The sequence below is a fragment of the Coprococcus sp. AM100_B19A genome, from assembly GCF_027662015.1.
GTDB lineage: Bacteria > Bacillota > Clostridia > Lachnospirales > Lachnospiraceae > Allocoprococcus > Allocoprococcus comes.
On sequence record NZ_JAQDKN010000021.1, the window covers coordinates 1 to 49,421 of the forward strand.

General features: G+C 42.2%; 40 protein-coding genes and 3 pseudogenes. 9 read left to right on the forward strand and 34 right to left on the reverse strand.

Translation table 11 applies throughout. The annotated features are described in order from the left end of the window. Positions 1-148: 148 nt before the first annotated feature. Entirely contained in the window at positions 149-832 is a 684-nt protein-coding gene (locus PGQ33_RS15235; protein ID WP_044924472.1) for a Crp/Fnr family transcriptional regulator, read from the forward strand. A 118-nt stretch (positions 833-950) separates the two neighbouring features. Here the strand turns inward: PGQ33_RS15235 and PGQ33_RS15240 are convergent, their stop codons facing one another. The 7 genes from PGQ33_RS15240 to dinB all read right to left on the reverse strand — a co-directional run bounded on the left by PGQ33_RS15240 (position 951) and on the right by dinB (position 6,605). Then, complete coding sequence (locus tag PGQ33_RS15240; RefSeq protein WP_073106970.1) at positions 951-2,642, reverse strand: FAD-dependent oxidoreductase; 1,692 nt, start codon at positions 2,640-2,642, stop codon at positions 951-953. Between the two features lies 1 nt (position 2,643). Further along, on the reverse strand, positions 2,644-2,964 hold the full coding sequence (locus PGQ33_RS15245; RefSeq protein ID WP_161234128.1) for a rhodanese-like domain-containing protein: 321 nt from the start codon (positions 2,962-2,964) through the stop codon (positions 2,644-2,646). A 12-nt stretch (positions 2,965-2,976) separates the two neighbouring features. Then, on the reverse strand, positions 2,977-3,282 hold the full coding sequence (trxA, locus tag PGQ33_RS15250; RefSeq protein WP_028086464.1) for a thioredoxin: 306 nt from the start codon (positions 3,280-3,282) through the stop codon (positions 2,977-2,979). Between the two features lie 105 nt (positions 3,283-3,387). After that, positions 3,388-3,948 carry a sigma factor-like helix-turn-helix DNA-binding protein gene (locus tag PGQ33_RS15255; protein WP_026650124.1) on the reverse strand — a complete coding sequence of 187 codons (561 nt, stop codon included), beginning with the start codon at positions 3,946-3,948 and terminating at the stop codon, positions 3,388-3,390. A gap of 331 nt (positions 3,949-4,279) precedes the next feature. Continuing rightward, entirely contained in the window at positions 4,280-4,825 is a 546-nt protein-coding gene (locus PGQ33_RS15260; protein ID WP_026650125.1) for a hypothetical protein, read from the reverse strand. 275 nt (positions 4,826-5,100) lie between these two features. Next, on the reverse strand, positions 5,101-5,340 hold the full coding sequence (locus PGQ33_RS15265) for a hypothetical protein (RefSeq protein WP_026650126.1): 240 nt from the start codon (positions 5,338-5,340) through the stop codon (positions 5,101-5,103). A gap of 20 nt (positions 5,341-5,360) precedes the next feature. Then, entirely contained in the window at positions 5,361-6,605 is a 1,245-nt protein-coding gene (gene dinB / locus PGQ33_RS15270) for a DNA polymerase IV (protein WP_044924451.1), read from the reverse strand. Positions 6,606-6,799: 194 nt separating this feature from the next. Here dinB and PGQ33_RS15275 point away from each other — a divergent pair, with 194 nt between their 5' ends. From PGQ33_RS15275 to PGQ33_RS15285, 3 genes are all read left to right on the forward strand, one after another. Next, on the forward strand, positions 6,800-7,252 hold the full coding sequence (locus PGQ33_RS15275) for a helix-turn-helix domain-containing protein (protein ID WP_026650128.1): 453 nt from the start codon (positions 6,800-6,802) through the stop codon (positions 7,250-7,252). A 77-nt stretch (positions 7,253-7,329) separates the two neighbouring features. Further along, positions 7,330-7,884, forward strand: a complete 555-nt coding sequence (locus tag PGQ33_RS15280) for an ImmA/IrrE family metallo-endopeptidase (protein WP_026650129.1) — start codon at positions 7,330-7,332, stop codon at positions 7,882-7,884. 33 nt (positions 7,885-7,917) lie between these two features. Continuing rightward, positions 7,918-8,211: a hypothetical protein gene (locus tag PGQ33_RS15285; RefSeq protein WP_026650130.1), complete on the forward strand. Its 294-nt coding sequence runs from the start codon at positions 7,918-7,920 to the stop codon at positions 8,209-8,211. 72 nt (positions 8,212-8,283) lie between these two features. Here the strand turns inward: PGQ33_RS15285 and PGQ33_RS15290 are convergent, their stop codons facing one another. Then, on the reverse strand, positions 8,284-9,039 hold the full coding sequence (locus tag PGQ33_RS15290; protein ID WP_049946956.1) for an 8-oxo-dGTP diphosphatase: 756 nt from the start codon (positions 9,037-9,039) through the stop codon (positions 8,284-8,286). 282 nt (positions 9,040-9,321) lie between these two features. Here PGQ33_RS15290 and PGQ33_RS15295 point away from each other — a divergent pair, with 282 nt between their 5' ends. Together PGQ33_RS15295 and PGQ33_RS15300 are read left to right on the forward strand one after the other, a co-directional pair. Next, a complete protein-coding gene (locus PGQ33_RS15295; protein WP_026650133.1) occupies positions 9,322-9,645 on the forward strand; it encodes a MobC family plasmid mobilization relaxosome protein in 324 nt (107 codons plus the stop codon). Beyond that, positions 9,612-10,970, forward strand: coding sequence for a relaxase/mobilization nuclease domain-containing protein (locus PGQ33_RS15300; RefSeq protein ID WP_026650134.1), 1,359 nt, complete (start codon positions 9,612-9,614; stop codon positions 10,968-10,970). Before PGQ33_RS15295 ends, PGQ33_RS15300 begins: the two co-directional genes overlap by 34 nt. A gap of 66 nt (positions 10,971-11,036) precedes the next feature. Here PGQ33_RS15300 and PGQ33_RS15305 read toward each other — a convergent pair whose 3' ends face one another. From PGQ33_RS15305 to PGQ33_RS15325, 5 genes and pseudogenes are all read right to left on the reverse strand, one after another. Then, positions 11,037-11,723 (reverse strand): SIMPL domain-containing protein, encoded by a 687-nt coding sequence (locus tag PGQ33_RS15305; RefSeq protein WP_243246738.1) that lies wholly within the window; start codon positions 11,721-11,723, stop codon positions 11,037-11,039. After that, entirely contained in the window at positions 11,689-11,961 is a 273-nt protein-coding gene (locus tag PGQ33_RS15310; RefSeq protein WP_195518783.1) for an SseB family protein, read from the reverse strand. The genes PGQ33_RS15305 and PGQ33_RS15310 overlap by 35 nt, the downstream gene beginning before the upstream one ends. 11 nt (positions 11,962-11,972) lie before the next feature. Then, a pseudogene (locus tag PGQ33_RS15315) lies at positions 11,973-12,959 on the reverse strand (relaxase/mobilization nuclease domain-containing protein); the annotation flags it as partial. After that, complete coding sequence (locus tag PGQ33_RS15320) at positions 12,920-13,249, reverse strand: plasmid mobilization protein (protein WP_002584958.1); 330 nt, start codon at positions 13,247-13,249, stop codon at positions 12,920-12,922. The pseudogene PGQ33_RS15315 and the gene PGQ33_RS15320, both read right to left, overlap by 40 nt. A 201-nt stretch (positions 13,250-13,450) precedes the next feature. Then, positions 13,451-13,807 carry a helix-turn-helix transcriptional regulator gene (locus tag PGQ33_RS15325; RefSeq protein ID WP_002584957.1) on the reverse strand — a complete coding sequence of 119 codons (357 nt, stop codon included), beginning with the start codon at positions 13,805-13,807 and terminating at the stop codon, positions 13,451-13,453. A 398-nt stretch (positions 13,808-14,205) separates the two neighbouring features. Between PGQ33_RS15325 and PGQ33_RS15330 the strand changes: the two genes are divergently transcribed. The 3 genes from PGQ33_RS15330 (at position 14,206) to PGQ33_RS15340 (ending at position 16,200) form a co-directional block, all read left to right on the forward strand. Beyond that, on the forward strand, positions 14,206-14,391 hold the full coding sequence (locus PGQ33_RS15330; RefSeq protein WP_003431289.1) for a cysteine-rich KTR domain-containing protein: 186 nt from the start codon (positions 14,206-14,208) through the stop codon (positions 14,389-14,391). A 16-nt stretch (positions 14,392-14,407) separates the two neighbouring features. After that, positions 14,408-15,391 (forward strand): 23S rRNA (adenine(2503)-C(2))-methyltransferase RlmN, encoded by a 984-nt coding sequence (rlmN, locus tag PGQ33_RS15335; RefSeq protein WP_002584956.1) that lies wholly within the window; start codon positions 14,408-14,410, stop codon positions 15,389-15,391. Between the two features lie 473 nt (positions 15,392-15,864). After that, positions 15,865-16,200 carry a sigma-70 family RNA polymerase sigma factor gene (locus PGQ33_RS15340; RefSeq protein WP_442872458.1) on the forward strand — a complete coding sequence of 112 codons (336 nt, stop codon included), beginning with the start codon at positions 15,865-15,867 and terminating at the stop codon, positions 16,198-16,200. On the opposite strand, the gene PGQ33_RS15345 is transcribed toward PGQ33_RS15340, so the two are convergent. The 21 genes and pseudogenes from PGQ33_RS15345 to PGQ33_RS15445 form a co-directional block, all read right to left on the reverse strand. Continuing rightward, on the reverse strand, positions 16,151-17,002 hold the full coding sequence (locus PGQ33_RS15345; protein WP_195518778.1) for a ParB/RepB/Spo0J family partition protein: 852 nt from the start codon (positions 17,000-17,002) through the stop codon (positions 16,151-16,153). The two genes, PGQ33_RS15340 and PGQ33_RS15345, sit on opposite strands and share 50 nt — an antisense overlap. Before the next feature lie 8 nt (positions 17,003-17,010). Next, positions 17,011-17,976 carry a MobV family relaxase gene (gene mobV, locus PGQ33_RS15350; RefSeq protein WP_001820668.1) on the reverse strand — a complete coding sequence of 322 codons (966 nt, stop codon included), beginning with the start codon at positions 17,974-17,976 and terminating at the stop codon, positions 17,011-17,013. 517 nt (positions 17,977-18,493) lie between these two features. After that, positions 18,494-19,521, reverse strand: a pseudogene (locus PGQ33_RS15355) (AAA family ATPase). Between the two features lie 154 nt (positions 19,522-19,675). Next, positions 19,676-20,150 (reverse strand): annotated as a pseudogene (locus PGQ33_RS15360) (RNA polymerase sigma factor). 83 nt (positions 20,151-20,233) lie between these two features. Continuing rightward, positions 20,234-20,659: a sigma-70 family RNA polymerase sigma factor gene (locus tag PGQ33_RS15365; RefSeq protein ID WP_000323895.1), complete on the reverse strand. Its 426-nt coding sequence runs from the start codon at positions 20,657-20,659 to the stop codon at positions 20,234-20,236. A 94-nt stretch (positions 20,660-20,753) separates the two neighbouring features. Beyond that, positions 20,754-21,263 carry a sigma-70 family RNA polymerase sigma factor gene (locus PGQ33_RS15370; protein ID WP_105116765.1) on the reverse strand — a complete coding sequence of 170 codons (510 nt, stop codon included), beginning with the start codon at positions 21,261-21,263 and terminating at the stop codon, positions 20,754-20,756. A gap of 490 nt (positions 21,264-21,753) precedes the next feature. Further along, on the reverse strand, positions 21,754-21,927 hold the full coding sequence (locus tag PGQ33_RS15375; protein WP_002779755.1) for a cysteine-rich KTR domain-containing protein: 174 nt from the start codon (positions 21,925-21,927) through the stop codon (positions 21,754-21,756). Positions 21,928-21,978: 51 nt separating this feature from the next. Continuing rightward, positions 21,979-23,898 carry a tetracycline resistance ribosomal protection protein Tet(O) gene (gene tet(O), locus PGQ33_RS15380; protein WP_055182589.1) on the reverse strand — a complete coding sequence of 640 codons (1,920 nt, stop codon included), beginning with the start codon at positions 23,896-23,898 and terminating at the stop codon, positions 21,979-21,981. 366 nt (positions 23,899-24,264) lie between these two features. Continuing rightward, the gene (locus PGQ33_RS15385; protein WP_001129922.1) at positions 24,265-24,639 is read right to left on the reverse strand and encodes a TnpV protein; all 375 of its coding nucleotides are present in this window, start codon (positions 24,637-24,639) and stop codon (positions 24,265-24,267) included. Beyond that, positions 24,620-26,935: a hypothetical protein gene (locus PGQ33_RS15390; RefSeq protein WP_270206011.1), complete on the reverse strand. Its 2,316-nt coding sequence runs from the start codon at positions 26,933-26,935 to the stop codon at positions 24,620-24,622. Before PGQ33_RS15390 ends, PGQ33_RS15385 begins: the two co-directional genes overlap by 20 nt. Then, positions 26,932-28,248, reverse strand: a complete 1,317-nt coding sequence (locus PGQ33_RS15395; protein WP_270206012.1) for an HsdM family class I SAM-dependent methyltransferase — start codon at positions 28,246-28,248, stop codon at positions 26,932-26,934. The genes PGQ33_RS15390 and PGQ33_RS15395 overlap by 4 nt, the downstream gene beginning before the upstream one ends. Before the next feature lie 127 nt (positions 28,249-28,375). Further along, positions 28,376-29,113, reverse strand: a complete 738-nt coding sequence (locus PGQ33_RS15400) for an ATP-binding protein (protein WP_270206013.1) — start codon at positions 29,111-29,113, stop codon at positions 28,376-28,378. Continuing rightward, complete coding sequence (locus tag PGQ33_RS15405) at positions 29,100-30,716, reverse strand: Mu transposase domain-containing protein (RefSeq protein ID WP_270206014.1); 1,617 nt, start codon at positions 30,714-30,716, stop codon at positions 29,100-29,102. The genes PGQ33_RS15400 and PGQ33_RS15405 overlap by 14 nt, the downstream gene beginning before the upstream one ends. Positions 30,717-30,817: 101 nt before the next feature. After that, the gene (locus PGQ33_RS15410) at positions 30,818-31,312 is read right to left on the reverse strand and encodes a type I restriction-modification system subunit M N-terminal domain-containing protein (protein ID WP_270206015.1); all 495 of its coding nucleotides are present in this window, start codon (positions 31,310-31,312) and stop codon (positions 30,818-30,820) included. Between the two features lie 24 nt (positions 31,313-31,336). Then, positions 31,337-31,552, reverse strand: a complete 216-nt coding sequence (locus tag PGQ33_RS15415) for a helix-turn-helix domain-containing protein (protein ID WP_028086451.1) — start codon at positions 31,550-31,552, stop codon at positions 31,337-31,339. Positions 31,553-31,852: 300 nt separating this feature from the next. After that, positions 31,853-34,603, reverse strand: a complete 2,751-nt coding sequence (locus tag PGQ33_RS15420) for a YodL domain-containing protein (RefSeq protein WP_114002931.1) — start codon at positions 34,601-34,603, stop codon at positions 31,853-31,855. Positions 34,604-34,684: 81 nt separating this feature from the next. Next, positions 34,685-42,016 carry a DEAD/DEAH box helicase family protein gene (locus PGQ33_RS15425; protein ID WP_118440695.1) on the reverse strand — a complete coding sequence of 2,444 codons (7,332 nt, stop codon included), beginning with the start codon at positions 42,014-42,016 and terminating at the stop codon, positions 34,685-34,687. A 3-nt stretch (positions 42,017-42,019) separates the two neighbouring features. Further along, positions 42,020-42,328, reverse strand: coding sequence for a hypothetical protein (locus tag PGQ33_RS15430; protein ID WP_026648905.1), 309 nt, complete (start codon positions 42,326-42,328; stop codon positions 42,020-42,022). A 73-nt stretch (positions 42,329-42,401) separates the two neighbouring features. After that, positions 42,402-43,502 carry a DUF5688 family protein gene (locus tag PGQ33_RS15435; RefSeq protein ID WP_026648906.1) on the reverse strand — a complete coding sequence of 367 codons (1,101 nt, stop codon included), beginning with the start codon at positions 43,500-43,502 and terminating at the stop codon, positions 42,402-42,404. Positions 43,503-43,508: 6 nt separating this feature from the next. After that, positions 43,509-43,649: a hypothetical protein gene (locus PGQ33_RS15440; protein ID WP_164651566.1), complete on the reverse strand. Its 141-nt coding sequence runs from the start codon at positions 43,647-43,649 to the stop codon at positions 43,509-43,511. 72 nt (positions 43,650-43,721) lie between these two features. Then, positions 43,722-49,421 (reverse strand): SpaA isopeptide-forming pilin-related protein (locus PGQ33_RS15445; protein ID WP_270206016.1); only part of this gene is annotated, 5,700 nt, incomplete at its 5' end.

A 49,421-nucleotide genomic window follows, 5' to 3' on the forward strand; every position in this document is an offset into this window, starting at 1 on the left:
ATTCGGTCCAAAAATGTAAAACTGACATCTCCCTGCATTATTTATCCCTCCCTCATATTCACAACAGTCATGTACTATAGTCAGTATATTTTTATTTATGGCATATGTCAATTATATAATTGACGCATCTAAAAAAAGTAAGTATACTATGTTCGTAAAGGAGATAACTGTTATGAGCTTCGAAAATTATTTTCCACTATGGAATGACTTAAATACAGCACAGAAAAAAGTAATTTCAGACAATTTGATTACACGGGATGTAAAAAAAGGAACGATCATTCACAACGGAAACCTGGATTGTACTGGATTATTACTGGTTAAATCCGGGCAGCTTCGAACTTACATACTTTCAGATGAAGGACGAGAAATTACACTTTACCGCCTGTTCGATATGGATATGTGTCTTTTATCCGCCTCATGTATCATGCAGTCCATTCAATTTGAAGTAACCATTGAAGCAGAAAAAGATACTGATCTTTGGATCATCCCTGCTGAAATCTATAAGGACATCATGAAGGAATCGGCTCCCGTCGCAAACTATACCAATGAATTAATGGCTAGCCGTTTTTCTGATGTCATGTGGCTGATTGAACAGATCATGTGGAAGAGTTTGGATAAGCGTGTTGCTTCATTTCTTTTAGAAGAGACCTCTATCGAAGGAACAAATGAACTGAAAATCACTCACGAAACTATCGCAAACCATCTTGGTTCCCACAGGGAAGTGATCACTCGAATGCTTCGATACTTTCAGGGCGATGGTCTCGTCAAACTCTCACGCGGCAAAATCACCATCCTTGATTCGAAAAGACTGGAAACACTACAAAGATCATAAAACTGTTTTTCTATGACATCTAAAGAATCCTCCATTTATCAGAATTGTGAAAGTCATTCTAATAAATGGGGGATCTTTTTACGCTACAAGTAAATTATAAAATTATTGTGATTATTTTTTAATAATCCATACCACATGCATATGCCCTTTCAATCAACGCACGGTCATTAACCACTGCATCATAGAAGCGGAATCCACCGGAGAAGTTGTATGTTTCATAACCGTTTCCTTCCAGAATACGGCTGGCAATGTAGCTGCGCAGACCACTTTGGCATATCAAGTAAACAGGCTTTCCCTTCTCAATTTCATTGATACGTTCCCTTAGTTCATCTACAGGAATATTTCTGAATCCATCCATATGCCCCCTGTTAAACTCACCTACAGTTCTCACATCCAGCAATACAACACTTTTATCTTTAGAAATCTTATCCATATCTTCCAGATGCCATTGTTTTAAGGTACCTTTTGCTATATTGTCTATCATGAATCCTGCCATATTTACAGGATCCTTGGCAGAGGAATACGGCGGTGCATATGCAAGATCCAGATCTTTCAGCTGGGTTGCCTTCAGCCCTGCATGAATTGCTGTTGCCAGCACATCAATACGTTTATCAACTCCTTCATATCCAATAATCTGAGCACCAAGCAAACGATAAGTCTCTTTTTCAAAAACCACCTTCATGGTCATCACTTTTCCACCAGGATAGTAACCGGCATGACTCATAGGAGAAAGAATTACTGTATCTACATCTAATCCTGACTTTTTGGCATTGGTTTCATTGATACCTGTAGTGGCTGCTGTCATATCAAATACTTTGATAACGGAGCTTCCCTGACTGCCCAGGTAACGGCTGTCACCACCACAAATATTATCAGCGATGATCCTGCCCTGCTTGTTGGCTGGTCCGGCCAAAGAGATCAGCGCATCATCACCCGTAACATAATGTTTTACCTGAACTGCATCACCTGCTGCATAAATATCCGGTACAGAAGTTTCCATTCTGTCATTCACTACGATACTTCCCTTGATGCCAAGTTCCAGACCAGCTTCTTTTGCTAATGCTGTGTCTGGTGTAACTCCGATTGCCAGCACCACCATATCAGCCTGAAGGGATGGATTATCTTTTAATAGAACCTCTACTCCATTGTCCTTTTCTTTAAATCCTTCTACTGTATAGCCCAGTACCAGTTTTATCCCATGCTTTCTCATTTCATTATGGATCATGGATGCCATATCCGGGTCAAATGGGTTCATCAGCTGCTTAGGCCGCTGGACAATTGTAACATCCATGCCAAGCTCCCTCAAATTTTCTGCCAGTTCCAGACCAATAAAACCGCCACCTGCCAATACAGCCGATTTTGGATGATTCTTATTTATATATTCCTTTATCCGAAAAGTGTCTTCTACAGTACGAAGTGTAAAAAGTTTATCCATACCTACTCCGGGAAGTCTCGGCTGTGTTGGCTTTGCACCTGGAGAGAGGATCAGCTTATCATAGTTTTCTTCAAATATCTCACCATTCTCTAAATTTTTCACTGAAACCGTTTTTCGTTCCGGATGTATGGAGATAACTTCATGATGAATTTTCATGTTAATACGGAATCGTTTAAAAAAACTCTCTGGTGTCTGTAGTGTAAGTTCTTCCGGGTCTGTGATCACGTCTCCGATATAATATGGAAGCCCACAATTCGCATAGGATATGTATCCGGATCTTTCAAACACAGTAATTTCTGCATGTTCATCCAATCTTCGTATTCTTGCTGCAGCTGTAGCTCCTCCGGCTACACCGCCTACGATTATTACCTTCATCTTATTTTTCCACCTTTCCTGAATAAGCAGCAATGCCACCAATATTATTTACTTTAGAATATCCCATTCGTTGCAACATCCCAGTTGCTTGACGACTTCGGGCTCCGGAATAACAGTATACAAACAGCGGTATTTCTGTATTCTTCACTACCGAAACAACATTGTTAAGTTGTTGCAATGGCACATTTTTACTTTCTGGTATATGCCCTTCCTGATATTCCTGCGGCGTACGAACATCCAGCAGAGCTGCACCAGCAGTCTTTTTATATTCCTCTATCCCTTGATTAATATTCGCCTGTTTTAAAAAATCAAAAAATCCCATTAACGCACCTCCTTAAAGCATCTCTAAGATTGCCTTCTTAGGTCTTGCCCCTGAAACTTTTGTTACAATCTTCCCATTCTTCATAACCACCAAAGTTGGAATACTCATAATACCAAATTTACTTGCCAGTTCTGGCTGCTCATCCACATTGATCTTTCCAACTTTGATATCAGGGCGTTCACTTGCTATCTCCTCTATGATAGGAGCCACCATACGACAAGGAGCACACCAAGGAGCCCAAAAGTCTAAAAGAACGGTTTTCTCGGAATCCATTATTTCATTCTGAAAATTATTTTTATTGATATTAATAGCAGACATTTTACAGTCCTCCTTGTTTTTTCTTTTGTGGCTTTATTATAATCTGAAATTCATTTGTTTTCTGTGATATCATCACATTATTATCATGATTAATTTTTAACTAATTTATTTTTTCATCTTATGATCTGATGGCAGTCTCACTTCTCCGGTCCTTTTCTTCATAATCGAGTTCTGTGTCTCCATCTGTGTTGGAATATAATCGCTTTCCTGCAGAAATGCACCTGCCGCCTCAGCATATGATTCATATCCAGCTGCTTTCATCCTCTTCAACATTTTTGCCAAAGCACTGTTCTTGTCTCTACTCACCTGACGTGTGCTGATGCCCAGTTCCTCTGCTGTTTCTTTAACCTGTTTTCCCATGATAAAATAATCGCTCACGATTTTCTTTTCTTTCTCTGTCAGATCGCTGAAGAGTTCTTTAAAGAAGATCTCAGTTGTAATATCCGATGCAATGTCACGTCCACTATCTGCGATAAAGTCTGTCGCACAACCGTTTTCTGATTCTAATCCACAAAATAATACTGTATTATTTCTCTGATGCTGCTGATCAAACATATAATGTTCCTTATTATAAAAAATATTAAGAACTTCCAGCTCTTCTGCTGTAATATTAGCGTATTTCACCTTCTGATATCTGTCGTAAAATGTGTATTTTCTTTCTTCCATGATTGTTTCTCCGATTTGTCGTTTTTGTTGATTTGATTTGTGACAAATCGAAAATCATGGATATCTGGCATAATGCCTGCCTCTTCCCTGCATCTTGATATGCTCTTCCTTTCCGGCATCTACCTGTTAAAAAGGAAGCTTTTTCAAATCTGCAACCTGTTTTTGGGTATAAAAAAAGGCCATGCCCTTCCGGGCACAGCCTGACGCCTTAAAATTTGAGAAAAGAAAAACCTCCGCAAACATTACGTCTGCGAAGGTCTATTTCTCTCAGCATATCAATTCTAACATGCACGTATTTTCATTGTAATACCATTCACATGCCAGTTTACTGTCAGTTCACTGCCACTTTACTTCCACTTTTCTTCCAGTTTATTTCCTCCATCTTATTCTGTATCTTTTCCGGACGTGTAAATGCCCAGAGCATTGTTGCATACAAACGGATTGCTTTCTTACGGTTTCGATAATAAGTAGTGCTTGGCATATCATCCAGCATCAGCATCACATCTTCATTGGTATTTCCTGCTTCAAAATATCTATATTTCAAAAGCCGATAATACAGCTGTCCATTTTTTGGATAATCCCTCAAAGCTATCAGGGAATCTCTCATGATTTCCAGCAAACAGAGATTCATATCATTATTCAGAAGCTTTTCCTGGATTCTGCGTTTCTCTGCAGTCGCATCGAAATCTACCAGATCATATAACATTTCCTTCAGATGCTTCCCTTCCTCTGCATACATTTCATAATCTATATCCACAAGGTTCTTCTCAATACGGAACATTACTTTAGTATACTGACTCAGCAATAATTCCGTATTCTTATAAGCATCCTCTGCCACTTCTTCCATATTGATAAACATATCCTGTATTCTCTGCATAATTGTCCTCCTTCCCGACCGCTTCCGCAGCCAGACCAATCATTGTATTGTTTGTTCCATTCACAGTCTGTCACTGTCCTAACATCTCTTCATGCAGATTCCGCAGAAATATCCGCTGTGGGATAGCTTCTATTTCTGGCTGATCGGCAACTGTATGATCTATTGAAAGCAATCGGTTCTCACGGGAAAGGATGTATCCCCGACTGCTGATGTTCTCATCGAATATCTATCTCTCCAAAGGGGGCCCTGATTCAGGGCTCCCTTTTAGGACGCCGTTATTTACGTTCCATAAACCATTTATAATTTTCTTCATAAGTCAGATGACAGATTTTTCCACCCACCTGACAGGTATAACGATATCCGGTTCCGCCAGCTTTTCGGCTGGCACAACGCTCCGGTTTTGAAACCTTATCAATCGCATACTTACGTCCATCTTCCCAGACAAACGCTGTAGGGATCAATTCTCCTTCCCGGCTGAATACTGCCAGGACATCTACATACACTTTAGCTGTCATTACAAAACACCTGCTCTCTCCTATCCATGAAAATATGCCTGTGGATGAACCGTATGTTCCTTAGCATTCAGCTGTGCCAGTATCTTATCCTGATACATAAATGCTCTCTGAATACTCTGATAGCCAAACCTTCCACGGATCTCATCTACCACCTGGTCCATCTTTTTGATTTTTTCTCTCTTCGTTTCATCCATAAATAAATCAAGCTGATACGGCATCTCTTCTGATACCAGATCACATCCTCGAACACCAAGACTACGAATTGGATGTTCCCAATTATAGTTTTTCTGGAATAACTCAAATGCAGTTCTGGCAATTTCTTCTGTAAGATTACTTGCCCTGTCCAACTTGCACTGTCTCGTGAAATGATACAATCCATTATCCCGAATCGAGATTTCTACTGTCCTGCATTGAAAACCATTTTCACGAAGCCTGGCTCCTACACTTTCTGAAAGAGCCATCAAAATAATCTTCACGTCCAATTCACTAACAAGATCTCTTGGCGTTGTTGTACTGTTCCCGATAGACTTGATCGGTACTTTATATCCTTCTACCAAAACTGGAGTTTCATCCCATCCATTTGCAAAGGTATGAAGTACCAATCCCATCTTTCCAAGATATGTTTCTAATATAGAAGGTTCTGCTCCTGCCAGATCTCCGATTGTACAAATGCCAAGTTTCTTCATCGTCCGTTCAGTGCTTCTTCCGACCATGAGTAAATCACCTACTGGAAGTTTCCATGCAATATCCTTGTAATTGTCTTTGGAAAACTCTGTAATGGCATCCGGCTTTTTATAATCAGAACCGAGCTTTGCAAATATCTTATTCCAGGAAACACCAATACTTACGGTAACCCCCAGTTCATATTTAATCCGACTGCTGATCTCTTTTGCAATCTTCATTCCGTCTCCCTTGATAGAAGTACTGGCGGTCACATCCAGCCAGCTTTCATCAATCCCAAATGGTTCTCTCTGATCTGTGTATTCACTGTAAATCTCCTGTGCCATTCTGGAAAACCTCAAATAAAGATCCATGCGAGGCGGTACAAAGATTATTTCTGGGCAAACCTGTCTTGCCTGCCACAATGCCATGCCTGTTTTTACTCCGGCTCGCTTCGCAATATAGTTTGCAGTCAGCACAATTCCATGTCTTGCTTCCGGATCACCACCGACTGCCATCGGCTTCCCGGCAAGTTCTGGATGATGCAGCATCTCAACACTTGCGTAAAAGCAATTCATATCTGAATGAAGAATTGTCCTGCTCATAACATTCACCTACCAGTCTTAAAAATCATAATAAAAGTTCTTTGCTTCATATTGACTTTGTGAAGTTTATAGATTATAATTTCTACTAACTTCACGAACATTTGTTTGTATTTTATACGTGATAATGAACTCTGTCAATAGTTTTTATAAAGTTGATGAAGTTACGATTTCAAAAACTTGGAAAGGATCCCACTATGAATTTTTCAGACAAGATTAAATATCAACGAGAACAAAATCATCTGACACAAAAAGAACTTGCAGAACTGGTCGGCGTATCCCAGCGTGCGATCGCAGCTTATGAAAGTTCCGGCACCATCGCACGAATCTCTACTATGAGAAAGCTCGCTCATGCATTGAATGTCTCTTACGATTATTTGAAACATGATGAGATCACAGATCCTTCTTACGGAATTGAAAAAATGGATTATATTGATGAAGTCAATGGACAGCTTGGTGAAAAAGGAGCCAGGGACATCAATGAGATTCTCGAAGCCAACCGTGCTCTTTTTGCTGGTGGCGAACTCGACGAAGAAGCAAAAGATGCTTTCTATCAGGCTGTAACCAAAGCATATCTTTCCTGTAAGATGGAAGCCAAAAAGACATTTGGACGGAAAAAGAAAAACACTGAAATGGAAAGTGATTCATAGGTGTCCGTATTTTCGTACAGCACTTTTGCTACTCTATACTTGCAGCAAACTATCTTATGAAATATCGAGGTGTTTTTATGAGTTCAAAATGTATAAGAGACACTGTTAATAAAGTAAAAGCAAAATATCAGGAAAGTGATCCGTACCGCCTTGCAGCCGCTATGCATATTATTGTTAAAAAGCTTCCGCTTGGAACTGATCCAAACTGTTGCAAAGGCTTCTGTATGCGGGAATGTCGAAAGACCTGCATCGTCATTAACTGCGACCTACCGGAAATCATACAGCAGATTATCCTGATCCACGAGATCGGTCACGCACTCCTTCATCAGAAACCCCTTCAGATCAAGTGTTTTCATGATTTTGAATTATTCGATGGAGTGTCACAATGTGAATATGAAGCGAATTGCTTTGCCGCTGATTATCTTCTGGAAGATGAAGATGTCCTGGAGATGCTTAACGCTGATATGTCCTTTTTCCAGGCTGCCGCAGAACTGAAAGTTCCACCGGAACTTCTTGATTTCAAATTCCGAATGATGAAACGAAGCGGCGTTCAGATTGTAGATTCTCCGATTACTTCCAACAGTGACTTTTTAAAAGATATCCCTACTTCGGGAATAATAGAAAATTACTAAATATGCTATTTTTGAAAAAGGAGATTTTTGAAAATGATCAACTTAAATAAACATAGAATAGACTTTGGAAAAGGGGATGTAGGCATTGGTGTCATCGGTAACACTACAGATTCCGCACAACTGGCATTTTATAATCAGAGTGCACGTCCCATCCATATACTCAAGAATCCAGATCAGAATCCTGGGTTCGAACCCATGGAATTTAAAGAAGAACCTTTTATCATGAGCTTCTCCAATCCTGAAAGCATTGATGCAGTTATTTCAATTTTACAACGTGCCAAATATATTAATTTCACTTCCAAAAACGAACCGCAAAAAACAGAATAGATGAATGATGTATCTTATAAAGAATGGCTGTCTTTTCTCCAATGAGCAGGCAGCCATTTCTCATGTAATTCTTTAATACAAGTCTCCCACATATCCATCTGCTTCCAGATGCATATAGCACTCGTCCACCTTCTCTGATTCCAGAATCCGCAAAACGTGTTCCATACCTGTAGCAAGTTCTTTTGTTTTTAACTCTTCCAGCGGAATCCAATAAACTCTTCCTTCCTCAGAACTCTTTAATTCTCCGGTAAACTTATCCGCTTTATACAAGGTAATAACATAGTGCACTCCGCTCTTATGCCAATGATATAATCCTCCAAGCTTCGGTGCTTCAACCGTAAGTCCTGTTTCTTCCCAGACTTCCCGAATCATAGATTTCTGAAAAATCTCATTTGCTTCTACGTGACCGCCTGGAAAAGTTGTACCGGTATAGCTATCATTTACTTTATCCAGAGCCAGTACATTCCCTTTATGATCCTGAATCATACACATATTCATAAAACAGACCTTCTCAATCTGACTCTCTTCTTTTTCATTCAGAGATTTTCTGACACGTTTGTTGATATCCGATCGTTTGGATTTATAATGCTTGAAGACCTCTCCATACGGAATCCAGATTTCTGCATCTTCAATTTTTTCATAAACAGAATCCACCACTTCTTCCAGATGTTTGTCACTCGGAAAAGTACATTTTTTCATATAATAATCTCTGGTTGCCTGAAACATCCATTCCGCAATCTTTTCTTTCTGCTTCATTTTTAACTGGGAATACTTCTTATTCGTTTGCAGTAATCTCCCATCTATCATCTTATGGTTTTTCCGTGACATCGGTTTGACCTCTTTTCTTCTTTTTCATTCAGATTTTACTATACCACAGAATCATGCTTGCGTCATACTTCTGAGCTTCGATGTCCTCTTTTTCTTCTCTCAGTACCTTATTTATAGAGGGTTCTTTTTTAAGACTCTCTTCCGGCGGCTGTGCCACCGGTAAATAGCAAGGACAGGAAGTGTATATACACTTCCGGAAAACCAGCAATTTAGGGAACCCTGCCCTAAATTAAAAACACAGAAGTCACTACTTCGAAGAACCAAAGAAAGGAGAATCTGCCTATGGCAAAGAGAAAAAGAAATATACAGATTTTGTTTTGTGTTTCCCCAGAAGAAAAAAAGCTTATTCGTAGAAAGATGATTGAATCAAAGACAAAAAATATGGGAGCTTATCTTCGTAAAATGGCAATCGACGGTTACATCGTCAACACCGATACCACTCCACTGAAGAAACAGTATGAGGAAATGCATAAGATCGGTGTGAATATTAATCAGATTGCCAAAAAAGTAAACAGCACCGGTGATCTGTATCCGGAAGAAAAGCAAGAATTAAAAGAGATGGTGAAAGAATTATGGCGTATCTTAAGATCTTCCCAATTAAAGTAACAGACAAGAAAGCTCTGGACTACATCACGAATCCAGATAAAACAGAAGAAAAACTGTTAGTTTCCAGTTTTGGCTGTTCCCCGGAAACTGCAGATCTTGAATTTTCTATGACAAGAGAAATGGCAAAAAAGAATGGAATGGACAAAGGTGATAACCTGGCATTTCATCTGATCCAGTCATTTAAACCTGGAGAAGTTGATGCCGAAACTGCCCATCGCTTAGGGCAACAATTTGCAAACGAAGTACTGAAAGGAAAATATGAATATGTGATAAGCACCCATGTTGATAAAAATCATATCCATAACCACATCATCTTTAATGCAGCAAGTTTTGTTGATCATCACAAGTATGTTTCCAATAAGCGGAGCTACCATAAAATCTGCCGGATCAGTAATCGTATCTGCCATGAAAATGGACTTGCCACCAGTATGCCAACCGGAGAAAAAGGCAAAAGTTATAAGGAGAACATGGAATATCATCGTGGCACCAGCTGGAAAGCCAAGCTACGTGTTGCAGTTGATAAAGCAATCTGGACTTCCATCAACTATGAGGAATTTTTACAAAAAATGCAGTTAGCCGGATATGAAGTCCGACAGGGAAAACACCTGTCCTTCCGTGCACCGGAACAGAAAAACTTCACTTATATGAAATCTCTTGGAAGCTATTATTCAGAAGAAAATGTCCGCATCCGTTTGGCAAAAAACCGTAACAAAATAAAAGCTCCAAGGCATCTGTCCAGAGAAGCTCGCCTGTATATCAATATCTCCACTTATGTTACGACCGGCAATCGAGAAGGATTTGAACGATGGGCAAAACTAAATAACCTGAAAGAAGCGGCACGCACCTTCAACTATCTTTCCGAAAATAACCTGCTGAATTATGAAGATTTCCAACAGCATGTTTCTGATGTTGATGCTTCTGTTAAAGCGGCTGATCAAAGAATAACGCAAATCAACAGTGAGCTGAGCACACAGAAAATCATTCAAAAACACTGTGATTCTTACCGTCTCTGCCGAAAAGTGATTGAAGATTGCAAATCTGCTAAAAATCCAAAAGCATACCGAACCAAACATCAAGCAGAATACCAACTGCACGATTCACTAAAAAAAGAGCTTCAGGATCTCGGTGTTACCAAAATCCCAAGCTCTAATAAAATCCAGAATAGGATAGAAAATCTTGAATCTGAACAAGCTGCTACTGTCCGGGAAAAACAAGAATTGCAGAAAAAGCAGAAGACACTGAATATCATTAGACAGAATTTCACAGCACTACTTAATGCTCCGGAGATGCAAATTCCCATATCAGAAAAAGAGCTAACTCTCTAAAAAGAAGGAGGTACCTACTTTAACGGTGCCTCTTGCTTTTCGTCTAATCTATTTATATCTTCCTCTTTATGCAATTTCCCATATTACAGTTGCCGTATCAGTAACATTAATATCGTCTGCCTCAATATCTATATCATATGCTCCCGGTGCACTCATTTCACATTCCGTACACTCCATTAATCTCATTTCATTCAATGGCTTTGTTACAAAATCTATCTCTCCCCAAGAATAATCAATTGCCTGTATTTCACCCAATTTCACATTTGCTGCTGTTGTAAGCACCTGTGCCTTTTGAATGGAATCCTCGATTGCTTTATGTAACAGCTCATTTTTACATTTTTCTACATCTGCCACTGTATACTCAATAGAAAACTCTGGCCTTAATGAGCTATGAGCCAAAGCGTAAAGGACTTGCCCTAATCTTTTATTATCAGCTGCAAACTCTATTTTCATATGGTGATTATACTTATAACCTTTAAATCTTCGCTTCCAGCTCTTATCTCTGTCCTGATAGCTTTCATATTCTGTATCGACATTAAAATATACTGTTTTAAGGTCTTTTCTCTGAAAACCAAGTTTCTCAAACAAATCCTTGAGAAGCTCTGTATCTTCTGTTGACCTTCGGAGAGTATCTTCATATTCTTTGCAAAGTTCTTCCTTGTTGACATATAACCGGATTTTATCCGGCTTTACTGCTATTTTCCCTTTTCCTGTAACTTTAATTGTTCTCATCATCTTTGCTCTTCCTTTCATTCTCATTATATTCATACCCATTGATTAAAAGCTCTATCATCTTCTTTGTCATCTGAATATACTTACCAAACGGATTAATCACAATTCCATTCACCTGTTCCCAATTAAGTGCCAGACGAAGTATTGATTCAATAGACTGATTCATCTGCACATTTCCAGCAGAACCCTTATGCATCTCTTCAGAAGATGTAAATACTCCAATCCATTCTTTTTCATCAGCATCTTTTACAGTCTCTATTTTAAGTCTTACATACGCTGTTCCACTTCCTTAACCGCCTTTGCCGCCGCGTCATGAGCGGTCATAATATCGGCTATCTTGCTTTCAAGTTCGCTATAATACTCAATCTTGTTTTCGGTTAGGAAGTTCATGCTTTTAGCAGCCTGTTTCAGATTATGGATTTTTGCCCACCGTTCATAGCCCGCCGACTGTTGGGCTTTGATACTGTTTTCAAGATCGACGACAAGCCGGATTTTCTTATCTTCCCGCAGCGTTTTTGTTTTGGCAACATACACGCCCTTGATACGCTCCTTTATCGCTTCTTCCGTATAGGCCGCGCCGAGCGTCTTTGTGCGGGTAAACCGTTCCTGTCCGGCAGCGCGAAAGGAAATGTATTTGCCCTGTTTGATTTCATACCCCATTTCCTGCAAGCGGCGCAGCAGTTCGTCAAAATCTTTCACTTGGGGAATGAGAGTATCTATCGCCGTTTTCAGCTTTGCTTTGTAGCTTGTCCCTTGCTTTTCGGCGGTGTATTCTGCATAGCTTTTTCCCTTGTCCTGTCCCGGTACGACGACGGATAGCCCATGCTCTTTACATATCCTGTCGCTGGTGCGCCGGATAAAGTGATAGCTTTGCTTGTTGGAATGGTACTTTTTGTAGTCAACGAAGCTAACCGCGTTGAAAATCAAGTGATTATGCAGATGGTCTTTATCGACGTGAGTTGTCAAAACAAACTCATACTTGCCGCCTAATACCGCCCCGGCAAGTTCCATGCCGATTTTGTGCGCTTCTTCCGGTGTGGTTTCTCCCACCGCAAAGGATTGTATCAAGTGCCGCCCTAAATGTGTGCCGCGATCTCCGGCAGCTTCCCGCGTCCATGCAAACTCAATATCGGCGGTTTCCAGCCCGCAGCCGAAAGAGGACGCAAGCAGCTTCCCGTCTGTCTTTTCGGGATTTAAGATATAGTCTATCGCAGCCTTTAAGGTTGATTTAATAGGGTGCGTCTTTGTAACCGCCATATCTCGTCCACCGCCTTTTTAATGTCCTCTATATCCTGCCTGTAAACCGTCCCCGTCGCATTGGCGCGTTTTGCAATTTGGTTGATGTTCCGGCTCACCGCTTGCAGTTCCCGGATATATGCTTTTGTGTCGCTTCGGTCAACGACAAGAATATACCCGTCTATCGCCATTTTACGGAAGTATGCCCCATACTGCTTTATGGGAAGCTGCTTCATCTTCTCGTCGATCAGCCGCTTTTCTTCTTCCGTAACGTAAAACTTCATCTGTATATTTCTCTTTCGGTTTTCCATTTCCGCACCGCCTTTCGGTATAAGGGTTTGGGATTATCCCAACAAGCATTTTCCGCAAACGGGTACTCGTTTGCTGTGCTTGCTATCTACTCCATACCCCCACCGAAAGGCGGTATTTGTTGCGCGTTCCTTTGATTTTGGACGCAAAAAAAGATTGCAGCCGCCATGCGCTGCAATCTCCCGATTTCTCATATTGTGAGGTTAATCCTCTGCTTTTTCGACTTCCGTTATCTCCCTTGCTGTTGCGGTTACAATCCGTATGCCTTTATCGCTCATACCGTCCAGCAGCGCGTCAAGCTGCCGCCGCCCGGTGGATTTCTCCGCATTGCTGTTCGGGAAGAAAAATTGATCTACCGAAATATGATACCGGGTTACAAGGTCATAGAATACCTGTAAACTCGGCTGTTGTCCCTTGTTCTCGATATTCGCAAGGTAGCGCGGGGAAATATATAACTCGTCGCTTACCTTTTTGCGGCTCTCGCCGTATTCATTTCTCGCGGCTTTTATAGCTGCCCCGAAAGCCTTAAAGTCGTACAATGGTACGGGTCTTTTTGCCATTTTCATTCACCCTGTTACATTTTACAGTTCACCTTTCTTTTTGGATATGTCCACACAATTCATATCATTAGGTTAAATACTTCCTGTTGTGTATTGACAGTAGACTGATTTTCTGATAAAATAAAATTTATGTAAAAGGAGGCGGCGTTTATGTTGCATAGCATGCGTATTAGATAAGCATTGAAAAAAAGGATTTTCCCATTTTCAACATGGGCTTTTTTGTCATGCTTATTTTGCGGATGCTATACAAAAAACTAACGACGTATAGATATAGTATAGACATAGTGCAAGCTATGCCTTAGTTTTGTTGTACTGCTCTGTGCATTATAAATGCAGGTCAATGCTCATGTTGAGGATTGACCAGCATTTTTTTGTGTAAAAAGGACGAGTGAAATATAATGCTTAAAAAATATTGGATAAAATGTCCGATTTGTAACGGAAAGACGAGAGTTCAAGTATTTCATAATACTGTATTAAAAGATTTTCCTCTTTTCTGCCCTAAATGCAAATTGACGCATATCATTGATGTAGAAAAATTAGAGATTGTAATCAAAAATACAGAAAAACAAACTTTTATTATTTAGAAGAAAGGATATAAAAATGAAACGTTTACCTAAATATACGCCTGCGGAAGTACGGAATGATCCATACGGATTTACTTACAAAGAAATGTCGGAAGTTATTGGCGAGAATGAAGCAAAAGCCTTATATGAAGAATTATATAAGCAATTACCACGCAAAAAAAATCTATCAATGTTGGTAAAAAATATTTGCAAAAGCAGTGATACTGAAAAGTATGTTTACGAACTGAAAGACAACAAATACATTGAAACGGTTTTTATCAAGCGGCGAGATGGTGGAACTGTTTGCGTGAGCACACAAGTCGGTTGTCCTGTTGGTTGTATTTTTTGTGAGTCCGGGCGAAATGGCTTTGTTCGTAATCTAACATCGTCAGAAATCGTACAACAGATTATATTGTTGCGTCGAAAAGTAAACCGTATCGTTTTTATGGGTATGGGAGAGCCTTTATTCAATTATGACAACTTGATAAAAGCAATCCATATTCTCCGAGATAGATATGGGCTCAACTTTCCAACCGACGGCATTACCATATCAACAGTTGGTCCGGTCGATCAATTAAAAAAATTGCGCGAGGAACATCTTAAAATTCAGTTGACAATATCTTTACACGCAGCAACACAATCTGCAAGAAATCGTATTATTCCTCACATGCGCATATATGCTATTGAAGATGTTGTTAAGCAAGCCTTATCCTATTCTGAAAGGCATAATCGCAAAATTGTCTTTGCGTATTTGCTTTTACCGGGTATAAATGACCGGCCCTCAGATGTAAGACAACTTGCAAAATGGTTTCGGGGCAAAAAAGTTATGATTAACGTGTTACAATACAACCCAACAAGCAATTCAAGAATTAAAGCACCACAGAAACGGGAAATAGTTGCATTCAAACATCAATTAGAGCAAGCAGGACTTGAAGTTACTATGAGAGTTTCTCATGGCAGAGAGATTAACGCGGCTTGTGGACAGTTAGCTAACACATATAATAAATTCAAAAAAAAATGATTAAAAGTGCCAGACGCATAGACGCAGAGCCGATAACGCATTAGGTCAAAAAACCTATGTGTTATCGGCTTTTTTATTTAATATTGCGCAAAAGCCGCTGTTCCCTATTATAGAATGGATTGCGGGTAGTGTATTAAAGTCGCCCTTTTTTAAGGATACGGCGGTATCGGGGAGGTATCGCCGTGTCCATTTTTATTTACTGTAACCCGCCTAATGCTTTGCGGTCAAAAAAAGCTATGCTCCGCAAGCGGGATATTCCGGCTATGAATGTGAACTGTCAATACATTTAGCTACTGCTTACATTTCCTTTGCGCCCGTCCGCGTCTTGCGGACGGGCGCATTTTGCTTTTTTCAACTTTTTTCTGAAAAGCGCACTCAAGAGCCATCTCCCGAACGGGTACGGAGCGAAAGGGGCAGAGAGGACAAGCCCTTAACTCCCGTCCTCTACTCCACGCGAGAAGGAGGTGAACTCTATGGAGCTATCTTCTTCCGACAAGGAAAGAATACAACATCAGTACGACGCATTAGCAAAGAAAACTTTGGTCGGCGAAGCGAAAAGCCACCGCCGCACTCTTGCGAAACGCGCAGCACGCGAAGTTACTTTTTCGGATTTGAGCGAAAGCGAACTCGCGCAGCTTTTCACAACGGACGAATACGAAAGCGATTATTTCCGTTTTCAAGTGTCCGGCTTTGATGTACTCGTCAAAAATGAACTGCTTGCCGAAGCCCTTAACGCTTTGCCCGAAAGGAAACGCGACATTATCCTTTTGTCCTACTTCTTGGATATGAGCGACGCTCCAAAAGTTTGATGATGGTTTCCTCCATCTGCTTCGGCGTTGTGTTCTTCGGAAAGTATTTTTTCAGCTTGCTTGTGTTGATTTTCAAGGTTTCTTTCTGGTTGCCCTTTTCCTCCGTCATAATCGCAAATATCGTATCCATGTCAAGCCGCCCGCTCTGGCTTAACTGTTTCATCCGCTGTGCCTGTGAGAGTGAGGGCGTTGCTTCTTCGCTCTCCATCGTGGCAAAGAGGTTTTCCTGCTCGTCTTTCTTCAAGAAGGACAGTTCCACCGCAGGCGTGAGGGCGATTTTCCCCTCGTCCACCATCTGCAAAATCGGCGGTATCAGTTCCGTCAGGCGGATAAAACGCTGCACGGTCATCCTGCCCACGCCGAAGCCCTGTGCCACCTTGTCGTCCGTCCGCAACTTCGTCACAACTTGTGACGAGGTTAAGTCTGTGCGGAAACCCTGCCGCTTCATGGCTTCGGATTTCATCTTGTAAGCAAACGCCCGCTCCGATGGCAGGATATTCTCACGCTGCAAATTGCTGTCTACAAGGGTGATGATGGCTCGGTCACGGTCTAAGGGCAGGACAAACGCAGGCACGGTATTTATCCCTGCAAGTTCAGAAGCACGGACACGCCGCTGTCCTGCAATCACTTCATAACCGTCCCCGTCCTCTTTCGGGCGTGTGATTATCGGCGTGACAATGCCAAATTCCTTGATGCTTTCCGCTAACTCTGACAGTGTTTCATCTTCTGCCACATGAAACGGATTGTCGGGGAACGGGTACAAGTCTTTGGTCTTTAACACCTTAAAATCCTGTTTCTTCATTCACATATCTACCTTTCTTTCGCTCTGCTTCTATGATTTTTCTGCAATTCTTCCAACACTTCGGGCGGTATTTTTGACAGCAGCCGCCCCATCTGCTCGTTGGTTCTCTGCAATTCAAATATCTTCTGATTCGCTTTCTGCACCTTTAGTTCCTGCTCGTACTTTTCATCACGCATACGCCCCGCATAGTCTGATTCCTGCCCAATTCTCTCTTTCAAACTGTCGATATACGCCTGCTGTTTCCCGATTTCCTTAGAGAATTTCTCCACGTCTGGCAGCCATGCAGAGAGTAAATCTAACGCTTTATCCCTTTTCTTCCCTGCGTTAAAGGCGTTGATGTCGGATAGGGCAGACACGATTTCTTCATACTGTTTATCAAGCCTGCCGCCTAATTTATAGAGCCATGTGGGGACGTGTTTCCGCTTGGTTTCCATTGAGGACTGCCCCCGTTCAAGCTGATTCCACCGTGAGGACATCCGCTCATGGTAGGCGGTCTGCCACTCGGATAATGATTTCTGGTTGCCTAAGATAGCTTTCGCTGACAGCTTATTGTCTGGCGTAATCGGCACAAAGCAGAGGTGCATATGGGGCGTTCTCTCGTCCATATGGACGACAGCGGAGAGGATATTCTGCTTTCCAACACGCTCCGAAATGAAGTCAAGAGCCGTCTGGAAATACGCTTTTTGTTCTTCGGGCGGTAACTGGTTCATAAATTCTGGTGAAGCTGTGATGAGCGTTTCCACCATCATCACGCTGTCTTTCCTTGTCCTGCACCCCGCTTCGGCTACCATGCGGTTAATCTCTTTCTTGTAGGTGTACTTTGGTGGTGCTATGAGATGGTAATTGTTTTTAGAGCGTTCCATATCTATATCTGGGTTGCTTTTGTAGGCTTCTTTCTTCCGCTCGTTGTGGCGTTCACAAGCCGCAACGCCGCCCGCTTTTCGTTTCTGGAAACGCAGGATTGCATAAGGCATAGGCGGATTCCTCCTTTCTTTCGGCGGGTGACCGTCCTTTGGGGTGACAGCGGTGACGGTGGTGACAGCAGTTTTGGGATACCCCCTGCCGACTGCCGCAACTGTCACCCTCACCCCCTGCATGACGGTCATGTCGATGATGACGGTGTTTTTGGGATACCCCCCTCGCAAGAGCCGTCACCGTCATGCCGCCATTCTTTTATCCGAAGCCGTAAGGCGTAGGATAGCAGGGCACAGCCCTGCCTTAAGGGAGTCCAGAGGGAACGTCTGGCACACGACTTTGCAGGGCAAAGTGTAGTGTGTTACACCCTGTAAACGCAGTCGGAAAAATCGGAATGATTTTTCTGACCGCAGGGGTGGTTTTACACGACCGAAAAGGGCGAGTAAATCTCACGCCTGCATTTTGCGTTTACGGGGTGTTCTCCCGTAGGGATGACAGCGGCAGGGTATCCTAAAATCACTGTCACCACCGTCACTGCTGTCACCCGCAGGGCAGAGCCGCCAGCTTTACATGGCTTTAAGCGTCAATGACAGTAACAGGGGGGTATCCTAATATCGCTGTCACCACCATCACCGCTGTCACCCGCCCTCCTTGCAAGGGCAATCCGCCTGCCGTCTTTCCTGCGGCTGTACTGGTAGCAGATACGGTTCTCGCTTAAAAATGTGGTGCGGTATTCATTCAGCCATTTCGTAATCACCGTGGGTATGGTTTCCGTTTCCCCCATAGCGGCTAACAGTTCCGTTGCCGTGCCTATCCATTCTTCCTTATCCCTCATAAAATCCACCAACCGAAAAAGGACATCTGGTATCGTTTCTTTCGCAAGCTGCTCCTGCGTTTTCCGCTCCACAAGCTCCCAACGGCAATCACGGAAACGCAGCGTGTATTCCTGATAAGGCGTGTCCCTGCCCGTCACATACAGCTTGGCGGTGTCAGACGCACGTTTCTCCTTTTCCAGAACAAAGGTAGCGTCCGCACTCCCCGTTAATCCTGTCGTCCCAGACACCTTGTTGAACACGTCGCTGTCATTCTGCTTTCGGATGTGGTGTACGACAATGACCGCCAGAGAGTGCCTGTCGGCAAAGTCTTTGATGAGGGAGATGTCCCCATAGTCGCTTGCATAGGCATTGTCTTTTGAAGCTGTACGGACTTTCTGCAAGGTATCAATGACAATGAGCCTGCTGTCTGGGTAATCTTTCAGATAATCTTCAAGCTGCACGATAAGACCGTCTGACAGCTTGCAGCTTGCCACGGCAAAGTGGAGCCGCCCGCTTGCTTCGTCCGTCAAACGAAATAACCTGTCCTGTATGCGGCAGAACGTGTCCTCAAGGCAGAGGTAAAGCACATCGCCCTCCATTGTCGGCATATCCCATAAAGGGATTCCCTGCGACACGCATAAGCATAGCTTCAGCATGAGCCAGCTTTTGCCTATCTTCTGTGAGCCGCAGAACAGCGATAAGCCTGTCGGGATAAGGCTGTCCACCACAAAGGATGGTTTGCGGTTCATAAAGGAGCGTTTCGGCGTTGACTGTCTGTAACTTCTGCATGGCTTTCCTCCTTTCGGGCGGTGTCTTTGTTTTCGTTGCACATAGGCGTTGACCTCCTTAAAAATAGATTTACTCCCACGGAAAAAAGTGAGAGTATGTAATGCCGCCAATCCCACACAAATAAAAAACAGATTTCTTTTTCGGGCGGTGTCGGTCACGGTTGGAGATATTTCTTCAATTTCCGCCTTTACTTTCTCCTTTGCAATCGCAACAGATTTCTGTATTGCCGAAGCGGTGCAATGCTCCATAGCGGCGATTTGGTAAAAATTGAACTCATACTCGTAGTAGAGCAGGAAACGCCGCCTTTGTATCTCTGGAAGGCTCCCAACCGCCTTATAGAGCGTTTCATTCCGTTCTTCCTCAACCATGCGTTCATCAAGGCTCTTAGGCACACGCAACGCCCGTCTGTAAAGGGTTTCGTCCCATACCTCGTTAAACTCCCTGTGCCGCTCGTCCCATTAGAAAAGATTCCTGTTCCTGCGCTCCATCTGCCGAAACTCCATAAAGAACTGTTCCGACACTTCCAACTCGTGGGATTTGCCCTGCCCGTCCTTAAAGCTGATAAAATACCTTGTGCCGCTTTCCGTGGATTCCTCCCGAAGCGTGTATGCCTTAACCCTGTATGCCATCCTGTTGTCCTCCTGCAAAAAATGAGTGAGGGGATTTCCATCCCTCACCCAGTAGCCCGCAGGATGGCAGGCTGTTTTAGAAGCTATAAAATTTTCCGCAGCTTCTTCCGCAGATGGTCTAACCTCGCATAGATGGCACCAGTCGTCAAATGCACAAGCGGGGCAATCTCCTTTGTGGAATACCCCTGCATTTTCAGCAGGACGATTTTCAAGGTACGCCCGTCCACCGTGACTAATACTTGATAGAGATTTTCGCTCTCAATCTCTTCCAGTAACTCCGCAACCGTACCCACTTCCGCCTGCCGCTCCCTGCCTGCCATGTCCTCAAGATATTCCGCAACGTCATTCGTCCATCGGTAAAACCGCCTGTTGGAATTGAAGTCTGCCCTGTCCGCCATGCGTATCTGCTCAATGGTCGCTTCATCAACGCCGCACTCACGCAGCAGCTTTTCCTCCGCTTCTTTCCAGATACGCCATTTCCTGTCCTCCCGTCCGTGGTTGTATGCCATTCTTACTTCCTCCAATCAGAATTGATTGAGAGGGCAGAGAAAAGCCCCCTCATCTTCCCAAAGGAAAAAACAAGGGGGCTGAACGCCTTAAATTTTAATTTTCTATTATCTTTCTTAGTTTTATTAGGATTCTGGCTTTGCGTTTGTTTACAACGCTCTGGGTTATGCCCAACCTCGCCCCGACTTCACGCTCGGAAAGTCCGTCAAAAAAGATTGCCTGTATCAGCTCCTGTTCACTATCCGACAGCAAAGGCAGGGCGGCTTTCAGCCTGTCCACCATGACCGCATTGACAACGGTTTCTGCAATGTCCACCGCTTCATCAGTGATAAAGTCCAGAGGATTCCCCTCGCTGTCCGTAAATCCGTCGAGAGATAGCAGTCTATTCTTTGTATCTAATTTTTGCAGATAACGCCACCGTTCCTTGTCACGGTAGAAGTCTGTGTATTGCTCCCTCACGACTTCAAGCAGACAGCCTTGAATGGGGATAAACAGCTTGTCCATATAGGTCTGGTCGGATTCCCTGCAACGGCAGAACTCCGTGTAGGATAATTCCACATAGCCGCCACTTTCTCTGATATATACCTTTCTTGGTGCATATTTCACCATAAATACCTCCCATCTGAATTTTTGAAATGTAAAAAATCCAGATGGAGAGGCGGAGAACGACACCGCATATCAGAAACAGCCCTACGGCACTTTCCAACAAAAATCGACAAAAGAAAAACCGCAAAGGCTCTGTGACCTTTACGGTTATAGGAAATAGTAATTCTATTGTATGGAGATTGTACTTCTACTTTCAAGGTGAGAAGTACCGTTGCACTGGCAGAAATTTTTTTAACTGGTTTCCTGCCGTTCTCTGATATGCTATGTATTGATAAATTTTGCTTCGTATGAGCAGATAGATAACTGCCCGAAAAAAGGACATAAAAAAATCCCTCCAAATTTAAAAACAAATTCAGAGGGTAATTTAGGGTATAACAAAATAACCCACCCGAATATCGTTTTTTTTATTTGGTGAGTTTGTTCTTTCAAATACGAAACAAAAAGAGCCGATGATTCGTGAATTGTTCCACAATTTCATCGGCTCTGCGTCTTAAGCGTCTGGCTCTTTGATGACAGTTATCTTCAAGTTGTCAACTTTAATCAATCTTTCTTGTCTGCATTTTGGACAATAAAGGGGATAATTCTCCAAAACAGTGTCCTTCCTAATTTTATTACGGGTTTTGCTCCCACAAACAGGACACAATATCCATTCGCATTTCATCATAATTAGTCTCTAATCCTTTCAAATCTCATTTTATATGACTTTTGCAAGCTGTTAAGCTAACTTGTGGAACATATGCCGAACCTTATCTATACGGCTATTCGGGCGGCGGGGTTGGCAAATAAATTTACCAATAGCTGGCTGGTATCCTTTTAACTCTGTCAAGCAGACTCCCTGCCCATTTGTGAAATAAGTTAAATCGTTCCTGTATTCTTGAATACATCTAGCAGGGATTTCTCCTTTCAGAATGACCTCGTCATTCTTTATCTGAGTACTTACAATATCTGCACAATACCTTGGAGCATCATGATACGCCCGTGAGAGATATTCCTGCGGTGCATAAATTTCAAAGTGGAGATATGGCTCTAATAGTTCTGTCCCTGCTTTTTTTAAAGCCTGCTCCAATACGATAGGGGAAAGCAGCCGAAAGTCTGCGGGGGTACTTACAGGACTATAATACAATCCATATTCAAAACAGATTTTACAGTCTGTCACTTTCCATCCATACAGCCCCTGCTCGCAGCCATAAAGAACCCCCTCCATAACCGCATTTTGGAACGATTGATTTAAATATCCAAGTGAAACTCTGCTTTCATACTGCACTCCGCTTCCAATAGGGAGCGGCTCTATGGACAACCCGACAGAAGCCCAGAAAGGATTTGGCGGGACTTCTATGTGGATGGTATATTCTGCTTTTCTAAGCGGTCTTTCCATATATATAACAGTAGGCTCTTTTATTTCTGCCTCCACATGATATTTTTCCTCAAGGATGGCACAAATGACTTCCATCTGCACATTCCCCAAAAAAGATAACATAATCTCATGTGTAACAGTATCAATGTCAAAATGCAAAAGAGGGTCTGTATCAGCAATCTCTGCGAGGGCATTTAACAGGGCTTCCCTTTGCTCCGGCTTTTGCGGCTCTACCGTTGTCCGAAGTAATGGCATGGGATTATCAATCCATGTTTTGTGAGGCAGGAGTTTTTCATTTCCCAGAATGTCGTTCAGTTTCAAAGTATCATCAGCTAAAATAACAATTTCTCCCGGACAGGCATGGTCAGCCGGGACGATTTCACCATTTGACGGAATACACATTTCTGTGATTTTTATTTTCTCTTTTTCAGATATTCTAATAACATCCCTCAAATGCAATGTTCCGCTATATATACGCACATAAACAAAACGCCGCCTTTTCTCTGAATATTCAATCTTAAAAACCTGCCCGCATAGTTCAGATTGACCTTCAGGCGTTGATGAATAAAATTTACTGGCAATTACTTCTATAAGCTGCCGAATCCCCAGATTGTTTTTAGCGCTTCCGTGATAAACGGGAAATAACGTTCCGTTTTGGAATCTCCTGTTTTCTTCCTGTTCCAGTTCTGACATTTTAAACGGTTTCCCTGACATATATTTCTCTAATAGTTCATCGTTTCCCATAATTACCGCATCCCACTGTTCCATATCGTCATTGTCCGTTACATTTATATGGGGATGCTGCCCAACCTTTTGCTTCACTATAATTTCCGAAGAAAGCTTTGCTTTCATTTCCCGATATACCATTGGCAAATCAATCCCCTCTTGGTCAATTTTATTGATGAAAAAAATTGTCGGAATCTTCATTATCTGTAGTGCATGAAACAGTATACGGGTCTGTGCCTGTATGCCATCCTTTGCAGAAACTAATAATACTGCTCCGTCTAATACGGATAAAGAACGGTATACTTCCGCCAAAAAATCCATATGGCCTGGCGTATCTATAATGTTGACTTTTACATCCTCCCACTGAAAAGATGTCACTGCTGTCTGGATAGTGATTCCCCTTTGACGCTCCAAATTCATTGTATCTGTCCTTGTTGTGCCTTCATCTACGCTCCCTAGTTCTGCAATTGCACCACTGGTATACAATAAACTTTCCGTTAATGTTGTCTTTCCTGCGTCAACGTGAGCCAGAATGCCTAAGTTAATTATTTTCATGTGATTTTCCTCCTATCAACACCCAAAAAAGGGCATAAAAATACCCAGTGATAAATACTCCTATCACTGGGTAAATAACTCCAATAGCCCCAAAACACTTATATGTTTTCGGGCATATAAAATTACATGATAAAAGTATTCTTAAACTGGGTACAAAAAACTAAGCCCCATATTAAAAGTGAAACGGGACTGCTACTTTTTGTTCCCACTATCAAATTGACAGTTTATTTAAGAATACCTTGCCGCATATTTATTAACTCCTTGTATAATACTGAATCTAATTATATTCCTTAACCCTTTATTTGTCAAGCTGACAAACTAAAGCAGAAAAAGCGGCAGGATTTCCCCCTGCCACTAATCATCTGTTTATGCAAAAATAATTTCCTTTTCCACAATCTCCCTCGCACAAGCCCTTATGTTATTGAGGCATCCTGTCCATTCTAAGGCGTTTTCTGCCTTTAGCTGTTCCGTTATGCCCTGTGCCTGTTTCATACCCTCTATGAGCCTTTCAAAGCGTTCCTGTGCCTGTCTGTTGATGTCGGCAAGGTAGGCGTTTAGCCTGCCGCTTGTAAGAAGATTGGTGTATGTAACTTTACGGTACTGTTTTAGATAATCTAAATGCCGTTGCCCCCAGATGCCTATTGCCTGTTCTTCTTCGGCGGGTACAGTTAAGCACGGTATCAAATAATCCCCTTGCCTTTCGTATTTGCCGCCCAGTTCCTCAAATAATGATTTTGCCATTGTCTGTTACCTCCACATTCTTTTTTATTTTGAATGTCCGCAAAATCCGTCCTACATCTATGGGATTACTTGGAAGATTCCAGTGCATAATCACACGACAATAATTATGAAAATCCAATCCTTCCTGTCCGATTGATGTTGTGGCGAGCACAAATGGACGCATTGGTGAGTTAAAGGCATTTCTGATATTTTCTTTACGCATGACTACCTTGGAATTATCTCCTGCATCCTTTGTAAATCCAACTGCATAACTCGACCTTATTCGACATCCATCACTCTTCCTGTCAGCTCCGTTAATACGTTTTTTGAAATCAGGATAAGTATCAGCGATATAGGTGGCTGTATGTATCTTCAATGAATCCATCATCATGTCATGCACAATCTGATACTGATTTCCATCCGACTGAAAACCTGCTGTTTCTTTCAGCATATGGATATATTCATCAATCATTGCCTGAAAACAGCCATCTTTACAGTATTTAAGTACATTCTGCCAATGGGAATTATCATCCCTGCATCTGCCATAAGCAAGATCAATGATAGCTGTTGACTCCGGCAAATTGAAATTATTGACAAATACCTTTGCAAGCGATGTTGCTCTGGCTGTGCTTCTTCCATTAGAACGATAAATGCATATTGCTGGCGAACCCAGTACCATATTTACCAATGTTTCCAGAAGATCCTCCGGCTTTCTTCCAAGATGAATCTCCTCCGGGGCATCCAAATAACTTCTTAGCTTATCAATATGAGCAATAAAGCCCTTATTTCTCTTATCCTTTGAACTGCTTCTGACCTCAGATGTTGTATCCTCTTCGTCTGTATTCATTTCCCACACAATATCCTCTATCCAATGCTTTGCATAGATGACTCCATCCATGAGCATCGGTGCAAGATAATACCACCTGGCATCTTCCTTATTGTTACCCGAATCACCATACTTTTCTTCGATTATCGCAAGCTTCTCTTTCAGTTTCAGCCGTACAGATTTCTCTATTACTTCTAATGATTCATGATTATTCAATGACTCAATCGGTAAATACATATCAGAAAGTGTCTTTGAAGGATAAAGCAATGCAAACAGGCTCATGCCTCTTACTTCTCCATTTGAAACATTAAACCTGAGCCTTGCCACCGGGTATCGTCTCGAACCATCCGCAAAATACCCCGTATTCTTCTTATCCTGATTCTTTATCTGATGTACCAGTTTTCCAACTGTAAGTCTTTCCGCCTCATAGGAAACAAGCGCACCTATCATTCGTGGAACCATCTCCCATGCAGAAAATACAAGTATTTTTGAAAAGCCTTTGCTGTTTTTATATGCTCCCTGCATCTCATAATATGGCAGTGATGGAGGAATCCACAGATATTTTTCTGCACCGCCGGTAAATGCTTTTTCTTTCAGTGCCTCAAGCCTTGCATTGGTTTTCGGCAGTTCATCATATTTATTGATTTTATTGCGATTCAGCCACAAGAGACATTGTTCTCTTTCACTTCCAAATTCATCTGGATGTTTTATATAATATTTTTCAATCTGCTCTTTAATCTTATATTTCTTCATAAAGGACATAAGATACGGACAGCTCTTTGCATAATCTACCGGTAAAGAATGATTTGAATCCGTTTTTGACAACAATCGTGACATCTGTATATAGGAGTTTATGTCATTTTCATCTATTTGCAAATGATGCTTCACGCTGCTGTCATCCGTATAATCACCGGAATCCATGACAGATATACGCTCTGTCCTGCTGACTCCCTGATACATGGCATTTTCTGCCAGCTCCTTCATACGGATAATTGCACTGTCCCCTGCCTTCAACTCACTTAGAGCATGGGAATAATTCTTCCACACTTCCTTAAATTTAATGTCTTTGACTTCATCATCAAAAAGAAAGTTCATAACCTGAAAAAACTCTGCATAATGCTCATCAAGCTGATTTTCATCTATCTCTTCAAGGGTAGAATACAATTTATATGGTGTAGCCGACAACAGAAGTACCCTTGTATCATCCTGTTTTTCAACCTCAAGCACTTCATATGACATTGACCAAGCATAAATCAAATCTCCCTTTTCACAATACTTATCAGGCTCCAATTCTAAACTTGACGAATACCAAACTGGATTTGAAAATAAATTGCCCACCCTCAAAATTCTATAAGTTCCATCTTCTTCGAATTCATTATCCTTAAATGCACGTCCATTTATAAGTGTAAATCTATATTTCTGTTTACAACAATTCCAATCTTTTGGTATCTCTCCAATCCATTCTACTCCGCTATCTCTCATCTCTCTCATAGGTCAAATACCTCCTCAAGACTTCCAGATAATTCTATCTCTAAATCCATAATCTCTGTCATGATTTCTGCAGATGGTCTTGGTGCTTCATACTTGTAGAAATATCTTGTAAACGGAATCTCATATCCCACCTTTGATTTTTTCTCATCAATCCATGCATCTGGTGCAAATGGCAATACTTCCCTCTCAAAATATTCTTTGATATCCTCTTTCAAAGGTACATTTTCTGTATCTCGAAGATTTTTATCGGGCTGTTTTTTACCTTTTTTTAGAACAAGATTTCCCTCGTCATCACGGAGCGGTCTTTCTACTGTTATCTTTGTATAACCAAAATCCTCGTTATCGTAAATCTGGCTGATTTCACTCGCTTTAAAATCACCATATATCTTTGTAATCTCAGCGATATCCTCCTCAGATATATCATTTCGCTTATTTCCCAATGCTTTTCTTCTCTTCACAAACATCTCATTGGCATTGATAAGCTGTACTTTCCCCTCTCTGACTGTACCTGCCTTTTTATTTGACAATACCCAGATATAGGTTGCAATTCCTGTGTTGTAGAAAATATCATTCGGTAAAGCAATGATTGCCTCAAGCAAATCATTTTCAAGGATATGTCTTCTGATTTCAGAAGGTCCGCTTCCTGCATCTCCTGTAAAGAGTGGTGAACCATTATGAATGATTGCAATTCTACTTCCACCCTTATCAATATCTTTCATTTTTGATATTGCTGTCATAAGGAAAAGCATCTGTCCATCGCTTGCAGCCGGAAGTCCTGCTCCAAATCTTCCTCCAAAGCCAAGCTTAGCCTCTTCCTCTACTTTTGCCTTTTCATTCTTCCATTCACGTCCAAACGGCGGATTTGAAAGGATATAGTCAAAGGTACTGCCTGCAAACTGGTCATCCGATAATGTGTTTCCGTCCTTGATATAATCAGCATTGTTACCCTTAATCAGCATATCAGCCTTACAGATTGCAAATGTCTGGTCATTGATTTCCTGACCGAACGATACAAGCTCTGTAGATGCATTCAGACTATGTAAATATTCCTCTGCTACAGAAAGCATACCTCCGGTTCCACAGGCAGGATCATAAATTGTCTTTGCCACATTATTGCCAGAAAGGATGTCATTATCATCATAGAAGAGAATATTAACCATAAGTTGGATAACTTCTCTTGGAGTGTAATGCTGTCCTGCATCTTCATTATGAGACTCAGAGAATCTTCTTATAATTTCTTCAAAAATATATCCCATTTCAAGGTTAGAGATTTCATTCGGATGAAGATTTCCTCTGTCTGTGCATACGGCCACTTTCCGCGGCCAGCAGGGCCGCATTTCCCGGACAGTCTGGGCCATATTAAACGGACAGCCCAGTAGATCAGCAGAGAGGACGTTTGTCCACTCTGCCAATCAGTATAGTTTGTAGGTGTCTTAAGTCCTATGCCTTCTCAATAAGTACAGTAAAGCCGGTGGTAAGCCTGCGACGAATTCCATCAAGCTTTCCGTAACATTCCGGTTCATAACTCAGTGTATTACCCCATTCATCAGGGGAGTACTGACAACTGAAAAGGGTAGATGTTCCGAGATCATCCCGAAGTTTCAGGAGATGATAGAGGATTTTGATCCCCTCTTCGGAGTACCGGCTTATGGAGAAATCATCAATGAACAGTAACTGTATCCGGGCATAATACTTGATCCTCTTACGATACTTGTTAAGATCTTCCTGGCGATTCAGGACGATCAGTTCATCCAGCAGATCACTATAATCCACAAACTTACAGCGATAGTTCCTACGGCATGCCTCCACACAACATGCGGAAAGAAAATAGGACTTTCCTGCACCGGTTATGCCATAGATTCCGACATTCTGTCTATTCTCAGCGAAGTGGAATTGCAAGATCTGTTGCACCGTAGCATCATTATAGATTCGTCCATTCCCAGTCTTGAGGTTCTCGACTTGAGCCCCTTTATTGATCAGGCTGCTGAGCCTCAGATTCGTTTCGAATCGATTGTTGAGTGTTTCTATGTATTGTGGTTCCAGAACCTCACGAATGAACTGCATTGCGGTATAATTGCAGAGTTCCGGGCTTTTAGAGAGTTCCATAAAGCGCTGAGCTGCCACCGGAAGGGAAAGGGTGTCCAGCATTTCGTAGATATCTGCATTAGGATTCTTCATTGCCAGCCTCCGTTTCCTGACGTTTCAACAGGTTCTTAAGGGAATACTTGCTGTCGTCATCTTTGTATGTGCCGGATATACTCGATGAAGGAGACTCCTTACTTTTATTCTGAGAGGGAGTGTCTTTCGGTGGCTCCTTGTGGTAGGTGGAGATGGTATTACAGATATAGGAATAGTTACATTTCCCTGCTAAGACGGCATCTTTACAGCAGCTTTCCAATGTCTCTGGATTGTATTTCTCAGCATAGCGCAGAATACCAAAACAACTGCGAAATGACTGCACTGGATAAGCGTATTTACGGATCACCGCATCGATTAAAGCACGTGTGCTTGGACCGATAGCAGATGCTTTCTGCTGAAAATAAGGAACATTCCAATAGCCGTAGTCTTTGTACTCTGCAGGCATATCGGTTGGAATGATTACCCAATCCTTTGGTGTATAGCTTCGATTATGAGTTCGGATGTAATCGCCGTGCTTGTTGTAAACATAGATTTCCTTTTCTCCGGCCCGAATCTCTAGTTCCTGTCGCAGATATTTGCGTGGCATGCTATAATGGACTTTGTCGAAGGTGAAGGAGAAATCTTGTGCTACTTTAACGGTCTTCCGTTCCAGGTATTCGAATCGACTGGATGGAAGAGGCAGAAGAGTCTCCTTCTCTTCTGTTGCAAAGAGATCGTACCGGGAATAGGTAAGCCCTTCAAAGGGCTTGCGGTTCTCAGCAGCAACCTTTTCCATCAAGACGCGATTTAAGTCGTCCAGGGAGTAAAAGATCATATCCTCCATATCCACAAGGATGTGCATGGTAACGATCTTCACGTGGCCTTCTACAACCGGCTTCCAACGAGGTGATTTGACCTTTGCAGGCGTCAGAACCGTATCATTATGCTCTGCCCATGCCTGGAAATCTTTATTCAGAACAGGACTGATCCAATCCTTGTTTTTCGCAACCGCTACTTTGCAATTGTCTGGGGTAATAGTTGGCGTTACTCCTCCAAAATAGGCAAGAGCATTGTTGTTAACCCGGATCCAGTTTTTGATGTCACACTCGGTCATCCCTTCAGCGTAAAAGTAATCGCTGTAAGTAAGAGCTGCAATAAAAATGGTGACTTTCGTGGTTTCTTCCGGATTTCGGCGATTATGCAGATACAGCTGTTTCCCTGCATAGTCCAGCTCAAGGTTTACGCCAGGGTAACGCTGGATATGAAATGTCAGCTGTTTTGAATCTGCCCATTCGCTATAACGCCTGCAATACTGACGGTAGCTCATAGGCTTTTTCCCGTCTACAATGCCAATGGCATTGTATTTTTGCCAAAGATGCTTCAGAGTCTCTCCCTTGCGTGCGAGAGCTTTGTATACGGCTTCTTTGTTAAAATCTCGATAAAGAAGCTTGTCGGCTGGTACACCGGACTTCTTGTAGAGCAAGCCCTCAATGTACTCATTGGTAACATCCTCAGAAAGAGGATATGTGAGTTCCGGGCATGCGTCAAAACGCTTTAGAAACTCATTGACAGATGTTTTGCCGCAATCGCCACAGCTTTCGGCAATCTCACGGCAACTAAGACGGTTCACGAAGCGGAGCCTTAGCACTTTTTTGTAATCCATAGTTGGACCTCCAGATATAATATTTCTCCGTTTTTACAGGAGATATTTCTATTATATCTGGAGATTTTTGGCCGGTTAATATGTCCTCGGCTGTCCGCTGATTATGTCTTTAGGTGTCCGCCGAATATGGCACAAATGTCCGTTTCGGCCGGCAATCTGCAGTCTGTTGTATATTCCTTTAAAACAATATACAGAATCCCCTTATTTGCCATCGTTGTGATGTGTCCATCAAACTTAAATTTTTCCAGAATATCCCGCACATTTGCTGAAAATTTATTCAGATACTCTCTAAAATTCTCCTCAATGTGGTCAGGATCATCCATAAGTCTTTCAAATGTATATTTACTTGTATTGTAAAAATCCTTTTTTGAAGCCTTACGAAGTAAAATATCTTTCATTGGAAGATTCTTTACTTCATCGTATTTCTGTAATACCGCATCCTTCGTATCTGAGAGAATACAGTCAAAACGTCTGATTACTGTAAGTGGTAATATAACATCTCCATATTCATGTGGTTTATATACACCGGTAAGCTTATCTGCTATTGCCCATATTAGGTCTGCTTTCTGATCTATTTTTGCACTTCTCGTAGCCATTTACATTTTCCTCCATAAGGTAATTTACTTTTCTTTGTTATCTGGTACATAGTCAATCAAATCTCCAAAGTTACAATCCAACTCTTTGCAGATTTTTTCCAAAACAGATAGTTTCACCGACTCGCAGTTTGTCATCTTTGCTATTGTACTGGAGCTAAGACCAGTCTTGGCACACAAATCTCCTTTTTTCATTCCGTGGTCAATTAACTGTTTCCATAATCCATTATAACTAATTGCCATCCTCTTTTCCTCCGTTTAATGTGCAATCAATATCAAAATTATTTTATCACACAAAAAACTCCTTGTACAATTCGCATTTACAAATATCACATATCTTTTTTCAAATATTGAATATCTTTTTTAATTTATTCACAAACCTTTTGAATTTATCTGCTACAGATACTCTTTTCCTAATTGGTGTGGTTAGAAGAAAAACATCTCCAATCTGCTTTCATTATAACGTTCAATCCATATTTACGCATTAAAAAAGGATGCAGGGATTGACTCCCTACATCCTTCATTAGAATTATAATATTATACTTATCTCACACCCCGATCAGCCCCTCTCTCCGGCTTATCTTTTCCCTGCTTTTCTTGAATAATCCTCTTATTAATCTCAAGCCGTTCATGAATGGATAATTTCTTATCTTTTCCAACTACCGCCTGCTTCTGTTGTACCTGTTTCCTATCTGCTTTTCCTGCATCCTTGACCACTGCATTCGCTTCGGTACTTGTTCCCCGCTCATCTGCTCTTCCTTCATTTCTTTCCGTTATCTGCTGTTCTCGTCTCTCTTTCACACCTTTTTCTTCCAGATTGCAAAAGCTCTGCAGATACGGAAGCACATGATTCTGCATGTCTGTCAGATCTTCCATATATTTTTGGAACTCTTCACTTCCTTTACCTTTCTGGTAATTGATCCAATACTCATCTGTAAGCTTCATTTCATTATCATACTTCAACTGACTCACAATACCGCCATGTCCATTTCCAATATCTATTGACTTCTTGAAATGATGCAGCATCTGTTCACCTTTTTCCGCATAATATACAGTCACATATATCTTTGTGATTTTTGTAGGTTCCTCTGTCTTCGAATCACGTTTTGCATACCATTCTTTATCCATTTCTGCTGTTTTTGCATCCAGCTCGGATAACTTCTGACATCTTGGATTCATGAGAGCACTTTCTTCACAATAGTTTACATACACCATTGGTTCCAGATTCTTTGGAAACTCCGGCTCATAGACTTTCAGTCTTTCAATCAATACACCTGCACGCACAGACTGGTCACATTCTTCGTCTACAATATCCTTCAGATAAGAAATATAAGAATGTGTATTGCCACTCTGCAAATCCAACATCACCTCTTGTACCGTATTTTCTCCCGTCTCCACATTATCTCGATACTCATACGGATCAAAAGCTTCTGCAATCTCATCCAATGCCTCTGCCAACTGTTCTGTGGTCATCTTCTCTGGATACATTGCTTCCCGAACATCCCGCATTGGTACATACTTATAGTCCGGCAATGCATCATGAATTTTCTCAATCCCTTCCCGTATCAGTGCAAGTTCTCCATAAAATCGAACATCGTCCATCAGATTTCCAAGTACTGTATTTCCTTTTACGATTGCAAATTCAGCATCATCATAGTAACTGTCTTCCGGATCACGATAGATAATCCCCATACTGCATACTCGATAGGCATTCTCAGGATTCTCCCTATATTTTTCATAAACCGCAGCAATCTGATTAACATCGGTACTTTTTTCATAAGCTCCCATATCATGGAACTCATCACATTCTGCGGCAAAGTATTCCAGATACGGTTCTTTCTTCGGTGGCATATTATTGAGGACATTATCAATCATGTTATAATTTGCCTCTTCCAGTTCTTCTACCTTTGCCAATGGCTTATATTCGCCCTGGCTTTTCTGAATCTCTGCCATTACAACCTCATCCATTTCTTCTACCTTTTTCATCAACTGATCATAATCCCCACGGATGCGTTCTCCAGTCCATCCTTCGTCTTCCAAAAGTTCCTCTGCCGCTTCTTCAATAGAAATTTCACCATTTTCATAGACGCCACCATCCATCAGGCGGAAATCTTCATCGTAAAAGGAATAATCATATCCTCCTTCTGTTCTCTGAATAGCAAAGTAACGTTCTCCTACCTCATATGCCAGTTCACTAAGAACCTGTTCTTCCAGATTCAGGAAAGAATCTAGCTGTTCAAAACTGATACTGTCTACAAAATGAGCGGTTACCTTTCCCCCCTCATTCAGAACTACGATATCACTGACAGACAGGGAATGTCCTCGAAAGTCTTCTGGTCTGTCGATGTTGAATCGTTCAAATATATCATCTAGCGACATATTTCCAAATAATTCTCCCACATAGACCAGTTCATAGTCTTCTTTTTTAATCTGCATCCCGTGACTTTCAATGAAGCTCATATTCATAAACGCATAGTTTTCACCTGGCAAACCATCTCTTATTTGATAAATACCGAATGTTCGTCTTGTCCCTAATAGCAGATTTGCCTCTTTCAAAGACTGAATCTGCGGATATTTCTGCATCTCCCATTCCAAATTGCGGAATCGTTCCAGTTCTTCTGTAGACATCTGATAATGCTCCGGACCTCGTTCAATCTCCATTCGCTCTGTAACATAGATTGGTGATGAAAAATTGGTAATCAGATAGATATCTGCTCCGGCATCATATAATTTCAGAGCTTCTTCCTGTCCAATCACATTCATCGGCTCCTGAAATGCTCCAAAATCTTCATCTGCATAATCCAGATCCTGATCCCTTATCCGTTCCCACATCTGTGATTCCATGCCAAACAGCCCTTCATGTGCCTGTATCATTTCTTTACTTGCATACTCTCCCTTGCTGCCATCACTACCCAGGCAATAGATTTTAGAACCCATTCTGTGATAATCCAGGGCTGCTGCTTTTCTAAGCGGCACCATATCCTCTGCTGTATATCCATAATCCCGAAGTTCCAGCTTGCCTATGGTTGGATCTGGTAAGTCCTGAATATCCATTTGGGCATCATCCAGAAGTTCCTCTACTCTATCTTCATCTGACCGATTGACTGCATCTGCCAGATTTCTTACCAGCGTCCTTACTTTCTCTTCTTCGCCAACCAGATTTGCATATTCAAAAATCTGTTCTTTTACGTCCGCTGGAATTGCTATTCCCATGTGTTCTGCACGGTCTATTTGTTCCTGTGTATATTCCTGCATTTTCTGCGTTTCTATTCCTGTTATCATGTTTCTCGCCATATAAGTTCCTCCTGTATTCCCAAAAGTGGCATAACCGGCAGAACATTCTTTCTACCAAATTATGCCATCTTTCCTGTTTTCTTATTCCAGACCGAAGTCCCTTTTTCTATCTTCCCTGCCATTCTCGCTTTCCCGCTGGCTTTTTTCTTTATAAATCTGCAATTTCTCATGGATAGAACCACGTGCCGGTCGTTCTTCTTTCTCTTTCGATTCTGACTGCTCTGCTTCTGTGTCTTCCCGTTCATCCATATTAAGAAGGGCATTTAGTTCTGACAGTCGCTCCAGTTTCTGGTTCAGTTCCTCTTCTTTTGTGAATGGCTTTCCAACTTCCTCTTTGGCATTTGTAAGCTGCTCCTGTACCGTTTCCAATCGTTGCTCCGCTTCTGCCAGTTTCTCCGGATAGCTTTCCAGAAGATTATTGATACGGGTGATATTTCCCAGGGCATCTGCTCCCAAATGAACTTTCGATACCGATTCATGCTTCACAGACAGGATAAACTCCTTACTCCAGCTGTCGAACTGGATTCTCATGTTGAATCCCTGATAGTTTCCGATATCCATTGCTGCATCGACTGCTTTCATGTCCTTGCAGACTGCCAGTAGTGCCGCTCCTGCTTCTTTCTTTTCTGTAAATACTTTGCCGCTGATCTCCATGGAAAACTGTTCTGGATCTGTGATTTTATGCTCCTGATAATGGGCAATATCCGCTTTGTAGCTATCAATAGTCTCGGTCAATTTTGCAATCTGCTGTGGAAAATTTCTTGCAATATCATCTTCCAGACGGTACTGGTTATTCATGTGATTGGCTTTTAAAAGTTTCAGTTTTGCCACATCCACGTCCAGTGCCATCTTTTCTTTTACTGCCGGATTTCCAGTTGCCAGTGCCTTAACCTCTGCATAGGACAGTGCCGCTTCGTCCACATCTTCGCAGCTTCTGACCGGTGCTTTGCTCGTCATAATCTGGGAGATGAACTTCTGTTTATTTTCGATCAACTGCCACATGTAGCTGTCGAAGGTGGATTCTGTCACATACCGAAAGATATGAACCTTTTTATTGTGATTTCCCTGCCGGATGATACGTCCTTCCCTCTGCTCCAGATCAGACGGTTTCCAGCCAATATCCAGATGATGCAGAGCAATCAGACGATCCTGCACGTTGGTACCGGCACCCATCTTTGCTGTTGAACCAATCAAAAAACGAACCTGCCCAGATTTTACTTTTCCAAACAGCTCCGTCTTCTTTGCTTCGGTATTTGCATCATGAATGAATGCAATTTCTTTTTCCGGTACACCTTTCGCCATCAGCTTCTGTTTCAAGTCATCGTAAACATTGAAACTGCCATCGCCTTTCGGTGTGCTCAAGTCACAAAAAATGATCTGCGCCGATTTCTGTACAACTGTATCTTTCCAGATTTCATAGCTTTTTTCTGCACAGACCGACACTTTACTGCCCGGATCGTCTGGCAATAGTTCATTGACCAATCGCTGATCCAGTGCCAGTTTTCTTCCGTCATTGGTAATTTTCAGCATATTGTCTACACTAGCATCTACGCCACCGTTTCTTACCACTTCCGCACGCTCTCCTAGGCTTGCTACGATTTCTTTCTGCTGTTCTGTTGGTTTCAATACTACAGTTTCGTATTCCGCTTCCGGTACTGGAAGATTCAACTGATCCGAAGTCTTGATATCTGCAATCTCCTTGAACATATTCATCAGTTCCGGGATATTATAGAATCTGGCGAATCTGGATTTTGCTCGGTATCCGGTTCCTTCCGGTGCAAGTTCAATGCTGGTCACAACCTCTCCAAACGTGGATGCCCAGGAATCAAATAATCCCAAGCCCATATTCTGTAATTTGCTGTTCTGCAGATATCTCTGCATGACATAAAGTTCCGTCATGCTGTTGCTGATCGGTGTGCCCGTTGCAAAGGTAATGCCTTTTCCACCGGTAATCTCATCCAGATACTGACATTTATTAAACATATCTGCTGATTTCTGTGCTTCGTTCTGGGCAATTCCGGCTACATTTCTCATTTTTGTATAAAGGAACGCATTTTTATAACTGTGTGCCTCGTCTACATACAGATGATCCACTCCCAGTTCTTCAAAGGTAACTACATTATCCTTTTTCTCTTTCTGATTCAGCTTCTCCAGTCTTGTCATCAGCGTTTTTCTGGTCTTTTCAATCTGCTTTACCGTATAGCGGCCGCCATCCTGCTCATATCTTGCACTCTGGATTGCGATTTCCAGATCGTCAATCTGCTTCCGCAGCATGGCTTCCTGCCTCTCATCAGAGATTGGGATACGCTCAAACTGGGAATGACCGATGATAATCGCATCATAGTTTCCCATAGCGATTCTGGCACAGAACTTTTTCCGGTTCGCCGGTTCAAAATCTTTCTTGGTTGCCACCAGGATATTGGCTCCCGGATATAACTGCAGGAACTCGGCTCCCCACTGCTCTGTCAGATGGTTCGGCACGACAAATAGATTCTTTTGTGATAATCCCAGACGTTTGCTCTCCATTGCAGCCGCTACCATCTCGTAGGTCTTCCCAGCTCCTACTACATGAGCCAGAAGCACATTATCCCCGTAAAGCTGATGTGCGACAGCATTTTTCTGATGTGGGCGAAGTTCAATTTCCGGGTTCATTCCTGGGAAAGTCAGATGACTGCCATCGTATTCACGGGGACGGATACTGTTAAACCGTTCATTATAAACTCTTACCAGTCTTTCACGTCTCTGTTGATCTTTGAAAATCCAATCCTTAAATGCTGCTTTCATGGCATCCTGTTTCTGTGATGCCAGCATAGTTTCTTTTTTATTGAGGACACGAATCTCATCCCCATTTTCATTGACACTCTTATCATAGATACGAACATCTTTCAGATTCAGTGTATCTTCCAGAATCCGGTAAGCATTTGCCCTCTCGGTTCCATACGTTGCATAGGCAAACGCATTTCTTGGACTGTCTGCATTTTTCCCGGTAATCCGCCACTCACCATTCACCTCAGAATATTTTACCTGTATCTCCTTCTGTGCAAGATACCACGGAGTATGAAGCAGTTCCCTCATAAAGTCCTGATAATCCGATGGTTCAATCCAGGTTGCTCCAATCCTTACTTCGATTTCAGATGCTTCCAGTTCTCTTGGCTGAACTGCTTCCAATGCACGGACATTCGGTGTGAATTCCGGGTGATTCTCTGCAAAGGTTCTTGCTGTGTTTAACTTCTCCCTGACATTTCCAGATAAATACTCATCTCCACTCTCCCACTGGTCTGTCAGTGGGTTCTTAAATATAACTCCAACCAGTTCCTCCGTGATTTTTTCTTCTGTCTTTCCTGTCAGCTGTGCCATATAGGACAGATCCACCTTTGCTCTTTCATTCAATGATAATGCTAAGGCTTCTGTCGCAGTTTCCACACTGGTTACCGCCACTGCCTTTTTGATGGTTCGTTTCGTAAACATGTCTGCTTTTCGCTTCAATGTTCCATCTTCGTTCAGGTCTTCCAGAGAACACAACAGACAATAAGAAGCGTCATCAGAAAACGCCCGCTTGTTTGCATTACTTCCGATGACTCCATACTTTGCTGTGTAAGCATCATATACTTGATTCAATTTCTCCTGCTGTTTGTGAATTTCTTCATCTGTTACGGATTCTTCCATCTGCATGGCAATCAGTTCACGCACCGTGTCTCGGATCTCCACCATACCTTTTACACGTTCTGCAGTAGCGGCAGGCATCTTTACCTGATTCATCAGAGAGTTAACACGGTAATATACCTGATCATCTACAACCGCATAACTGTAATTACGAACATTCGGATCTGCCGGGATACTCTCTGGTACATCATCCAGTTCTGCATCCACATCAACTGCAGGTGCCATATTTCCATGAATATTCCTGACAGCTTCTGCAAGCTGGACTTCAAGATCAGCACCTTCTATCGGCATACAGGTTGTTTCCATACCATACGGACCGGATACCTCTTTCATCTCACCCAGAATCATTTCCGGATGGTCTGCAAAATACTGATTGACCGTAATTCCATTGGCATCACTTCCAAGATTCACCCACTCCGGCATCTCTTTTGTCATGCTGTCACGCTTCTGGAAGAATAAAATATCTGCACTGACTTCCGTTCCTGCATTTGCTTTGAATGCTGTGTTCGGCAGGCGGATGGCTCCAAGGAGATCGGCACGTTCTGCCAGATACTTTCGGACTTCCGGTGATGCTTTATCCATGGTTCCTTTTGTTGTGATCAAAGCTGCCACACCACCCGGACGCAACTGGTCGATTGTCTTTGCCAGAAAATAATCGTGAATCATAAAATTATAGCGGTCATATTGCCTGTCATTCACTTTATAAGCTCCAAATGGCACATTTCCGATTGCCACATCGAAGAAATCATTCGGATAATCTGTCTTCTCAAAACCTTTAATCTGGATATTGGCATCTGGGTAAAGCAGTTTTGCAATTCTACCGCTGATACTGTCCAGTTCCACACCATAGAGTTTTGACTGGTTCAGCTTCTCAGGAAGCATTCCAAAGAAGTTACCAACACCCATGGATGGCTCCAGGATATTTCCTTTTGTAAATCCCAGATTTTCCAACGCCTGATACATACTTTCAATCACGATTGGCTGTGTGTAATGGGCATTTAAGGTAGAAGCTCTGGCTGCTGCATATTCTTCCGGTGTAAGGACTGTCTTTAATTCCAGATATTCCGTCTCCCATGCGGATTTTGTTTCATCGAAAGCATCAGCAAGACCTCCCCAGCCTACATATCGGGATAAAATCTCCTGTTCGTCTGGTGTGGCATTGCGGTTTTCTTCCTCGCATTTCTTTAAAAGCTGGATTGCCATGATATTAGCACGGAACTTTTCCTTTGGTGTTCCCTGTCCCAGTTCATCATCTGTGATATGGAAGTTTGTTGCTGGAATATCAGACTGTTCTGGTGTTATATCTTCCTTTTTTTCTGCATCTTCTACTGCTTCCGGTTGTGTCTCAACTTCCGACGGTTCCTGATTTTCCTCTCGTATTTCCTGCTGATCAGAGCCTTCCTGCTCCACTTCCAAAGCCTGCTGAGCTCCTTCCAGATCCGCCTGTCTCTGTGCTTCCTGCCGTTCTTCATACTTTTCCAGTTCTTCCGGTGATAAGAAATCATCGGTGCGAATCAGCTGACGGACACGTTCTGCAACCTTATTCCACTTTAATAGAACTTCTACATCTGGACTGCCAATCTTCCCTTTCGCAAGTTTTAATCCTTTCGCATCATGGGAAGCATCGGATTCATACGCTCCCGGTATCCCAGGTGCTGCTCCACCTGTACCATACTCATTTTTCAGAAACTCAGCTGCATCCTTTATATCGTGATGTTCCATGAAATACTCATAGATCCGATTCCGTCCTCCGGCAGTGATCCCGCCTCTTCTAAGGACTGCATCTATCTCATCCTGTGTGATAAAGGAAAGGGCCGGACGTTCGACCGTAAATTTCTGGTCTACCCAGGAACGCTCCCTCTGGAGATCCTGAAAACGCTGGAAATATTCCGGATTATGCTGAATCTCCCACCTGCGATAATCTTCTGGATTCTCATCCATATCTTTCTGCAGCCATTCAAAGCGATGGGCAATTGCATCTGCTTCCGCTGAATCTGTCCAAGCTTCCCGCACGACATCCTGCCAATCCGAATATGATTGCTGCTCCTCCCGGTTTCTGCTGGTATCCCGAAAATGGAGTGCAAGAAGATTGGTCATTTCTTCCTGCTCCTGTTCAATGGCGTTATTGGAAATCAGATTATCCACGTAACTTCTATCCTCATACATATCCCGGATTCTGTCCGCCGCTTCTTCCCACGTAACCATGCGATCAAAGTTTCTTCTGGCGGAATCTCCCCGTCGGATACGGATACCATCATTGTCATACCAGATACTGATTTTCTGTCCATCTATGGTAAATCCTTTTCCACCTGTTTCATATTCCTCCTTCAGGAAGTTCTGCATTTCTTCATTATCCAGACCTTCAATCAGTCTTGCCGTAATATGAAACAGTGTATTTTTCTGTCCACTTCCCGTGCGGAGAATATCATCTACTACTTCATCAGAAATAAGAAAAGCGGCTGGCTGTTCTAATGCAGCTGCCGCTTTCCTTATTTCTCCTAACTGTTCCTCTTCTGTCGGGAACAGACTTAATTGTAAATAATCTCCTGAATTACCAGTTCCTCTGCCTGTGCTTTGATCTGGTTCATGTGTCTGGTCCATGCCATCCCGTCTGCCATTTTGTCCGGTGCCGGGTTTTTCTCCAGAAGTTCTGACATCAGGTTGTCTACTCTCTGCCTTGCCTGGCTGTCGATTTCCATCAGATGACTGTCCAGACGGTTCTGTAAGGTCAGAATGTTGAATCTGGCTACTTTGTGGTTTCTCAGATACTCTTTCCTCATCAATCCGTACTTCCCGATCGTTCCTCTCGTCTCCTCCAGACTGATATCCGGAATCTGGTACTCTCCATTCTGGCTGTAAGTGATCTCTCTCATGCTCTGTTTCCTCCTTATTTTCTCCTCTATCTTCTGTGTTCCTTGTTTTACTTTCACGAATTAACGTGTTAAATTCATTATAAGCTACTTCTTTTTCTTTTGCAACCGTTTTCAGATCTTTTTCCAAGTCATTCAACACATATCGTCCAATCTGCATCAATACCGGTCTGCTGATCTCATTCACAGAACTTCCAAGGTGTCCAATAACCTTTAACTGGTTAAAATCTGTAATATGACGAAAATCCTCTGCATCAAGATATTCCTGCACATCCAGTCCGCATCGGTTCAGTAACACATACCAGACACTGTTTGTCATCAGTTCCCGGAACTCCACTTTCTGATTCTGTTCATCCAGATCTTCCAGAAAAGTGCCGGCTACATCCATTTGCAGTTCGTCGAAAGCATCCGGCAACCAGGCCTGCACACTTTCTTCTGCCGCCTGGTGAAGAACCTCTGCTAATCCTCCCTCTGTTGCTTCCAGTGCCAGCCGCTCCTGCAGATAATCTGCCACCAGTTGTTCTCCTTCTGGATTAAGATTCCATAACTGCGGATCTCTGCCCAGATTTTTTACCTTATAAGTATCCTGCACATCAAAAACATATCGGAGTTTCGTTTTTGGTCCGGATGTGTTATCTATCAGGGCAATTCCTTTAGACCCCTTTTTAATCCATCGGTACATCTTCTGGTTCCAGATTTCCATGGATGCCACGGCTGTTGCTCCCGGACGCTGTGCATAGATCAAGAGCTGTTCCGGAAAAGTGTACCGGTACAGCCTGGATGCAGTATTTAGAAACCGCATCCATTCCTGCGGATTGGCAGCAACATCCTTTGCCACTTCCTCCGTCAGAAGTTCCATTGCATATAATTTATTTGCCATCTGTTACTCCCTTTCTTCTTCCCACTTTTCTTCTACAACATCGGCAATCCGTTCCATTGCCCTTGTCATAGAAGGAAAATTACTACTGTTACTTGCTTTTCCAATCTGATCAATAAGAAATTCCGGCATATCTGCAAGTGCTCCGGCAATCATAGCCTTTACCCGGATATCCTCCAGCATAAGAAGCTCTTTTACACCAAATTCTTCACCAAATACATCCTGATATCTCCGTAAGTCATCCAAAAGATATTCCGGTTTTAAATCTCTATCCATTTCCTTTCTTTTATCATCACCATATAAACACCAGTCCATATTCTTTTCTCCTCCATCTTCATAAAATTAGGGACTGCTCACACAGTCCCCTCAAAATCATCGTTATTTCTCGTTATAATACTGAGGCAAGGTCTTTCGCCCTATTCTTTGGGATTGTATCTGTCCCTTTTGCTTTGATCTCCGCCTTGGCTTTCTCCAGTTTTCCATGGATTCCACCTTTTGCTTCTGTTCTCCCAGTTGCTTTTTCTGCTGCTTTTTCTTTCTCCAGACGTGCTTCCCTGCGTTCGGCATTTTCCATAACTGCTGTCTTTCCATCACAGAACTGAACCTTATCCGAAAGCTGTTCCTGCCTCTCTACCTGCGTCTCATTGACTTCCTGTACCATGGCATTTAATTCCGGTACTTCAAACATTCCGTTATCAGGAAGAATCAGCACCTCATGAATTGAAGAGGGAAGAACAAAATAATCACTTCCCAGGCATTCACCGATCTGCTTACGAATATCTTCCTGCAGTAACAGTGATGCACCATTCATTTTTTGTGCATTTGAAAGACAGAACATTGGATTTTCCATTGCTTCAACATTCAGTTTTTCATTCAAAAGATTTTCTGCTTCTTCACCAAAAATCATGGATTTTATCATTTCATTCATGTCCATCAAAACAACACCACGATTTCTGTCTGCCGCCACTGCATCTGCCTGGATTTGTTCTGCTGTCACACCCCATTCATTCATAAGATTGACAGTAACCGGAATACTACCAATTCCTCCCTCGTTTTCTTCCACATTCACTGCGTAATATGCTGCAAAATCTCCATGTTCGGTAACAACTTTATCAGCCAGGCGTTCTTCATTCCATTCCCGGTCACAGATTCTCACCTGTAATTTGTCCTTCATTTTTTCATAATCCAAAATATCCGGAAGACCCATATTGATAAATGCCGCTTTGTCCTGCACTTCAATACGCATATCTGCCACATCACCCACACAGGAATCCAGATTTTTTCCATTGACATATTCCATATAAAGAGAATCCAGATATACCATCGGCACAGCTCTTTGATCACCCTGTGGAATTGAAATGCCAGTCAACCTTAATCCATTATTTTTTGCAACTTCTTCAATACGGATTTCTCCATTCTGATATGAATCCGGCAAATAGTCTTTTACATTATCTTTGACATATTCATAAAATTCTTTTCTGTTCATCATACGCTTTTACCCCTTTCTGATCATGTGATGGTTCATTCTTTTCCTGCTGACCATCTGCTCGGCTTTTTTCTGATAAGCCATCATTCTTTTTAAAGTTCTCTCCTGGTTCTTTCTTGCTTCCTGTCTCTTTTCCATTGTTTTCATCATATTTTTCTGTCCCTTTCTGTGAATTTTTGTATTTTAAAGGGAGCCCTGATTCAGGGCCCCCTTTACTGAGGATTACTGTTTTCTGATTTTCTTTCTGCTGATATAAAGTCCTGCCATGCCTCCGGTAGAGATAAGCAGAAGCAGAATCGGCAGCCAGATATTTGTGTTATCTCCTGTCTTCGGTGCATCTGATACCTTCGTCTCTTCATGGGACTGCGGCACATCTGGTGTGCTTGGTGTTTCCGGAACTTCCGGTTTCTCATTTGTCAGATTGAAAGTAACTTCTACAACCGGCGTACTGTCGTCTGCGTAGGCAAATGTCACTTCATGCTTGGTCTGATCCAGTGTGTATCCATCCAGTGTTTTTGTCTCCACCAGATAATACTTGATTGCTGTATCATATTTGCCGTTCTTGAATGCGGCAATCTCATACAGCTTACTCTCGGCATGACCGGCAGCATCTGTTTTTAAGGTTTCCAGGACCTTTCCTTTGCTGTCACGGAATTCAAATTCTACTCCTTTCAGCGGTTCCCCAGATGATTTATCTGTCTTATTGAGAATGACTTTTCCCTTGGCAGTATCATCTTTCATAACCACTTTCTGGATTTCTCCAGTATCCTTCACCTCAAATGTCACATCCGATGTCAAAAGATATCCTTTTGGTGCCTGTTCCTCTCGTAAGGTGTATCTACCAATTGGCAGTTTTTCAATATAGTGTGCCTCCTCTGTGGAAGTCCAGCTCTCTACTACCTGATCGTCCTTATCAAGAATCGTTAGTTTTGCACCAGGAATCTCTGTATCTCCTGTGATATCTGTCTTGCTGATCTGAACCTTGGTCACATCATCTTTCATCTCATGCTTCTGAATCTCAGCTGTATTCTCAACCGTAAAGGTAATGCTCTCTGCAGTAACATATCCGTCTGCCGGTTTTGTTTCCGTCATGGTATACTCATTACCTACAACAAGTTCTTTGATCACATGAGATTCTTCTGTAGAAGTCCATTCATCCACAACATTTCCATCTGCATCCGTCACTTTCAGGTGTGCACCTGGAAGTTCTTTGCCTGTGGTCAGGTCTGTTTTTGTCAGTTCCACTGTGGTCGGCTGATTTTCAAACGTAAAATCATAGCTTACTTCTGCCTGATCTTCTCCGGCATATTCAAAGGTAAACTCCTGCACTTCTTCCGTTGTCACAAATCCGTCCGGTGCACTGTTCTCTTTTACATAATATTTTCCATCTACTGGAAGATCTGCCGCAAAAGTGATCTGTCCTTTCTCATCGGTTGCTTTCTGCTCGATGAGGGAATCTTTCTCAAGCAACACATCTCCGTTTACATTTTTGATATCTTCACTGGTATAAAGGCCGAAGACGCCGCCTGCAAGAACACGGTCTGTATCTTTTTCTTTCTTCAGAACAGTAACCTTTACTTTCTGACGGGTATTCTGCCATTTTTCATCATAAGTGATTACCGGTGTGTCCTGATCACGGTAGGAAAGATCAACATATCTCGGTTCTCCATCCAATACATAGCCATGGGCAGTTTTAACTTCTTTCACATAGTATTTGCCTGCCGGGAGATTATCCATCTGTGCAATACCATTGGAATCTGTAGTAATAGTTCCTACTTTTTCATCTGCTTTGTAATAATCTTTGCTGACACCATCTGCCGCTTTGATATCTTCCGCAGCAAATACATCGAAAGTCACATCTGTAAGGCTTCCGGTTACATATTCGAAGAGATGCTCCACAGTGCCTTTTACATTGTCCAGAAGTGTCACTTTATCCAAAAATTCTCCATTTTTGTTGATGATTAAAAGTCCTGTCGGCACTTCATCTTTCATCTCTACCTTCTGAATCTCTGCGGTATCTTCCAGTGTGAACTTCACATCCGTTGCTTTCAGATATCCATACGGTGCGATTTCTTCACGAAGGGTATATTCCTCCCCAACGGTCAGTCGTTTAATCACATGTGGCTGGTCTTTTACAGAAGTCCACTGATCTACGACATTCCCCTCTCTATCAAGAACGGTGAGTTTTGCTCCATCCAGTTCCACACCTGTTGTCACATCTGATTTTGTAATTTCAACCGTTGTCGGCTGATTCTTCTTCACTGTTTTCAGTTTTACTGTCTTCACGTCCTGTCCCTGATAAGAAGCATCCAGATTCAGAACTTCATCGGAAGAAACGAATCCTGCCGGTGCCTTTAACTCTTTTACATAATACTGTCCGAGTGGCAGATCCAGCGTACAGGAAGCAATTCCATCTTTATCAGAAGTCATTTCCTGTAACAGGGTATCAGCGTTGACAATGACTTTGCCTTCTGCTTTGATATCATCTTTGTTATAAATGCCAAAGACTGCACCTTCTACCGTTGCTCCGTTTTCTGCATCCTGTTTTTCTACCTGGATTGCAACTTTCTGTCTGTCATCACCAACAGTCACTTCCTGTTCGATCACAGGTGTATCCTGATCTGCATAGACAAATGCTACATCCGATCTGTCATGGTTCAGAACAAATCCTTCCGGTGCTGTTTTTTCTACCACATAGTAAGAACCAAGCGGCAGGTTATCTGCAACTGCTTTTCCGTCTTCCCCGGTCGTTACCGTTGTTACCAGAGCATCTTTTGCATAAATCAGCTGTCTGTTTCCATTTTCATCTTTCTGATAATCCGGTGTGTAGATATTTTCCGCTGCATAGACGTTAAACTCTGCACCTTTCAGATATTTTTCTTCATAAACAAAATCCTTTTTGAATCCACTCAGCATCTCACCTTTTTTATAGATCGTCAGCTTTCCTTTTACCGGATGATTCTCGTAATCAACTGTGATAATGGCATCGCCGCTTTCTGAATCCATCTGATAAGCAGTGTTTGCATCAACAGCAATCTCCATATAATTCTTGTTGATTGTGTACCCTTCCGGTGCGTTGACTTCCTCAATCCGGTAATGTCCGATTTTCAGGTTCTTTGGCATGATCAGATAACCCTGACTGTCTGTAAAATAGGACTTGTGTGTGGTTGTCACAGGATAAGTAGTTACCTGCTCCACATATTTTTTGTTATCCAGGTCATATACCTTAAATTCTGTTCCTGCAATCAGGACTGATTTCTTTGTTTCATCGTCTTTTTTCACAATTTTCAATTTTGCCTTGAACTCTTTGTCCAGAAGCACACGCCAGATCTGTGGCTCATTCGGATGGTTCTCTGTGATATTCACTTCAAAATCATCGACTGGCTTGTAATTGTGTGGTGTTGTTGTTTCACGGACAATATAGCTTCCAAATGGTAATGGAATACTGCAGGCATAACCTTTTTCATCTGTAAAAATCTCAGTAGCTCCGTTTTCTCCACTCACTACTGGTTTAGCAGAATCAAAATCATAGCTTCCATCTGCTTTCTTTGTAAGGGAAGATTTCAGATAAACTGTAAATCCGGCTCCGGATAACAGATCTGCATCGGTCTTTCCATTGTTGGCTGCTTTGATAATCTGGAACGGCTGCTTGATCACCTGTTCACTGGAAATGCATTCTCTTTTTACTTCTGCAGTCATATCACCTTCATAACTACATTCAAGATCATGTTCTTCTGTATCTGCCAGGTATCCGGTCGGTGGTGTGATCTCCTTGACGTAATATTTGCCAAGATATAAGCCATCTACAGAAGCCTGTCCTTTTTCATCCGTTGTAAGAGAAGCCACCTGTTCCCCTGCTTTATAAATCACACCGGTTGCTCCATCCGGATGCACGATATCTTCACGGGCATATAATCCGTAGACTGCACCTTTCAGTGTTGCATCGCCCTGCGGAACGGCTTTTCCTGTTTCTTTATCAACTTTGAATAAATTGATTTTTGCTGTCACACGGTCATTGCTGAAGGTATGGGCGAAAGATACGGTTGCTTCTTTATCATTGGTGTAAGAGAACTTGAACGTATACACGTCTTCTGTATTTCTTACATAGCCTTCTGGTGCCTGGTCTTCTTTTACGGAATAGGAATGATTGATAGGCAGATCTGCTGTGAATTTTGCCTTTCCATCCTCACCGGTAGTGGCTTTCTCAATCAGGGTGCCTTTCTTTACAACAACTACACCATCTGCATTTTTGATATCGTCTGCCGCATACAGGGCGAAAATACCACCTTCCAGCGGTTTCTTTGTATCTTTATCCTGTTTTACTACAGTGACTTCTGCTTTCTGACGCTCATTGTTGAAGGTGACATCCGCAAATACAACTTCTTTATTCTGTCCGGCATAAGTCAGCGTCACTGTCTTTTCTTCGCCGCCATTATAGAAGTTGTCCGGTGCTTTTGCTTCTTTTACCACATAAGTTCCTAGATGGAGATTCTTCAGGGTAACAGAGCCATTCTCACCTGTTGTCAGATTTTCTTTCACCAGATCACCTTTGCTGTACACTTTTGTACCATACGCAGTCACAATATCTGCTCCGGCATACACGTTGTAAACAGCATTTTTTTGTCTGCGGTTCTCATAATGGAATACGGTTCCACTCTCACTGACTTCTGCTCCGGTAAGCACCTGACCTTCTTTATAAACAGTAAGCTCTGCAAGCTGCTCCTTATTTTCCACGGTTACAGCTGAGGTCTTACTTGCTACCAGTTTTACATGTGTTGCCGTTGCAGTTACTACATATCCATGTGGTGGTGTGATTTCTTTCAGATAAACGGTATCCTGTGTCTTGATAATCGTAACAGAGGATTTTCCATTCTTATCTGTTGCAGGCATCTGAGTGATCAGCTTTGTACAAGCCTCATCGCTGTAAACGCCAAATACTGCACCTGCAAGATTGACATTCGCTGTATCGTCTTTCTTTACGATTTCGATCGTAGCCTGTTCAATCCATGAGACCTTTAAGCTTACATATTTTTCATCAGCAACACCTTCTCCAAATACAAATGCCAGATCCTGAACACTTGCATTCGTAGTCAATTTATATGCTGAATAATCTTTTGTAATACTTCCCTTCATTTTTGCAGAAAAAGTATCACTTACATCTCTTGTCTGTGTCAGAGGAGCTGAGAGATAAAACGTGGTTCCTCCTCCAATTGTTACGCTTGCACCTGCCGCACTTACGGTTCCAGTAGATACATTATGGAGCTTTACTCCTTTTGGTAAGTCCATTGTGATTTTCTGCTGGGAAGATGCGTTGAACTTAATGTTCTCCGTTCTCTGAACATTTCTATCTACATAAGCTTTTACATCCGGCTTTGAAAATGACATCGCTACATCTGGTATTTCCGGCTTATTCACACAATAATTATAGAGTTCTTTTGCCAAAGCCTCTCCTGTAGCATTGGTTCCGTAAAATGCATCACTGCTTCCGTTGGCATATGATGCAGCCATGTGAATGATGATGAATCTTTTTCCTTCTGAAAAATCCGTGTGTTTATTCGCAAAAAAGCTTTCGCTCCCTGCGGCATCTGTGCCGTAATAACACACTTTTGCTAACGCCTGATTGTCTCCAATCTTTGTAATTGTATAATTTCCAGATCCAGGTCCTGGCTTAGCTGGCTGTACACAATACGCAATTGCTCTGACGTTTCCGTAGCTGATATAGTACGGCTCTGTCAGATAGGTTCCAAGATTATAATCTGCATATCTATACAGTGGTCCTTTTTCAATTGTTACCTGCTGTGTACTTCTTGCTGAATAAGCTGAAACTGCTTCAAATGTTGCAATCTCTCCCTCTTCCATAGCATCAAGATCCACACCTTCGTCTCCTGCCTGTTCCAAAACATCATGAAGCTCTAACCCTGA

Excerpts from the sequence above, each read along its gene's own strand:
- PGQ33_RS15235 (WP_044924472.1), top strand. The coding sequence starts at position 149 with ATGTTCGTAAAGGAGATAACTGTTATGAGCTTCGAAAATTATTTTCCA.
- PGQ33_RS15240 (WP_073106970.1), bottom strand. The coding sequence starts at position 2,642 with ATGAAGGTAATAATCGTAGGCGGTGTAGCCGGAGGAGCTACAGCTGCA.
- PGQ33_RS15245 (WP_161234128.1), bottom strand. The coding sequence starts at position 2,964 with ATGGGATTTTTTGATTTTTTAAAACAGGCGAATATTAATCAAGGGATA.
- trxA (WP_028086464.1), bottom strand. The coding sequence starts at position 3,282 with ATGTCTGCTATTAATATCAATAAAAATAATTTTCAGAATGAAATAATG.
- PGQ33_RS15255 (WP_026650124.1), bottom strand. The coding sequence starts at position 3,948 with ATGGAAGAAAGAAAATACACATTTTACGACAGATATCAGAAGGTGAAA.
- PGQ33_RS15260 (WP_026650125.1), bottom strand. The coding sequence starts at position 4,825 with ATGCAGAGAATACAGGATATGTTTATCAATATGGAAGAAGTGGCAGAG.
- PGQ33_RS15265 (WP_026650126.1), bottom strand. The coding sequence starts at position 5,340 with ATGACAGCTAAAGTGTATGTAGATGTCCTGGCAGTATTCAGCCGGGAA.
- dinB (WP_044924451.1), bottom strand. The coding sequence starts at position 6,605 with ATGAGCAGGACAATTCTTCATTCAGATATGAATTGCTTTTACGCAAGT.
- PGQ33_RS15275 (WP_026650128.1), top strand. The coding sequence starts at position 6,800 with ATGAATTTTTCAGACAAGATTAAATATCAACGAGAACAAAATCATCTG.
- PGQ33_RS15280 (WP_026650129.1), top strand. The coding sequence starts at position 7,330 with ATGAGTTCAAAATGTATAAGAGACACTGTTAATAAAGTAAAAGCAAAA.
- PGQ33_RS15285 (WP_026650130.1), top strand. The coding sequence starts at position 7,918 with ATGATCAACTTAAATAAACATAGAATAGACTTTGGAAAAGGGGATGTA.
- PGQ33_RS15290 (WP_049946956.1), bottom strand. The coding sequence starts at position 9,039 with ATGTCACGGAAAAACCATAAGATGATAGATGGGAGATTACTGCAAACG.
- PGQ33_RS15295 (WP_026650133.1), top strand. The coding sequence starts at position 9,322 with ATGGCAAAGAGAAAAAGAAATATACAGATTTTGTTTTGTGTTTCCCCA.
- PGQ33_RS15300 (WP_026650134.1), top strand. The coding sequence starts at position 9,612 with ATGGCGTATCTTAAGATCTTCCCAATTAAAGTAACAGACAAGAAAGCT.
- PGQ33_RS15305 (WP_243246738.1), bottom strand. The coding sequence starts at position 11,723 with ATGAAAGGAAGAGCAAAGATGATGAGAACAATTAAAGTTACAGGAAAA.
- PGQ33_RS15320 (WP_002584958.1), bottom strand. The coding sequence starts at position 13,249 with ATGGAAAACCGAAAGAGAAATATACAGATGAAGTTTTACGTTACGGAA.
- PGQ33_RS15325 (WP_002584957.1), bottom strand. The coding sequence starts at position 13,807 with ATGGCAAAAAGACCCGTACCATTGTACGACTTTAAGGCTTTCGGGGCA.
- PGQ33_RS15330 (WP_003431289.1), top strand. The coding sequence starts at position 14,206 with ATGCTTAAAAAATATTGGATAAAATGTCCGATTTGTAACGGAAAGACG.
- rlmN (WP_002584956.1), top strand. The coding sequence starts at position 14,408 with ATGAAACGTTTACCTAAATATACGCCTGCGGAAGTACGGAATGATCCA.
- PGQ33_RS15340 (WP_442872458.1), top strand. The coding sequence starts at position 15,865 with ATGGAGCTATCTTCTTCCGACAAGGAAAGAATACAACATCAGTACGAC.
- PGQ33_RS15345 (WP_195518778.1), bottom strand. The coding sequence starts at position 17,002 with ATGAAGAAACAGGATTTTAAGGTGTTAAAGACCAAAGACTTGTACCCG.
- mobV (WP_001820668.1), bottom strand. The coding sequence starts at position 17,976 with ATGCCTTATGCAATCCTGCGTTTCCAGAAACGAAAAGCGGGCGGCGTT.
- PGQ33_RS15365 (WP_000323895.1), bottom strand. The coding sequence starts at position 20,659 with ATGGCATACAACCACGGACGGGAGGACAGGAAATGGCGTATCTGGAAA.
- PGQ33_RS15375 (WP_002779755.1), bottom strand. The coding sequence starts at position 21,927 with ATGATGAAATGCGAATGGATATTGTGTCCTGTTTGTGGGAGCAAAACC.
- PGQ33_RS15385 (WP_001129922.1), bottom strand. The coding sequence starts at position 24,639 with ATGGCAAAATCATTATTTGAGGAACTGGGCGGCAAATACGAAAGGCAA.
- PGQ33_RS15390 (WP_270206011.1), bottom strand. The coding sequence starts at position 26,935 with ATGAGAGAGATGAGAGATAGCGGAGTAGAATGGATTGGAGAGATACCA.
- PGQ33_RS15400 (WP_270206013.1), bottom strand. The coding sequence starts at position 29,113 with ATGAAGAATCCTAATGCAGATATCTACGAAATGCTGGACACCCTTTCC.
- PGQ33_RS15405 (WP_270206014.1), bottom strand. The coding sequence starts at position 30,716 with ATGGATTACAAAAAAGTGCTAAGGCTCCGCTTCGTGAACCGTCTTAGT.
- PGQ33_RS15410 (WP_270206015.1), bottom strand. The coding sequence starts at position 31,312 with ATGGCTACGAGAAGTGCAAAAATAGATCAGAAAGCAGACCTAATATGG.
- PGQ33_RS15415 (WP_028086451.1), bottom strand. The coding sequence starts at position 31,552 with ATGGCAATTAGTTATAATGGATTATGGAAACAGTTAATTGACCACGGA.
- PGQ33_RS15420 (WP_114002931.1), bottom strand. The coding sequence starts at position 34,603 with ATGGCGAGAAACATGATAACAGGAATAGAAACGCAGAAAATGCAGGAA.
- PGQ33_RS15425 (WP_118440695.1), bottom strand. The coding sequence starts at position 42,016 with ATGGCAAATAAATTATATGCAATGGAACTTCTGACGGAGGAAGTGGCA.
- PGQ33_RS15430 (WP_026648905.1), bottom strand. The coding sequence starts at position 42,328 with ATGGACTGGTGTTTATATGGTGATGATAAAAGAAAGGAAATGGATAGA.
- PGQ33_RS15435 (WP_026648906.1), bottom strand. The coding sequence starts at position 43,502 with ATGATGAACAGAAAAGAATTTTATGAATATGTCAAAGATAATGTAAAA.
- PGQ33_RS15440 (WP_164651566.1), bottom strand. The coding sequence starts at position 43,649 with ATGATGAAAACAATGGAAAAGAGACAGGAAGCAAGAAAGAACCAGGAG.